Here is a 57,671-nt window from a genome sequence, read left to right as displayed (position 1 = left end):
TTGCAACGTCCCGATTTTTGGGCTGTGCTGAGTATTATCCCTGTTACCGCATTCGTTACCTGGGCACACGTTTGGATGGCACTGAAAATGGTGTTTTACCCAATTAATTTCTGGGGATTCCATTTAGGTCCATTACCCGTGGGATGGCAGGGGATTGTGCCAAGAAAAGCTGGACGTATTTCTGGCATTATTACGGATAATACATTGTCTAAATTGGGTTCCTTGCGTGAGTTTTTGGATGCAATGGATCCTGAGGACATGGCGCGCATCATTGGTGAACAAGTTGGCTTTGAGCTTGAACATTTGATTGATGAAGTCATGCTAGACCGAAATGCGGTGCTTTGGGAAAACCTACCGTATTCAATTAAACGCCGTATTTATGCCCAAGCACACAAACAGCTACCAAATACCTTAAAAGAACTCGTGACCGAACTGACCATGAACGTAGAGTCACTTGTTGATATGCGTGAAATGGTGGTGAGTCAAATGGAAGCAGATCGTCTCATGATGGTGCGTATGTTTCTTAAAGTTGGCCAAAAAGAAATCAACTTTATTTGGCATATCAGTGCCTTGATTGGGATGTTCTTTGGTATCTTCCAGATGATCGTTTGGTTTGTGGTGCCTTGGCATTGGACGGTTCCATTATGGGCAGCAATCTGGGGCTTTTTGACCAACTGGATTGCCATCTGGATGGTATTTAATCCCATTGAGCCGCACCCTGTTAAGTATTTGCAATTATTTGAATTAACTAAAGATCGTAAATTCCCTTGGATGAAACCTGTGATTCCACGTATTGGAACGTACAATGTTCAAGGGGCGTTTATGAAACGCCAAGAAGAAGTTTCGGATGTATTCGCAAGTGTAGTAACAGAAGACCTAATTACGTTAAAATCCATCATGACCGAAATGATGTATGGCGGGAAGAAAGATAAGACCCGTCGCATTGTGAAACGTCATATTAATGAAATTATGGAATCTCCACTGGTTCGTACCTCATTACAGTTGTCTTTAGGTCCAAAAGAGTACGCAAAACTCAAGACAGACTTGATCGATCGCTCAATTGAAATTACGATGGTGCCTGTATGCGACCCTGCGTTTAATGCGAGCCGTGCACAGAAAATCTTTCAAATGTTTAGAGACCGTATTCGTGAGCTAACACCGAAAGAATTTCAAAATCTATTACGTCCTGCATTTCAGGAAGACGAATGGATTTTAATTGTCTTGGGTGGTGTAACCGGTTTTATCGCGGGTACAATACATTTGTTTGTGGCTTTCTTATAATTAGATGCTGGAAGATGATCTGAATCTTGGGTTTAGATCACTACATAGCGTCATATACAATGTTTAAAATGAGGATGTTTTTTTATGCGCATTATATTACTCGGACCACCTGGAGCAGGTAAAGGGACACAAGCTCAGTTGATCTGTAAGCGCTACGATATCCCACAAATTTCAACCGGTGATATGCTCCGTGCTGCGATTCGTGAAGGTACTGAATTAGGTCTACAAGCTAAAAGCGTCATGGATAATGGCGGCCTTGTATCTGATGAGCTTATTATTGGTCTTGTAAAAGAACGCATTGCTCAACCTGACTGTGTCAACGGCTGCATTTTTGACGGTTTCCCGCGTACGATTCCACAAGCTGAAGCGCTTGAAAACGAAGGGATCAGCATCGATCATGTAATTGAAATCGATGTACCTGACGAAGAAATCGTTCAACGTTTATCTGGTCGTCGTCAACACCCTGCATCTGGTCGTGTATATCACACCGTTTACAACCCACCAAAAGTGGAAGGTAAAGATGACGAAACTGGTGAAGACCTTGTTCAACGTCCGGATGACCAAGAAGCAACAATTCGTAAGCGTTTAGGTTCTTACCATGCTGAAACTGAGCAATTGGTTGGTTTCTACCAAGGTCGTGCAGCTTCTGGCGAAAACGCACCGACTTATGACAAATTAAATGGTCTTCGTCCAATCGATCAAGTTCAAACTGATTTGTTCGCGATTTTAGATCAGTCTAAATAATTCAACTTTTTTGAATTTTTGACAATCAAAGAGTCCTACTGCATAGTGGGGCTCTTTTTTTATGTGGCTTTTAGGGCGAATCTGTTATGAAATTTGCTTTGGTTATAATGGTCATCATCGCTGTGGCGGTGTTATTGGGCTTATTATTTGTCAGCTTTAAAATGTTGCGTAAGGTGCAAGTGGAAGAGTTGGCTGAACGCCGTGAAATGCGTAAATTTGTACATGTATCTGAAAAGTATCAGGTACATCCGCAAGTTGAAGAAGAAAAAAAACGCTTGGAAAAGTTAAAAAAAGAGTTAGAAAACAAAGACACCAAATAAAAATGTCTAAATAAATAAGATTTTTTCAGATTATGAGAATTAGATAATGGAGTATTTGAATAGACATACCTGCTTGTTATTTCTTATAAATGTATGCCTTATTGCCTGTAAGAGTGACGTACAAACAGAAGCAGAGATTTTAAAACAGCAATGTCCTGTATTAGTTGAAAGCAATCCGTTATGTAAAATTGTATATGATAAGAATTTAACATCGACAGAGAAAATAGCGGGTATGGGTTTTTTGTATTTTACAGGCCAGAAAAATATTCAAAAAGATTATGTGCAGGCTTTTAATTTATTAAATTTTGCTGCACAACAAGGAGATGCTGAAGCAATCAACATATTGGGTATGATTTATATGAATGGAGCAGGACGAGATCAAGACTTTATAAAAGCAGAAAAATACTTCATGCAGGCAAGCCTGTTAAATGAGCAAAATGCTAAAAATAACTTAGGTACTTTGTACCGAAAACAGAAAAGAAATGCGGAAGCTGAAAAGTGGTATCTTCAGGGAGTAGCTGATGATCCAAGCAAGGCTTACGAAGGATTATCAAAATTATATGTCGAACAAGGGAAATATGAACAGGCATACGAATATTCTATCAAAGCATCTGAATATCGGAATGCGGAAGCTGAGTATAATCTTGGTGTTTTTTATGAGCAGGGGATTCATGTAGAACAGAGCAATGCGCAGGCTATATATTGGTACCAACGAGCAGCAAGTCAAGGGCATCAGGATGCTGCCCATAATATGCGCATTTTGTCAGACAAGGGAGCAATATAGTTCTATTTGAAAGGCTACTCTGATTTAGTAGGCAGAAATTCTTCATTTAATCTAGCTAAATTGATTTAAAGATGCTTTTAATCGCTACTAGGAACGCACTTCGAAATATTGCTATTAGTAAAAAGCTCAACATATTTTTTCATCATTGCTTCTTAAGATTTAACTCTTTCACTGCACCAAACTCATACTTATCATTCCAATTACATACATCAGACACGATACATTCATTGCATTTGGGTTTGCGGGCAATACAGGTATAACGCCCATGCAGAATCAACCAATGATGTGAATCAACAATAAACTCTTTGGGGATGACTTTGACGAGTCGGTGTTCTACTTCCAGAACATTTTTGCCGACAGCCAATCCTGTTCGATTCCCTAAACGAAAAATATGCGTATCGACTGCCATAGTTGGTTGTCCAAAAGCAGTATTCAGCACCACATTTGCAGTTTTACGACCGACACCGGGTAAGGCTTCCAAATCTGCACGATTATTCGGAACGATACTGTTATGCTTCTCAATCAGAATCTTGCAGGCTTTGATGACATTTTCCGCTTTAGAGTTATACAGGCCAATGGTCTTGATATATTCCTTCAGTCCGTCAACACCTAGCGCATAGATAGCTTCAGGAGTGTTTGCCACTGGAAAAAGCTTGTCTGTGGCTTTGTTGACACTGACATCTGTGGCCTGTGCCGATAGGGTAACAGCCACCAAAAGTTCAAATGGACTACTATAATTGAGTTCGGTTTTCGGGTTGGGGCGTTGCTCACGTAAGCGTTCAAAAAAAGTTTGAATTTGCTTCTTAGTCATGTTTTTAACAGCCATGATTAAGCCCCTTGCAGTTGTGTTAGTTGTAGCGTTAGTGTATGGAGTAATTCACGTTTTTTTGCATCTTCTCGAACACTCAGTTGTTTTTCTAATTTCTTAATTTGTGTACGAATTTTTGCAAGTTCAATGGTGGTTTTTGCATCGAGTTGAACGACTGGCGTAGCAGGTTTTTCCACGACTTCAATGACCGGTACCAAGTCTGTCTGGGTCGAAAATTGGGCAAAAAGTTCCGTATCAATTTCTGCGCGTACAATAGGGCCTTTACGATGAATTCGGCGTTTTTCCTCACGTTGAATATGTGCATAGTAGCGGCGACGTAAATCATTCTGTTCTGCGATTCGAACAGGTTCAGATGGCACATGATCAAGCTCTTCGACTAGGTCGATACAATCCACTGGACACGGTGGGATGCAGAGTTCGCAGCCCGTACATAAATCCGTCAAGACCGTATGCATCAATTTGCCTGAGCCAATAATGGCATCGACAGGGCAGGCACTGATACATTTGGTACAACCAATACATTCATCCTCACGAATCACAGCTTTAACCCGTTGCGGGCGTCCATCACTTTGGATTGGCCAAACGCTGGCTTCTGCTGTTAAGTGTGGACGATTTAATAACGCTGCTAGTGAATCTGCCACAGGTTGACCACCGGGTATACATTTATTGGCTTCTTCTCCTTCACTGATGGCTTTGGCATAGGGTAAGCAGCCGTCTCGGTGTCCACAAAGTCCACATTGAGTTTGTGGCAATAGGGCATCAATTTGTTGGATGAGGGAAATTTCAGAAGTCATGGGTAGTCGCGAGTACAAATGAAGGCAGAGAAAAACCAAAGAGGACGTTGAATTCTAGCATGTTTCAGTATGAATTGCTGTGCGCAAAAATGGGTCTATAGATGCATCATAAGTGAGCAAAATAATTCATTAAAATATTCCTAAAAGTAATAATATTTATAACTAAAATATCTGAGTAATCAATTTAAATCGCTGTTCTTTAAAGAATTTAAAGATTTTTTAAAAAAACTATTGCTGATTAGTTACAAAAGATATTTAATATTTTGCGCCAAAATATATCTTTGATCAAAATTGTGATCAATTTTGATCCATACATCTGCTGAGGATTAAGTGTTGAAATATAACAGCCTTAACGACTTCCTAGACTACGTTAAAACACGTGATGAACATCAACCTGAATTTCTTCAAGCTGTTGAAGAAGTGATGACGAGCCTCTGGCCATTCATCGAAAAGAACCCACAATATGCTGACTACGGTTTGCTAGAACGTCTTGTTGAGCCTGAGCGTGCAATTCAGTTCCGTGTTTCATGGGTAGATGACAAAGGTCAAACTCAAGTTAACCGTGCTTTCCGTGTTCAATACAACTCAGCAATTGGTCCATTCAAAGGTGGTATGCGTTTCCACCCATCAGTGAACCTTTCAATTCTTAAATTCTTAGGTTTTGAACAAACTTTCAAAAATGCCTTAACTACACTTCCTATGGGTGGCGGTAAAGGTGGTTCAGATTTTGATCCTAAAGGTAAATCTGAAGGCGAAATCATGCGTTTCTGTCAAGCATTAATGATCGAATTATACCGTCATCTTGGTTCTAACACTGACATCCCTGCGGGCGACATCGGTGTAGGTGGCCGTGAAGTGGGCTACATGGCTGGTATGATGAAAAAATTAAGCAACGACACAGCATGTGTGTTCACTGGTAAAGGTTTAACTTTCGGTGGTTCACTTGCGCGTCCTGAAGCAACTGGTTACGGTACTGTGTATTTCGCTGAGGAAATGCTAAAAACTCGTGGCGATAGCTTTAAAGATAAAGTTGTAACGATTTCGGGTTCTGGTAACGTTGCACAATACGCTGCTGAAAAAGCAATGTACTTAGGTGCGAAAGTGGTTTCACTTTCTGACTCAGCAGGTACTGTATACGTAAAAGACGGTTTCACAACTGAACTTCTTGCTGAAGTAATGGAATTGAAAAACGTTAAGCGTGGCCGTATTTCTGAATTTGCATCTAAGCACGGTTTTGAATATTTAGAAGGTCAACGTCCTTGGTCTATCAAATGTGATATCGCGCTTCCATGTGCAACTCAAAATGAATTAGATGAAGCTGATGCTGAAGCTCTTCTTGCTAATGGCGTAATCTGTGTTGCTGAAGGCGCAAACATGCCATCTACTTTGGCTGCAGTTGAGAAATTCGTTGAAGCGAAAATTCTTTATGCACCAGGTAAAGCATCTAATGCGGGTGGTGTTGCAACTTCTGGTCTTGAAATGTCTCAAAACGCAATTCGTTTGGGTTGGACTTTCGAAGAAGTTGACGAGCGTCTACACGCGATCATGAAAGAAATTCACCGCAACTGCGTGAAATACGGTACTGAAGAAGATGGTACTGTGAACTACGTAAACGGTGCGAACATTGCAGGTTTCGTAAAAGTTGCTGACGCAATGCTTGCTCAAGGCGTTTACTAAGTTCTCCGTAAGCTGAACTGAAAACCGAGGCTCAAGCCTCGGTTTTTTTATGGCTGAATGGTTTGGAATATATTGGATTCTTAATTAGTGCTCATCTGGGTAAGTTGGATTTCGCTATCCATAACGTTGAAGTGAAAATTTAAGGGTTGGCTGAGCAAACGTTTAAAAATGAAGCCCTGACCGATGTAACTGTGTGCTGAACTTCAGTGTACTCCCTACATCTCCTATAAAACGCAAAGTATGCTTTTCTACATCATAATTGTGGCCAATGTAATTACAGCCACTAAGAATGTCATACTGCCATCGTTAATTTGAGAGTTATTTGGGCGGGTAAAGCCTTATTTTCTACGAGAACCCACGTCTTTTGAGTTAATTGTTTTGCTTCAAAATCGCGTCAATGGGTAATTCGCTGTATGCTTAAAAATATCTGTCTGTTGATTGCGATTCGTCAGGATGAATTCAGTAATTTGCAAGAAGTAGCTTTAGATTAACATCGCTAAAGCGTTGGTTGAACAGTACATCGTGATTTGAATACTATGCATATCCAATCAGCGTTTGCGGTTGTGTAGATATAAAAAAACCGAGGCGATGACCTCGGTTTTTTATCGGCTGTAACTTACAACGTACCTTTTACGGCTTCACGTTCGACTGACATATCAAAAATATAGGCATATTTTGATTGGTCAGCAGCAGGGTTTTTACGTTCAAAACGTTTTACGCGAATAATTTGGCGTTCTGCAGGAGTGTGCTTAAAGCCTTCAATTTGATCGTAAAATAAGGTCCAGTCTTTATCAACTTGTGTTTTTAGGCCTTTTTCATCGTACTTCACTTCACGCACTTGCAAACAAGTTTGTGGAGCAACGCCTGTACATTGTTTAGTTTCAGGGCTGATTTCAAGGAAAATCGTTTCGCCTTGTGAGTTGTACTGAGTTTCAGGTGTTAATTTTCCAGTGAAAACCAGTTTTTCACCTGTTGCAGAGATAATGGTTAACGTTGGGTTTTGTGGATCTGTGGTATTTAAAACAAAAGGTGCTTTACGGTCACTAAAGAGTGAAGATGCAAGTCCTTCTTGTTTCATCGCATTATCAGGACACGCCATCATGGTAGATGCAATGTTGCCTGTTACAAGCGTATTGTGTTCCACTTTCCATTGGGTTGACATACTGTTACAACTGGTTGAAATACCCAAAGTGCCATTTTCTAGAAAATTTAAAACCAAAGGTTTTGGTGCATTTTCAGTGGTGGTGCTCCATTGATATGAAGCTAAAGTTTTATCAGCATTTTGTTGTTGTAATACGCTCACGGCTAAATCTCCAGCTTTTTGGATATCGCTTGATTGACATGCTGCAAGGGCTAAAGGGAAGAGGGCGATCGCTAAATATTTTAATTTCATTACGCTAACTGTTCTAAGTGAATTTCAGCCTGTAGCATAACCCATTCATTTTAAAAAAATATGAATACATTCAGCTCAAATAAGTAGCAAAATGTATCCATAAATAATAATTTGTTAACTTATTAATATAAATTATGAATAAGTCAATCTATCTCATTTTTCCACGTTTAATCAAAACGATAAATATCCATACCGAGCGAACCCATACTAAAGCTACTGTGAACAATAGAGAAGCGGGGGCCTGCACCCATCGCAAAGAAGATGGGTGCAAAATGTTCAATGGTCGGATGGTTGCGTTGTACAAACGGGATATTTTGCCAATCGAGAACTGCATCAAAATCTTGATGAGTGAGCTTATTGACCACAAAATTACGGAATGTAGACGCCCATTCAGGCACGGCTGCTGCACGTCCATCCCAAGCCAACTCACGTAAGTTATGAGTAATACTGCCCGATCCAATCAACAGGATTTGCTTGTCACGTAAAGGTGCAAGCGTTTGTCCAATTTTATAGATCTCTTGCGCAGACATGGTCATTGGCAGTGATATTTCAATCACAGGAATGTCAGCATCAGGATACATATGCAATAACGGCATCCAAACGCCATGATCGCGTGGACGGGTGCTGTTGGCATGTGCCGATAACCCTGCATTGGCAAGCAAATGGAGAATTTCTTCTGCAAGCTCTGGGTTACCCGGTGCTGGATAACGAATATCATAAAGTTCCGCAGGGAAACCACGGAAGTCATGCCAAGTTTCAGGACGGGCACTGGTACTTACTTCTAGTGCGTTACTTTCCCAATGTGCTGACATGATAACAATGGCTTCAGGTTTTGGAAGATTCAGGCTTAAACGTTCCAACGCAGGACCGACTTGCTCAGGATTGATGGCAAGCATAGGTGAGCCATGGGAAATAAATAAACCTGGAAGTGTTTGTAAATTCATCGCGGTCGCCGTTGGTTGTTTAAATGAATATGATGATCATGCACTAAATTATTCAGCGTAACAATTCGGATAATTTCAACGGTTTGTTTCATTGTTGCAACGCTGTAATTGCTGTATACGCTGGATGTCCGTTTAGATTAACCCGCACGATGATAAGGGTGATTATGATTAATACTCATTGCACGGTATAGCTGTTCGATGAGCATGACACGAACCATTGGATGCGGCAAAGTTAGTTTAGACAAAGACCAATGCCACGCTGCAGCTTTACGTACTGCTTCAGAATGTCCATCTGGCCCACCAATGGCTAAAACCACATCATTGCCTTCAAGCATCCAGCCTTTCATGGTTTCAGCTAGTTTTTCCGTACTGAACTCACGACCACCGACTTCTAAGGCGATCAGTACTTCATTCGATTTCATGGCATTTAAAATGCTGTCACCTTCAATTTGACGGTATTTTAAAATATCGGCTTCTGAGTCGTTCTTGCCACGTTTGGCCATAGGCAGTTCAATGATCTGCGTTTGAACAAAAGGCTGAATACGTTTGAAATAATCTTCAAAACCCGTCAGAACCCATGCTGGCATTTTTTGACCGATTGTCAGAATACGAATTTTCATACAGCGCCTGAAAGTATACAAAAGAGCATTATAACGGTTCGCTTGCACTTTGTATGTTCAGACACAATTTGCAATTGAAATCGTGTTCTGCTTGCTGTTTAAATACGCAGCATAAGCAGATTAGATCGAAGATGAAAATTGGAATAATAACAATGAAAAAAACATGGCAGGACGGTAAATTATTTTTGCTCAAGCAGGCAGCAATCCTTTCAATTTTTGGATGGTGTTCATTTTCGGCGTATGCCAACAATATTAGAACCGCTGAACCGGATAATTTAAAAGTCTATTTAGAACAAATTATTGGTAATGAAGCTGAATATCGTAACTATAAGAACATACAAGAGTTAAATCGCGTGTCTGCTTGGATTCGTGAGCAGATGCGTTTATTTGGTGTGAATTGTCGTTTTCAAACCTATACCGTCAATAGCCAACCATACCGTAATGTAGTCTGTCCCTTAAATGCAGGGCATAGCAATCGAGTGATCATTGGCGCGCATTACGATGTATTTGAGGAGCAGCATGGCGCTGATGATAATGCCTCCGGTGTTGCAGGTGTACTCGAAGCTGCACGGATTCTTTCGGCTGAAAAAGCGCGTTTAAAACAAAATATTGAGTTTGTATTTTATACCCTCGAAGAACCGCCATATTTTAGAACAGAGTCGATGGGCAGTTTTATTCACGCAAAATCGGTAGCAAAGGAAAAAGATAAAATTTCAGGTGTATATATTCTAGAAATGATTGGTTATTTTGATCCCAAAGTCACCCAAGAATATCCTGTTGGGCTGAAGTGGATTTATCCATCGCATACAAATTTTATTGCATCGGTGGGGAACATTCAGTCTCGTGACTTAACCTCATCGTATTGTGCGGCGATGGAGTCTTTGAAGCAGTTGCAATGTGAACGCTTGATTTCACCCTCATTTATTCAGGGTGTGGATTTTTCAGACCATATGAATTATTGGCAATTTGATATGCCGGCGATGATGATCACTGATACGGCATTTTATCGTAATAAGCACTATCACACTGAGCAAGATACCCTGGATAAATTAAACTTAGACAAAATGGCTCAAGTGATTGATGGTTTGGTGAAAACCATCTTAAATTTGAAATAGCATGTCTTTAAAAACATGACATAAAAAACGCAGCCCCGAAAGCCTGTGGACTGCGATAAAAGGTCATCTACCTGGAGATGTAGATGACCATCTTGTTCCAATGATCATCACGCTTTTAGACGTGATTGGAACCAATAAAGAAACATACAGCGCGTATATCTCTTTACTATATATGTGGGATAGAGGGCGATATTTCAAGTAATAGCATGCAAATATTGTAAGACTTTCTTATTGGCTCTTATTGATCTTGATGTCGACTTTGAAATAGTGATCCACAATAACTGTAGCTGTAGCTGTAGCTGTAGCTGTAGCTGTAGCTGTAGTCTTGAGTCTTGAGTCTTGAGTCTTGAGTCTTGAGTCTAATAGTTGCGAAGGATTTGAATGAAAAGTTCCGAATATTCAGCACGAAAAAAATGGATATAAAAAAGCCCTGTCGAAACAGGGCTTTTTTATTACGAGTTGCTAGCGCTTAGTGACGAGCAGCTTTGCCACCTTCAGTTGCTTTGACAATCGGTGTCTTTGCAAGAGGTTTAGGCATATCAACCAAGGCTAGTGGTAAAATCTCATCAATCGATTTCACTGGTTTAATTTCTAGACCTTCTTTGACATTGTCTGGAATCTCAGCCAAGTCACGAACGTTGTCTTGTGGGATAAAGACAAGCTTAATGCCACCACGGTGAGCAGCGAGAAGTTTCTCTTTTAAACCACCAATGCGCATTGCACGGCCACCAAGACTGGTTTCACCGGTCATCGCAATATCTGGACGAATCGCAATGCCTGTAAACGCTGAAACAAGAGCAGTGGTCAGGGCTAAACCAGCAGATGGACCATCTTTCGGTGTTGCGCCTTCTGGTAAATGCACATGCACATCTGTTTCTTCAAAGCGAATCGCTTCAATACCTAGTTCATCTGCACGGGTACGTACAACGGTCATCGCTGCAGTGATCGATTCTTTCATGACATCGCCAAGAGAACCGGTGGTAATGAACTTGCCTTTACCTTTTACTGCCGCAACTTCAATCGTTAGCAGTTCACCACCAACAGATGTCCATGCCAAGCCATTTACACGACCCACTTCAGCTTCTTCTTCGGCCATACCGAAGTCGAATTTGTGTGGACCTAAGTAGTCAGGAAGATTTTTCGAATTCACTTCAATTTGAAGATTTTTCGCTTTCTTGCTCACTGCTTCTTTTACCACTTTACGTGCAATTTTCGACACTTCACGTTCTAAGCTACGGACACCGGCTTCACGTGTATAACGTTGTACGATATCGCGAATGGCTTCTTCGTGAACGGTTAATTCCTTTGCACGTAGACCATTGTTCTTGATGGCTTTTGGAACAAGGTAACGTTCAGCAATATTCACTTTTTCATCTTCGGTGTAACCCGGTAGACGAATCACTTCCATACGGTCAAGCAAAGCTTCTGGAATATTCATGCTGTTTGCAGTACAGATGAACATCACTTCAGAAAGGTCTAGATCAAGATCTAAGTAGTGATCATTGAACTTGCTGTTTTGTGATGGGTCTAGGACTTCAAGCAATGCTGAAGCAGGGTCGCCACGATAGTCTTGCGCCATTTTGTCAATTTCATCGAGTAAGAACAGTGGGTTCTTTACTCCAACTTTTGTCAAAGACTGCACAATTTTACCCGGCATCGCACCGATATATGTACGACGGTGACCACGGATTTCAGCTTCGTCGCGCACGCCGCCAAGCGCCATACGGACAAATTCACGGCCAGTTGCTTTGGCAACAGATTCACCGAGTGAAGTTTTACCTACACCTGGAGGACCAACTAAACACAGGATTGGGCCACGAAGCTTTTTCACACGTGATTGAACAGCAAGGTATTCCACGATGCGGTCTTTCACGTCGTCTAAACCATAGTGATCGGCATCAAGAATATCTTGAGCTTTCGCAAGGTTAATGCTGACTTTGCTGGCTTTGTTCCAAGGCGTATCTAAAATAACTTCTAGATAGTTACGCACGACAGCAGCTTCGCTCGAAGCAGGTTGCATTGCTTTTAGCTTACGGAACTCATTTTCAGCTTTCTTGCGTACATGTTCAGGTAAATCGGCTTCAGCTAGACGTTTTTCAATTTCTGCAACGTCATCTTCAGCACCGCCATTCATGTCAGAAAGTTCGCGTTGAATGACCTTCATTTTTTCATTTAAGAAGTATTCACGCTGATTCTTTTCCATTTGGCGTTTTACAGAATCATGTAAAGTTTGTTCAATTTGCTGTTCTTCTGACTGTTGTAATAAATAGGTCATGAGTTCAGCTAAATGTGCTTCAAATTCATCATGCTCTAAGAATTTTTGTTTGACATCAATATTCAAAGGAACACGTGTTGCTACGAAGAATAATAATTGCAGCAAATCATCAATTTTATTGGCTGCTGCAATCAATTCACGTGCGTTACGCAATTTTGCTTCTGCATATTGAGCAAATAAGGTGCGTAATTCTTCCACACGGTTATTCTGAGTTTCTGAGTCTACAGAAACCGTCATTGGGCTTAATGAATGCTCGGCAGTCAGGTAATTATCGGCATCGATAATTTTTTCTAACTTGGCACGATATAAGCCTTCAATCAGTACTTTTATACAGTTTTCATCATTCTCATGATTCACAACTTGCACAATCTTCGCGACAGTACCGTATTGATATAAATTGTCGTGATCAATTTCTTCTGTAAGCGAATCTTTTTGTGCAACTACGAATACAAGATTGTCACTGTCACGTGCGACATTGACTGCATTGATCGACTTTTCACGACCCACAAACAGTGCAATTTGCATGTGAGGATATACAACCACATCTCGTAGCGCTAAGAGCGGTAATACGCTCGGAATTGTAGTTTCCAAGCTTTCTTCATTCATAATAATCTCAGACATGGGCACTCCTAATGAGTGACAACGGTGTTGCCATGTTTTTTATAGTGATGTGTATTTTTTAAATTACAAGGGTCATGCCAATTAAAATGTATAAAAAATGACTAAATATGTGATTTATAAGTGTAACTCAGTGTCAAGAATATCAAATTAACGTTTGAAGCTTAAAGTTTGAGATGGGCTAATAAAGCCATCTAGCAGTTGATCCCATGCCTCTCGGACCAAGGGATCTTGAATGAGTTGAAAATCATGACCAAGTCCTAAACGGTAGGGGGTAGAGTGGGCTGTTGCTAATGTTTTATCGTAGAAGCCACCCCCCATACCAATACGTGTGCCGTACTTGTCGCAAGCGAGCAAGGGCATAATTAAAAGGTCAAGATGAGAAACATGCTTCCCACGACTTGCCATGGGTTCTTTCATACCGAGTGGGTGATGAGAAAAACGTTTACTAATGTATTGATGACGTGAGATTTCAACCCAAACCAGTTGCTGATCCATGTTGCAAATCATGGGTAAATACACGTGTTTTTGATGCGAAAAACAGTAGTGGATAAGCTTTTGAGTGTGAATTTCACCAAATGCATGTAAATAAACGCCTATATGCTGACTGCGCTTAAAATAACTATGTCTGATTAAGCGCTGTAGGACTTGTTGTTCAGCTTGTCGTTGCTCCCATAGGTTTAGGCTACGACGCTGCTTACGGAGTTGTTTACGAAGGCTGGTGGTGCTCAAAGTCATGGTTCATTTCAAAGTAGCACAAAATTCTCAAAGGCATTTTAACGCGTTCAAGCTTAAAAGTCCGAAAAAATAGGTTTTATCTTTTTTATATAAAGCGTTCCTTAAACACTAGTTAGCTTAAGGAACGCATACTTATTTAAGGTTTTTTTATACCAAGAATTTGCACATCAACACGGCGGTCTGCTTGTAAGCAAGCTTTTAAGGCATTTCGATCTTGCACATCAAAACAACCATTGGTTACAGGCTGAGTTTCACCTGCTGAAGCGAAACTTAATTTGTCAGCAGCAATCCCTTGGTTCATTAAGTAATTTTTGACAGTTAGTGCACGTTGCAATGCAAGTTGCTGATTATATTTTTCACTGCCTAAACGGTCGGTATGTCCGGTAAGCTTAATCATATCAATACGTGCATATTGGTTATTAAGTTTAGTTGCTAGTTCATTCAAGCTTGATTTACCTGCAGGAAGTAAATCATTTAGTTTGCCACCATTAAATTTAAATAAAGAATCGGCAGCTAAATTTATATTATCTAAACTAGGTTCAATTGGTTTTATCACATTATTTAGAGCATTTTCTCTAATCGGGCAATTATTAATCGTAGTGCCATCATTATTTAATATAATAGGTTTGCCATTATTATCAACTGTAAGTAACCTGAATCCTGCTTAAGCCAATCATTCCATTACTCGAATGGTTGGCTTGTTTTGATGGCATAACTGGTAAGCACATAGAGATGCATAAATTCCAGCTAAGTATCCTTCAATGCTTCTCGCTTTACTCGTCACCAAATGATATTTCCCTTTTAACAGGCTAAATAAAGTCTCTATTTTATTACGCTGCTTTAAGTGATATTCATCTGCTGTTGAGAGTTGTACAGATTTCATATTCTTTCGGTGATAGGTAATTAAATCAGTACTTTGTACTTTTAATCTACTCTTTAATTCCTGACTGATATAACCACGATCAGCATAGAGCTTGGCTTTTAATCCTTCTACCAACTGTTCAACCATTTTAATATCTGCTGTATGCCCATTTGATAAAGCTGTACTGACCATGTCTCCTGACTGATTCATGATTAAATGCAGCTTACAGCCAAAGAACCATCCCATTGAGCTTTTGCCGCGTGTTGCAATTGCTGCTAGAGATTTATGCCGTTGAATCCGCTGATTTTTACATACAGGTAGTGTGGTCGAATCGATCCATAAATACTGACTCTGACAGTCTTTCATTAAGGCAAAATGTAAAGCATGCAGTGCCAATTGATGTGCTCTGATGAGATGAACCATTCGTTGGTAACACGGTAAATATCGAAAGAGTTGACTATGATTGTGCTTTAATGAAAAGAAGAATGCTTTGAAGTTATTGAAATGAGAGCATTTATACCAAATTGCGATGAATACGATTTCTGAAATTTTCAATTGAGAAGACCGCATTCTCAAACGCTTGTTGTTGTGTTTTAAAAATTCCCAATAGCTTGCTTCAAATTTCTGAAAAAAGTCATCAACGATGCAGAAGAAATATGTAAAATCGAACATGGTGGCTGAAGGCTTAGGTTGTGTGGTAACTCCCTAATGGTTTTCAGTCACCTTTTTTTCAAGTTAATTTCTTATCCGCGATTCAGGTTAAGTAATAAGTTATTCAAAAGTGACTTTTCGTTTACACAATAGCTAACTGAATAATTTTTACAATGAGTTGTACAATTTTTCACCTTAAATTGGTATTCGCCTTCTTTTAAATAAAAATCAGCAGAATTATTAATATAAAAATCACCCGCTTTAAATTCATCTATATAGAGTTTAGTTGCACATTTTTGGTTCTTAGCTTGATCATCTGCGCATAATTTTTCATCACGTTGCACATGTATTTTGTATGCATCAATCATATTGTTTTGAAACAATAAATTATCTGGTTTTGCATATTTATTTACGCCAGGAAAAGTTGAACATGCGACAACTGAGCGTCCACAAGTTGAAGTGACTGTGACACCGAATGGTGACATCGTACAGACTTACCCTGATGACACTGATCCATCCACAATTACGCCTGACCAAATTACGGTTAAAGATCCAAATGGCAAAGACATCGTGGTTGAGTTTGGTACACCTGAGACTCAACCAGACGGTTCAATCACGGTAACGGGTAAAGTGCCAGAGGACGTTGAAGGCAAAGTTACGGTTAATGTACCAGAAGGTTCATATGAAGACACTTCGGGTAACCTGGGTCTACCAGGTACAGGCAACGAAAACATCAATATGGTTCCGCTTGTAGCAGAAGTGACGATTACACCAGATGGTAAGATCACTGTGACTTATCCTGATGATGTTGATCCATCGACAATTACAGAAGATAAAATCATTGTTGAAGGTCCAAATGGTCCAATCGAAGTACCATTTACGCCGCCAGTGGAACAACCAGATGGCTCATATGTGGTGACTGGTGAAGTACCTCCGGGTGTTGATGGTAACGTTACGGTAACTGTCCCTACAGATAGCTATGAAGATAAATCAGGTAGTCCAGGTGAGGAAGTAGATAAAACTGTCCCAGTGGACAATATCGCTCCTGAAGTTGAGACAACCCAAGTGGTTACGATAGAAGATCAAAGTGTGACATTAACATGGGCGCATTTTGGTATTTCAGATGCAAATACAGCAAATGATCAGCTTGTTATTACGGTAACAAATCTGCCAAAAGACGGTGTATTGACAATCGTAGATGCTGCTGGGAATAAAACACCAATCATCGCGGGTCAAACACTATCTTATGCTGATATTAAGGTATGAAAATTTATGCTATTACAGAGGACGGAACTCGAGTATTGCTTGGAACTGCGGATACAAATGGCAATTTAAGTTTTGTCGCTGATGGAATGAGTATCGAAGGTTCAAACTTAGTGGCGATTGCACCACCAAGTTTGGCTGTTACGGGTAATTCTTTACAGTTGAACGTGAAGCTTGAATCTCTTGCAACTGAAAAATCGAATGGTTCAACTGCAAGTTCAGAATTAGAGTTCGGTGTAATTTTGTATCCTGCTTCTGTAACAAACGTAGCACCTGAAATTGAAATTGAACCAGAAGTAGTCACTGTTGGTGCAGCTGTTGCCGGTCAAAAAATTGCTGCTTATGCTGCATCGGATGCAGATAATGATAGTCTGACTGTGACATTTGCTAATGGCTCGACAGTTAGTGCCGACGGTTTCTATCAATTATCATTGGCTGATCAATCTGTAACCTTAACTCAGAAAGGTGCGGATCAGCTAAATTCAGGTGCTGTATTGCCTTCGATAAGTCTTCAAGTTACTGATGGTAAAGTTACAACTCCTGTAACTGGCAATGCTGAACTCATTGAGTTAAAAGCAACATTAACAAGTGAAATTTCGGTATCAGGGTCAACATCAGGTGGAACTGGTGGTGGTGCGTCAAGTTCAGTGATTAACGTTCCAAACCTAGGTACGATTTATAAAGATGCACAAGGTAATTATGTTTCTGATGATCTTGTTGCGGGTGCGAAAATTGTAGATATTGCTGCACAGATGCAAGCTATTATCAATGATCCACAGTATGGTAATGATTTCAATAAAATTAACGAAGCGCTAAGAATCTTTACTAATTTGAAAAGTGAAATTAACGTTTCTGAAATTATTATTATCAATTGGGAGAAAATTGACAAAGTTCTGACTCAGAATGAGCTTGGGCTTAATTTCTCAAATAGTTTCCCTAAAGACTTTGGAGGTGAAAAAGGTACTCCGAGTGACTGGATTGTATTTGATGAAGCGTATTCAGGTGAAAAATATCCTGTCAATTCAATGATTTTAAACAACTCTGATACAACCAACTATAATGATGGTTTTAACTTGAGTATTACGGGTGTCCAAAATGTAAGTGGTTTCCAAATTAATATGTTGGAAGGTGTGCTATTTGCGGATGGAACTCAAATTGCTAAGACAGATGAGAAAAATCAAAATGGACAGGATCAACTTGGTGTAATAGCTCCGGAAGCAGGCGTTCCAGAGAAAGTTTTACAATTTACTTTACATGCAGAAGTTCTAAATGATGCAGAGGCAAATGTGAATGTAAATGGTGTGAAATTTAAATCTGCTGCTCTTGATGCTTTAGTTGATGCCAAAGTTTCGGTAAATGGTATATCAGTAAGCAAAGATTCAGATGGGTATTATGCTTATCAAGGCACTTCAAGTAGTCAAGTTGAAGATTTTGTAGTGAAAGTTACAGTCCCTGAAACCTCAATTCAAGATGTAAATGTACTTACAACCCAGCTCGAAACAGAGTTAGGAAACAGTGACTGCGACAGCATCGTTTGCGATGTTCTCATTAGAAAGTGAAAGTTTACTTATTGGTGATGATATTGTTTTTGACCTTCTTGCAGATGACAATTTGGGCGGTAATACATTAACAACAGTAAATGATTTTTCTATTGCTGACCAAATCGATATCTCTTCATTACTTTCTGACGATGCAACTGAAGCGAATCTCGCAGAGTTTGTAACAGTAGCATATGACGAAGAAACTGATTCAGCTGTGATTTCAATTGACCGTGATGGCACATCAGGTCTGAAATACGAATCACAAGATCTCGTGGTCTTACTCAATCAAACGAGCAAAGTCGAACTAGATGACCTAATCAACAATAATCAAATTATTTACTAATCATTTGATGAACTAAAAAAGCACCTTCGGGTGCTTTTTTTTGCTTCCCAAAAAGTGAATGCAGATTGAAGACTTGGTTTTAATCAACAACTCATCGGAATTAAAACAAATACGCTATATCTACACTTGTATATTGAATAAGCTTTCTTTGCGCTTAAAAAGCGACACTTATCTGATGACGTAGCTCAAAAGGTATGCATAAAAACAAATTAATGGACAATAAAAATGAAAAAGAATCTCTGGATTAGGACACTTCTTTGTATGACAGTTACGGTGTCGCCACTTATTTTCGCAGCGACAACCACTGCACCCGTTCCACCCAATAGCCAGCAAGTCTTTTTTGTCGGCAATAATTGGGATGGTACGGTTACAGTGATCAATCCTGCAAAAAACTATCAGAAAGTTGGTGTCATCAATATGGTGCCCGACAAAAAACAACGCCTCACTGAAATTTACCTCAACCCAGTAAAATTAATCGCTTATAGCTATATTCGTAATACGGCAGGAGAGGGAAATGATCAATTGGTCGATGACATGTATTCCACACCAGATGGCAAATCGGTGGTTGCATCACGCCCAAGTTATGCTGATGTCGTCTCGATTAACATTGCAACGGGGAAAATCAATTGGCGCACACCCGTTGAAGGATTTCGAGCAGACCATATGGCGGTTTCACCCGATGGACAACAAGTTGCTGTTTCAGCATCTTCAGGTAATGTCGTACATATATTCGATATCAACACAGGCAAAGAACTAGGACGTTTTGCGACGGGCGATAAACCACATGAAAATATCTATTTTGCCAACGGTACTAAAATCCTAAATTCAGCCATTGGTAATGTCGAAACAGCCATGGATGCTTCTTGGCAAGACTTTACCAAAGGCAAACGCTACATCACGATAGCAGATGCTCAAAACTATAAAGTCCTCAAAAAAATAGATTTTAGACCTGCTTTAGATGCCGTAGGACGCAAAGACTTATCAAACTCAGTTCGACCGATTGTATTTAGTAAAGATGAATCCAAAATCTATGCGCAGGTCTCATTTTTTAATGGTCTGGTCGAATATGATCTCAATCAAGACAAAGTCACGCGCATTGCACAGCTTCCGGGAAGTACAACTATTCCCTCAGATCGCACGAAATGGGTGAATGACTCACGCCATCATGGGCTTTCCATCAGTGGAGATGGTGAAAAACTATGTGTCGCAGGAACCATGGATGATTATGCCACTATCGTCGATCGTAAAACTTTGACTGCAGCCAAATTGATTGCTGCAGGCAAACCGTATTGGGCAACGCAAAGCCCAGATGGTAAACGCTGTGTAATTTCTGAAAGTGCGACAGATGCAGTAACCGTGATTGATTTTGCAACAGGTGAAAAAGTCATCACAGTTCCAGTTGGCAATCACCCACAGCGTGTTCGTTTGGGTTATGCGCCAGCAGGATGGGGCAACTAATAATTTAGATAAAATTAAATAAAAAGGTAAATTCAGAGTCAAATCGGCTCTGAATTTTTTAAATATCAGAAGGTGTCTAGAGACTGCATCATGAATAAAAAATGGATTGTTTTAGGTTTGACGTTTAGTTTAATTTTATGGTTGATGATTCAGTTTTTAAAACCACGGCAGCAGGAGGTTCATGAACAGCTACCTTTAGATCAACAAAAAGTGTCCGAAACACATTCAGATCAAACCACGGAAAATGTTTTACAGTATTCAAGTTCCAAACCCAAACAAGAAAGACAAGATAATGAAACGCACACCCAGTTATTACAGCAACGTGAACAGGTATTTCAACAATTTCAGCAAATAAACACACAGATGAGTCAGGGGCAGCAGCCGAATCAAAATCAAGTACTCGCTTTACTCGAGCAGCAATACAGATTGGTTGAAAAAGGCGTCGTGAACGTGGATGAAGCTATTTCATCTATTCAATATTTACGCCAAATACTTCCCGAAATGGATCGATTTTTAGATGGGCAGCAAGCTAAATTGGAACAACTCAAAAATTGAATAAGGCGGATTAAATCAGCTTTTGAAGGTGAACAAACTTGAATAAAAATTTTTAACTGATGTTACGCAGTAACATCAAAGCGCAATTTGCTTCAAATAAAACAACGATACGCGGTAACGTCATCCGCAAGTGTTTAAGACAGGACTACTTCTAATCAAAAATGTTTTTGTGATGCTTTGAATAATTTGACGGTAGTGAACGAGTTTTGCGGATGACAATGGTTTTGGGTACTTTTGTCGAAACAAAAGTATCTCCAGCCGAAGGCTAATCTCTTTATTTAATCCTTAGATGTAAGACTCCGTCGAATAGGCTTAAAATTATTTTAAAAATGCGAAATTACTTTTATGTGCGTAACATCAGTTTTTAAGAAAAGAACAGGAGTCGAATAGCGCAGAAATAGAATAGTGAATTTTTTAGAATATTTTTGAATTGAGTTGAATGCTGAAAATTCATTTAATGACTTGGAAGATAAACACTCCGAAGATGCCGCTGCAAATGTCGTGACCCTGAACCCGATGAGTTCAAGGTGGACGCGACGTACACTCGCTGGGTTTCCCACACGAGGAGGGCATACGCTCAGAATATACAGAACACATCCATAAGTTTAAGTATCGGCAGGGGATTAGACCTAGCTGGCGAACACCTCAGAGATGTACTCAGTATAACGAATTCAGCGTTATTGGCAAATCACCAAACGCTGACAAAGTGTTTAAAATGAAGCAATCGGGCAAAGTATAATCACTAAACCACCGATTAATCAGTCAATTCTTCCACTTGTTCCAAAATATTTTGCAACAAAAGTTCGCAGTTTGCATATTCTTGCAAACTCTTATTCATCGACAGGACTTCTTGCATTAACTCAAGTGCGACCATAATGATCAACTTGCTTGGTTCCATACGTGGCGCTTTACGACGAAATTCATCGTATTTGTCATTCAGCAGCTGCGCTGCACGTTCTAAATCTGCTTGTTGGTCAGAGGTCGTCGCTAAACGGAAACTATGACCTAGAACTTTTAAATCAACTGCAATTTGTTCACTCATGATCAAACTTCCTCATTGCTTTCAGCCGGATGCGCCAATTGTTGAATTTCTTGTGCATGTTGATCTTGAGCAGTACCTAAAATGGCTAAACGTTGAATAATCGCTTCAACTTTGGCTTTGGCATGTTCATTTTTTTGAAGCAGACGTTCACGTTCTTGCTTTAAACCTTGAATTTCTTGCTGAGCATGACGTTGTTCATTTTGCATTTTTTCTTTGACGATACGTAACTCATTACGCTCTGCCAAAATTTCCTGAAAACGATTTTTTAGATCAGTACAGCTTTTTTCGAGGCGGCTGTATCGGTCAGCCAAAGCAGTTGCATCAGTATTGAGCTGTTGAAGTTGAGCACGTGAATCAGTTAATTGCTCATTCAGTGTTTCAATTTCTTCTTGTTTCGAGGTGATAATGCCGTTCTTATGTACAATTTGAGCATGATGCTGCTCATTAGATGAGTTTTTCTCATCTTGTAAGGCACCATTTTCGCTTTCAAATTGCGCCAGTCGCGTTTTTAAAACGCTAATATGCGCTTGGAGACGCTGTAATTCTTCTAACATAACGTAGTCGCACAGTCTTGCAAACAAAGGTAATATATACGAAGTATAGAGATTGGATAAGCGAATGCAAGACGATATTTCAGGTTGGTCAGATTGGTCCCAGAATTTTTCTAAAATTGAAGAAATTTCAAGCCCAAGTGAGTTACACGGTCTACTCACTGGTATAGTTTGTGTGTCACAACCCCCGAGTCGTGAAGAGTGGCAACAAATTTTAGCAACGCTTGATGTAGCTGAATTAGACGAAGATGCGGTGGCATTGTTGACTGAAGAAGCAGAAGATGTAGCTCATTCACTTTCAGATGATGAACTCGACTATCTTCCTTTATTACCAGATGATGATCACTTGCTAGGTGAGCGTGTGCAAGCCTTGGCAGATTGGTGTGCAGGTGTTGTTCTTGGTTTTGGTTTAGCGGCAGGTCATCTGCGCACCAATGAACAAGAATTGATTGAGCATTTACAGGATGTCGCTTCAGTAGAATTTGAAGATTCAGATGATGATGAAGAAGGTGAAGAAAGCTATCAGGAATTATACGAATTTGTTCGTTTAATCCCAGTGAGTCTGTCGATGGGACGTACCAAAGTTGATGTTTCAGAAACACCGTTGCTACAACTGAGCGCTAAAAATTCATTGGCTCAAGCGGGCAATGTGGTTGAAATGTTCACCCCACACCGTCCAAGTTAAGGCATTCTTTTTGCATTAATAATTAATAGATGATGGGCTCTATCTAAGGAGTTCATCATCCTATTAAATCAATCATAGTCCAAGCGTATAAGAAGCATATCAATGAAGAAATTAACTCAAGCAGATTTTCAGGAACGTCGTGACATCCTTGCAGGTGAAATGGGCTTACGCAGTATCGCAATTATTGCCACGAGCAAAGAAGCCATGCGAAACCGTGATGCCGACTATAAATTCCGTGCTGATAGTAGTTTCTTTTATTTAACAGGTTTTGCTGAACCTGAAGCGGTTGCAGTGATTGAAACCTTTGATAGCGAAGAAGAAGGTTATAGCTATAGTTTGTTCTGCCGTGAACGTGACCGTGAAATGGAAATTTGGAATGGTTACCGTGCGGGTATTGATGGCGCGATTGATGACTATGACGCGGATGAAGCCTTTGCTATCGATTTATTAGACGAAGAAATTTTAGAAAAATTACAAAATAAAGATAAATTATTTTACCGTATCGGGCAGCAAGCAGATTTTGATGCCCGTGTGGCGCAGTGGATTGCAGCTGCAAGCGGTGAATCACGTAAGGGTGCAAGTGCGCCGGCACAAGTCATTCAATTGGATCGCATTATCGATGAAATGCGTTTGCATAAGTCTGATGATGAACTCGAATTGATGCAGATTGCTTCGGATATTTCAGCAGAAGCGCATACCCGCGCCATGCAAACAGTCAAACCGGGCATGATGGAATATGCACTAGAAGCAGAACTGAATTATGTCTTTGGTATAAATGGCTGTGTACCGTCCTATAACAGCATCGTTGGTGGTGGTGAAAATGGCTGTATTTTGCACTATGTGGAAAATGACAAAGAATTGAAAGATGGTGATTTGGTACTGATTGATGCAGCGTGTGAATATCAACTGTATGCCTCAGACATTACCCGTACTTTCCCAGTCAATGGTAAGTTTAGCCCTGAACAAAAAGCACTTTATAATGTCGTGCTCGATTCGCAAATTGCGGCGATTGATGCTGTGCGTATCGGCAACTCGTATAAAGAACCGCATAACGTTGCAGTGCGTATTTTAGTTCAAGGTTTGCTTGATTTGGGCATCATGCAGGGAGATATTGACGAAATCATCGCAAAAGAAGGTTATCGTCAGTTCTATATGCATGGCACAGGCCACTGGCTCGGTATGGACGTGCATGACGTTGGTTCATATAAACAAGACGGTGAATGGCGTGCCTATGAAGAAGGTATGGTCGTGACTGTTGAGCCGGGGCTTTATATTGCGCCAGATGATGAAACTGTTGATGAAAAATGGCGTGGTATTGGTATCCGTATTGAAGATGATGTTGTAGCAACTCAAAATGGTCCACGTGTTTTAACCGCTGCAGTGGTGAAATCTGTAGAAGAGATTGAAGCGCTGATGGCGAAAGCGAAAGCCGCTTAAGTTTATACAGTATTTAAAAAAGCCGGTCAGATGATCGGCTTTTTTTTATCTATAAGCAGTCATATAAATACTAATCATACAGACAATGTTAATTAGCAATGTAGTTGATTTTCTGATGTTAAGTTTTTACAAAAATTAGATATAAGTCTTTTAAAATTAATCGTATAAATTTTTTATTTTAATCATAATTATGGGCGTTAGAAAAGCTGGGGTGGTTATTCCCTTTAATGGCAATCAACAGGATATAGAAAGACTGGTAAATGATTGGCTGGTTTATTTTGAAGAAAACTCAAAATCTGCATTAGATATAGAGTGGCTGACGGATCATGTTGTTTGTATCAATAGTGCCGGATTAGCGCATTTTGCTTTTACTGAACCTGAAAAATGGAGCAGCTTGCTGAGCAGTGGGTTACCGATTAAATGGATGATATTCTTTGATTTTGCAGACACAAATTCAAGCTATAGCTATGCGTTTTATAAAGAGGGTGCAGAAATTAGATGTGTCATTCAAGCGGAAGAAGATGAACTTTACATGGATAGGCAAATACAAGATTTTGAAAAAGAATGGTTAAACTTTTCAACAAGATATTTATACGAATATGTTGAAAATGGCAAAATTCAAAAAAAATGGATGACTGATTTAAACAGTTTAAAAGAAGAGATCAATGAAGATTTGGAAAGCTATTATCAATATTATTATTTTAGCGAAAAGGATCATTTAATTTATCATACTCAATTGGTTCGGCTGTTATTGATTGAACTCTTTAAAATCTATGTCGGTTTTGAAATCTTTGATAGTGATTATAATCCAGTAAAGAAAATAAAGTTTAAGTATAACAATCAGCGTACTTATGATGATTATTTAAGTTTAGCATCAAGAGGGGATATTGCAGCCCAAATTAAATTGGGTGAAATGTATGAAACGGGATGCGGCGTCGAAAAAAATGATGTTACAGCACAAGGATGGTATCAAAAAGCGGCTGATCAGGGTGATGATGCGGCGATGCTGAAGTTAGCGGTGCTGTTGTTCAGAAAACCATGTAAAACAGAGGTTCATATCGCTTTAGCTCTGCTGAATCAGTCAGTGGAAAAGGGAAATATAAACGCAAGAACGGCCCTTGCTGAAATATATGAAAAGGGCGAAATTCTTGATCAAGATTATAATGTAGCAATGAGCTTGTACAAGCAATCGGCAAAACAAGGCTGTGCAATTGCTCCCTATAAAATTGGCTTAATGTATGAGCTAGGTAATGGTGTAGATCTAGATTTAAAGATGGCAAAACGTTGGTATCACCAAGCAGCGAATGCTTTTAATCAAGATGCAGAAATTCGATTGCAGGAATTAATCCAGCATTTTAATGCTTAAGCCATTCATTTAAATTATTCCGTATTAAGGAGATCGTTTCTGTCTTTTGTGTTCTATATCTTTATCTATAGCAATGAAAATAAATTGAATACATGAGCGCAATATTTTGACCAAATCATGGAAAATATTAAATAAATATAAAAAAAGCCGATCTATTGATCGGCTTTTTAGCTTCACTTTGCGATTAAGACTTTTGTAAAAATTCTGTCGCTAATTTTAAAAACTCTTCCGGTTTTTCATATACGGCCAAATATCCGATTGCCGGTTCAGCATATTCAGCATGTGAAATCAGATCTATAGCATATTTGACCATACACTCGGGTGCATATAATCATAATTACAGCCATTCACTAATGTTTGTTTGTTGATTTTTTTTCGCTGTCTCAATCACATCGGTATGAATCTACAACTCAGCTTGGTGGGTAAATCTTTCTCAATTATTGGTTTGCAGCCTATTTTCTAAGGTTTGCGCCATAGTATTTTCACACCATGCCAAGGTAAAGTTGGCGCTAAAACCTGTTTGAATAATAGTGCTCGACATCGCTTTAGAGTTGCTCTGTACCTAACTCAAATTAAAGCTTAGTACGTGCATCAACTTTAGGATAAGGCGCCAATAACACAACAAAAATTACATCTTCTGGATATTCTGCTGCGGAATATATCCAGAAAATGTTGTGTAATGAAAAGCTCATTAAACCGAATGGTGTAACATAATTGGTTTTTGCAGCTGCAATCACTTATTCAACTAATTGAGCAATGGCTAAAGGCTGATCATCAGGTAGTTAGCTTGATATCGTCCTTTTGAATGCATCAAAACATGACATGTTCAAATGACGCTGATTTACGCAAATGATGGCTCATACTGATGGACTCAGCCATTTTTATTGTGATTTTCTCTTTTTTAGAGATCAATATTTACGGTAAGAGATGATTAATTTTGTATTTAATCAGTGCAAATACCTGCAACTAATTTGTATTTCATTATAAAAAATCATGCCCTTGATGTAAGATAAAATTCATTACAGATTATATGTATTTCGAGTGAATGTCCTAAATTCGAATACAACATAAAAAAGGAAACAAGCATGCAGCAAGAAGTCATCATTGTGGGTGGTGGTATGGTCGGTTTAAGTTTGGCACTCATGTTGGCCAAAGCCAAAATTGGCGTAAAACTTTTAGAAGCCATTAAATACCCCAATTATGATGATGCAAACCTTGAGCCTTATCACTCGAGTTTTGATGCACGAAACAGCGCCTTGTCACGCCGTACGGTGCAGATTTATCAAGAACTAGGCCTCTGGGATTCTTTGCAGGAACACGCCACACCTATTTTAGAAGTGAATATTACCGAGCAAGGAAGTTTTGGTAAGGCAAGACTCAAAGCAGAACAAGAAAAAGTCGAAAGCTTTGGACAGGTGATTGAAAATGCATGGTTAGGTCGTGTGCTGCTCACAGAAGTCAAAAAAGAACCGCTGATAGAATTAATTGATGGCGTGCAAGTGACCGCTCTGAATCAAGATGCTAATCATGCTTTTATCGAAGCACAGCGTGCTGAAGAACAGCTCAAACTACAATCTAAAATTGTGATTGCAGCAGATGGCCGTGATTCATTCTGCCGTAAAGCCTTAGGTATTGGCGCATCGGTGCATGATTATGACCAAGTGGCGATTGTCACTACAGTACAAACCTCTAAACCGCATGGTCATGTCGGTTTCGAGCGTTTTAGTCCGCTTGGTCCGCTAGCGCTGCTGCCACTTCCAGGTGAATACCGTCGCTCAGTGGTTTGGCCTGTTCCTAAAGGAACTGAAGGCGAGTGGATGGGGGATGAAAATGATCAGCACTTCTTAGATGCTTTACAAGAAACCTATGGCGACCGTGCAGGTAAATTCCAAAAAACGGGTAAACGTTTCAGCTTCCCATTATCCCAAGTGCTTGCAGAAAAACAAGCTGTCGGCCGTGTAGTGCTGATGGGCAATGCTGCACATACCATTCATCCAGTGGCGGGTCAGGGTTTTAACTTATGTATGCGTGATGCCTATGTACTGCGCCGTTATTTAACAGAGCAAAGTACCCAAGGTGCAGATTTGGGTGATGCAGCTATGTTGCTGGATTATGAAAAATCGCGCCTGACCGATCAGCAGCGGGTGATTAAATTCTGTGATTCAGTTGTACGTGGTTTTAGCAACCAGAATCCAATTTTAAAACTCATTCGCAATACAGGATTAGTTGCCTTTGACACCATTCCGGGGATCAAGCCTTTGGTCGCGAATTATGCAATGGGGCTAAAAGCATGAGTTTCAATCAAACAGATGTACTGGATGCTGTGATTGTCGGCGGTGGCTTGGTCGGTGGTTTAACGGCATTGTTATTGGCGCAGGGCGGTGTGCAGGCTACGGTATTGGATGCGGCACCTATTTTGGATGCAGAAAAAACCAAAAGTGTTGCGAATCCTCGAGTTTTGGCGCTCAGTCAAGCCACCATTCATTTACTCAAGACTGTGGGTGTTTGGGAAAAGCTTGCCCGTCAGCAGCCTTATACTGGTATGCAGGTGTGGAATAAAAATGGCTATGGCGAAATCAATTTTGGTCATGTGGCAGAGCAAACACCATCAGTTGAGCAAGCTTTAGGTTCAATGGTTGAACCAAGTGTATTGAATTTAGCCATTCAAGAAAAAATGCTAGAACAACTCGAAGACTACCGAACCCAAGTTAAGGTCAGTCGAGTTGAGCGTGGCGTTGGTGTGTGGATCATTCACCTTGCAGATGGTACCCAGCTCAAAACAAAACTGGTGATTGGTGCAGATGGTGCAAACTCATTTGTCCGTGAGCAAGCTTTCATCGATCTAGATGTGCTGGACTATAAACAAGCCGGTGTGAGCTGTGCAATTAAAACCGCCCAACCGCATCAGCATGTAGCGCGTCAAATTTTCTTAGAAACTGGGCCTTTGGCATTTTTGCCGATGGCGAGTCTGAAAAAAGAAGAAAGCGGTTATTGGCAATCGATTGTGTGGACCTTGCCAGATGATTATGCCGATGAATATGTTGCTTTATCCGATGTGGAATTTACTGCGTTGCTCACTCGAGAAAGCCATCACATGCTCGGCGAGGTCTTAGAAGCAACACCGCGTGCTAAATTTCCATTGAAAGCGCGAGCAGCACAGCAATATGTGCATGATGGTCTGGCGTTGATTGGTGATGCGGCCCATGTGATTCATCCGCTTGCAGGACAAGGCGTGAATATTGGTTGTTTAGATGCAGCAGTGCTTTGCGATGTGCTTTTGACCGATAAAAAACGTGGTGTGTGGGCACATGAACAAAGTTTGAAGCGATATGAACACCGTCGTAAAGGGCAAAACGATGCCATGATGCATAGTATGTCCGCGATTGGTTGGTTAGAAACCACCACTTTTTCACCTGTGGTGTGGGCGCGAAACTTTGGTTTAAAACAAGTGGAAAATCAGACTGTTCTAAAAGATGCGTTTATGGCTCAAGCCAATGGTCTGAGTATTTTAAAAGATACAATCTACGCAGCTTAGGTCAAAGTCTGATATTTTTTAGACAGTCGTATAAACAAGGTTACGATTTTGATTAAAAAAGATACGATTTTTTGATTGTGGGTACTAGTCGAAATGCTCAGAGATTGCTAAATTTCTGTTAATTTAAAACCAGCCATTCGCTGGCAAACAGAAGTCATTCGCGGGGAGAACACAATGACTGATATGAACGATTATGATGATCCAGAAGATTCAGTAGTTGATGAAGATGAAGCACAAGCAGCTGAAAAAGGTGCAGGTGACGCAGCTGATTCTGCCTCTGATGGTGACACCTCTGAAGCTGAAACATTAACAGTGACTGCAAAACTAAAACAACGTCAGGCGCTTGAAGATGAAGTTGCTGCGTTCTTAGCGCGTGGTGGTCGTATTACCGAAGTCCCTCCAGACGAATCGGCAAAAGATTAAAAATGAAAAAACACCACGTCATGTGGTGTTTTTTTTTGCTTCATTCGCTTGTGCGAGGATGCATGTCATTCAGTTCTTAACTCTGTATAGCCAAATCCTAAAAACTATAGAACAATAGAGATATGGGATATTCAAAAGATTTTAAAGACAAAGTCATAGAAATTATGATTCGAGATGAAATGTCTGTGCGAAAAGCAGCACAGCATTTTAACATCTGTATACAAACGATTCAGAACTGGAAAAAGTCCACTACAAACAAACCTATTCCTGGCCGTCCAGCTAAAATTAGCAGAGAGCAAATATTGAAGGATGTTGAACAATATCCTGATGATTATCAGTATGAGCGAGCTGAACGTTTAGGAGTAAGCACTCATGCGGTATTTAATGCATTACATGCCGCAGGAATATCGCGTAAAAAAAGACGTTAAAGCATCCTAAAGCAGATCAAAATCAACGTCAGCAATTTCAAAATCTCATAGAGTGTTTAGAAGGGAAATTGCCTCTGATTTACATAGATGAAAGTGGTTTTCAAAGTGAAAGTACCAGAACTCATAGTTATAGCCTTCAAGGAACACGTGCTGAAGGTGAATTTAACTGGCAGTTGAAGAATTGCAGTAATGCGATCGGTGCAATTATCGAAAATAGATTGTTGACAGTTGGTGTGTTTAATTGTTCTGTGAATACAGAAGTATTTGAATGTTGGATTGAACAGGATTTATTACCTAAGTTGAAAGAAAGCAGTGTTTTGATTATGGACAATGCGACCTTTCACAAAGGGAAAAGACTTCAGGAGTTGATACGTTGTGCAGGCCATTACATTGTGTGGCTTCCTAAATATAGTCCAGATTTAAATCCAATAGAAAATATGTGGTCACGAGTCAAGGCGATTCGAACTAAGTTTAGAGTTAAAGATATTGATAAATTATTTAAAGATTACTGTAATGATTTATTTGGTATTTAGCTATAGCATGTTTGCTCAAGAAGTTAAGTCGTTAATAAGATGTGAAGTCGCTTCAAGCCGTCTTTGGCTTCATATATTTACGACTGATCGCGTAAATAGGATAGAACACAAAATGCAGTAAAAGCAAAAACATACAATTAATAATAAATGCAGCAATATACGGCGGTGCATGCATGGCCGCCACAGCAGCGACAAAAGATTGAAAAAGTAATACCGCACTCAAAACGACATAAGCCCAATAGCGATGCCTATCCCAAAATTGGCTCAGTTTCAGTAAATTACCGACTACAAAATAGAGGGAACAATATCCACAGACCATCGCAATCGCGCTATGATCGGCCGTCATTTGCTCGCCACTAATATAGTGCGGATAGGGTTGAATGCCAGTAAAAATAATATGTACAAGGGCCGTGAGCCAAACCAGATTAAAGAGAATGAACACCAGCGGTTTTTTGACAGACAGATTTATGGACATGTTATAAGCAACTTTTTTCATTCTATTTAAATTATTGTAAGGAATAGCTTATGGAACCCGTAGGTTCCATAAGCGGTTCAAATTAAAAGAAAAAATTAAGCTTAATCGTTCGCTTGGGTTAACTCTAAAGCACGTTGATAGGCCACTTTCTTTTTAATCCCAGTTAAATCTGCAGCCAATTGAGAGGCAGCTTTAACGGATAAATCTTGAAGTAAACGTGTTAGCAATTTGTCTAACTTTTCTTGCTCTAGGTCTTTTTCTTCGGTCGCACCACCAATTACCAAAACGATTTCGCCTTTTTGCTGATTGTGATCAGATTCGACAAAATGAACCAACTCACCCAAAGACATTTTTTTAATGGTTTCAAATGTTTTGGTAATTTCACGTGCAAAGCCTACAGGACGATCGGCACCAAAGACATTCGACATATCTTTTAGGCAATCCACAATACGGTGCGGCGCTTCATAAATAATCATGGTTTGAGTTTCGTCTTTCAGTTTTTCGAGTGCTAAAAGACGTTGTGACTGTTTAGAAGGTAAAAAGCCTTCGAAACTAAAACGGTCACTGGGTAGGCCGACAGCACTGAGAGCTGCAATGGCAGCACAGGCACCCGGCACAGGAATGACACGAATATTTTTTTCTTGTGCAGCACGAACCAGTTTAAAGCCAGGGTCACTGATTAATGGCGTGCCTGCATCACTGATCAGCGCCATATTTTCACCTTTTTCTAGGCGTTCAATGAGCTGGTCTATTTTGTTGCTTTCGTTATGGTCGTGACAAGCAGTTAAAGGCGTATTGATACTAAAATGTTTAAGTAATTGTGCGGAAGTTCGTGTATCCTCGGCGGCAATAATTTTAACCGACTTCAATACCTCAATTGCACGATAACTAATATCATCTAAGTGCCCGATTGGAGTTGCAACAACAAATAACTGAGCACTCATAGGTTTCTCCATGTTGGATAATAAGAACAAAATTTTGGGTCTTTGCCTTTTAAGCAGTCTGTTTACTGCTGCACAGGCAGACGTCTTGGTCATTCTACCTGAATCTGGCCCTATGGCGCGAGCCGCATCCAGTATTAAGCAAGGTTTCAATAGCGCATATCAATCATCAGACTACAAAGTGCCCATTAAGTTTGTGGATTCAAATCAAAAGCAAATTGCAGCGATATTGAAGCAACAGGTCAATAAAAAAACTCAATTGGTGATTGGCCCTTTAGCACGCCAAGATGTTGAAGCACTTGTAAAAGCAAAGCCTAAAGTCCGCGTGTTGGCTTTAAATGAAACGACGAGCCAAATTCCAAACGTCTGGCAGTACAGTCTATCGAAACGTGATGATGCTTTAGCACTCCAAAAAGTCTTCGAAAAAGACAAATTAGCGCAAGTGTTAGTGTTACGTCAGCCCGCAACTGAGGCAGAACATGAATTACTGCTCATGTCCTTAATCAGCCAAAGTTCAGTGCCTATTCAAGTGGTTGAACAACTCCCAACGAAGCTAGACAAAAATCAAGGGGTGCTGTTGCTAGGCAATAATGGATGGATAAACAGTCAAAAAAAACTACCTAAAACAAAACTATATAGCGTCGCCAATGCGATTGAAGCCACTAAGCCCATTCCTGTAGGGCTGAAATTTTGTGATGCACCTGCCTTACATGATGCGCGTTGGCCAGACCTGATCCGAGCTTATGAGGAAAATCCAGTAGATATGCCATATCAACGTCTTTTAGCTTTTGGTGGGGACACATGGCATATCGCAAAACAATATTTGCAAGAACCGAAATTAAAAAGCATTGAGTTTCAGGGACGAACAGGGCTAATCAAAATTAGTCAAAACAATATTCAGCGTGTTCCTCACTGCTATGAGCGAAGTAAAAAAGGCATCGTGGCGATCTCACTTTAGGGATGAAACGATGCAGCTAAACTTAGAGCAGATGAATTTGGGACAGATGAATCTGGGGCAGTGGGCAGAACGGCAAGCGCTGCGTTTGGTTGAGCAGCAAGGCTATGTACAAGTGCAACAGAATTATCATAGTCGTTATGGTGAAATTGATTTGATCGTTGCACGTGGTCAAGAATTGGTATTTATCGAAGTTAAAGCCCGTTCGAATACCCGTTATGCCCAAGCCATCGAAAGTATCTCTATTCACAAACAACGTAAGATGATGAAGACTGCGTTGCATTTTTTAAATGAACAGTCACATTTTCAAAATTATTATTGTCGCTTTGATGCAATTTGTTTTGATTTTTATCAACACTTTGCAAAAACACTACAGCAAGACTTTTCTAAATACCCGTATCATCAGCAATGGATTGAAAATGCTTTTACTTTTGATCAAGAGTTGATTAATCTCTGATAAAACAAACTGTGTAAACGCATAGAAAAATACGTGTGGAAATTTGAGGAGTCGTGCTGAGTGGTTAAGCGTATTGCAATAACGATGCTTTGTGTCGCAAGTTTATCTGGCTGTGCGAGTTTTATTTCGAATGGAACTGGATCAGCACCTGTAGGAACTGAAAGCGGCGCACGCTCATTGGGACAAGTTTTTATTGACTCTTCCATTGTTCGAACAGCAAAAATTAACTTATATAAATTAGATACTCGTTTTAAACAGTCACGTGTCAATATTGAAAGTTTTCATGGCAATGTCTTATTGACTGGGCAAGTGCCAGATAATCATTTGAAAGAATTGGCAGAAGAAAATGTCCGTTCAATGAGTGATGTTAAAACGGTACATAACTATATTACAGTGGGTAATCAGATCAGCTATAGCACCATCATGCAAGATACTGCGGTCACTGCAAATACCCGTGGTTTGATCATGAAAGCACCAGTGGTATCAGACAGCAAAGTACACATTCATACTGAAGATGCTGTTCTTTATGTGATGGGCCGTTTAAACAGTGCGGAAATCACAGACTTAAATCAAATCTTGCAACAAGTGGGTAATGTAACGCGAATTGTCACTTTAATCGATAATATTGATCAGAACCCAAATCCACAGGCACGTTCAATTAACTCAAGTTACACCACACCTGCTGTAGGCAATGTGCAACCTGAAGTACAAACGCCTGTAGCGATAGATCCGGATGCTGTCGATCCAAATGCTCAATAAAATGTCGGAAATGATGCTGTAAAATATGAATCAATGGTCTCTGCGGCTTCAGCAAAAAATGGATTTGGCTAAATCTTTATACCGAAATTTTCGGTTATATGATTTTGGCAGTTATGCATTAAATCGACTGACACCCAAACAAGGATATCATGTTCAAAACAATATCCCTTATGGTCTAAAAGCGCGCCATCGCCTAGATTTGTATCGCACGTCAGCACCTCGTCAGCAACGTCCACTCATCGTGTTTGTACATGGTGGGGCGTGGATGCATGGTGATAAAAAGGACTATGGATTCATTGGTGAAGCTTTTGCCAAAGAAGGCTTCGATGTTGCTGTCATCAATTACCATCTCGCACCTGAATATATTTTTCCGGCTTCAATTGATGATCTTAGCCTTGCATTAAACTATTTAACGCAGTCTCAGCATAAGTTGCAGATTGAAGTGGAAAATGTGGTGTTAATGGGACATTCGGCAGGGGCATTTAATGTCATGTCTGCACTGTATCATCCGACACCTTATCAGCTACAAGTGAAAGAGAATATTCGTGCAATCGTGGGTTTGGCAGGGCCATATCATTTTGATTATAAAGGTGATCCGATTTGTGCAGATGCCTTTGATCAAAATGTACCGTATCAACAAGTGATGCCATATTATTTTGTTGAGCACAATCAAGTGAAGCATTATCTATTCACTGCGGATAAAGACAATATCGTTGGCTATAGCAATAGTGAAGATTTTGATCGTCGATTAAAAGCCTCAGGCAACCACAGTCAGTTGATTCAAATTCCACGCGTTGGGCACATCACGATGATTGGTTCAGTTTCGAGTCTATTTAGTCGCTTCTTTAAAACCAAAGCTGAAATCATGCGTGTACTCGATGAAATTAGTCCACCTTAATGTCTTTGGTTAAATGATTGAAAATAAAAAAACCGCCAAGTATGGCGGTTTTTTTATTGCATGATTTATTTACTAAAAATAGCTACTTATAACCATGCTTCGGTGTCATCTGCAACAGCAGACCCATGGATGACATGCATAATCATCGAATGGGCGATACTTCCTTTGAACGGAATTTCAGGTAATGCATCAAATTTAAAGAAAGCCGCATCACTGATTTCTTCTTCTTGTAATTGAAGCTCACCTGAAGCATATTCTGCTTTAAAGGCGATCATTAAATTACTTGGGAAAGGCCAAGGTTGGCTTGCCAAATATTGAATATTTTTGACCTTCAGCCCAACTTCTTCTTCAGTTTCACGACGAACTGCTTCTTCTAGAGTTTCACCCACTTCAACAAAACCTGCGATCAGTCCATACATAGCACGGACATTTTTTGCATTTTTTGCCAATAAAATTTCATCTTCACCACGGGTAATGACTGTAATGACACAAGGATTGACACGAGGGTATTGGTGATAACCGCAAGCAGGGCAAACCATAGCATATTCTGTGGCGTGGACTTGAGTTGCAGTACCGCAGTGGCTACAAAATTTATGATTACGGCGCCATTCTAAGAGTTGAATAGCACGGCTGGCTTGTTCAAATTGCTGAACATTCCAAAGTTGTAAAAGCTGACGAATAGGGATGAGCTGTAAGCCTTCAGGAATTGGCTCATTTTCAAGTAGATCACGGGCAATCACTTGATCACCCGTGCCAATATTTAAATCACTTGCGAGTTGTTCAACTTCGGGAAGTTGAAAGTTTTCATCGACCAACAATTGCTGTTGTTTGAAGATATACGCAAGTGATAATTTAGACATTAGGCCGCTGCTGATTTCAGTTTTTCGCTACTGTCCAATGCTACCTTAAACATGCCCTGTAAAACAGGTTGTTTGTTCTTTAAATTGTCAATCAACATATCTGCGCTTGCCAATGAATCTAATGCTTGATTCACTTCATTTGCTTCAATGGCTGTTGACGATTCAACTCGTTTCAAAATGAATTGAGCTGTTGAGTTCAGTGCATTTTGAGCCGCATCTGCATTGAGGAACAACATTGCACCACCAATTTCGCGGAATTGAGTTGCAGTCGCTTCAAGTTGTGTCAAATCTTGGTTTTGTAAATACTGAACCAAAGATTGGCTAGCAGCATCAATTAAAACCTTGGTCTCATTTAACAGAGCAGCGTGTGCTTCATCTAAACGGTCGAGTGAAATATTCATATTATTCACACGAAGTTGTAAGCGGCTAGAAGTGTGATGACGCTCAAGCACACCAATCGAGTTCATGGCAGACAAGATATTGTTCATCAACTGCTGGGCAAAGCTTTCATCTTGTAAAATCTCAGCATTACCTAATGACGCAGCTTGACGCGACAGGTCGTTATACGCTTCATTTAAGTTCAAGACTTTGAAAATATTTGCCAATTCGTTCAATTTCGCTTGAAGTTCTTGGGTTTTTTCAGGCGTCATATTTTGATAGTTAAATTCAATATCATTACGAATTTGCGTCATTTCAGTCGTAACCAATTCACCAATGGTATGCATGGTTTCGAAGTCAGGACCATATAAATGACGACTGAAAACTTGCAATTGGGTGTCGGTAAGAAGGTCTTCACCGATATTTAACTTGCCACGAATATGATGAGAAATGTCATCTTCTTGGCTAATGCTTAGACTTAAGACATTGGCTAAATCAGAAATGGATGCTTTAAAGCGCTCAGTTCCTGCAAAATATTGAGCCATATTGCGTTCAATGCTTACCAAGGTACGTAAACGAGCATCGGTAATTAAGATTTGATCAATTTGATTAAACGCAACAAAAACCAAGTTCCAGTATTGTTTGCTTGGATGTTTGTCTGAAAGACCTGCTAAATACGTACCGACCAATTTAATCGCTTGCAGATCCAGCTCAGTTTCTTCTTGTTTAATCAATTTATTCAACGCCAACTTATACAGACGGTGAACGTATTTTGATTTTTCAAGTGCAGGCGCTTGAGGTAGGTCAAAGTCAGGGGTAATACAATCGAGTAGGGACTCAATGTGTTGGCCTTCCGACGTTAAAGGTTTTCCTAAAGACAGCTCTAGACGATTTAGACTGTCGAGTAGAAACTGTGGAATTTTAACTTCACGCAGGCAGATAAATTCGATATAGCGTTTCAGCATGGTCGTGCCTTCGCTCAGTGCGATGACCTCTTGAGTGTTAATTTGCGCAGGGTTCCCCATGATCTTGCGCATTAACTCTGCTGAATATTGAGCGATTTTTGCCAAACTTGGCATATCAACTAAAGCTAGTACTTGAGCACATTGTTCAAATTGAATCAGTGCATCATCAATCCCGAAAGGTAAAGTTTGATCTTCAACTAAGGTGCTGACTGCTGATTCGACTAACTTGATTGAGTTATCAACCTCATTTTTTATTATCAGCAAAGCCGTTGGATCAAAATGGATAGAGGTTTGGTAAGACATGTATCTGCACCTTTCCTAGATGTTTTATCTTGTTTATTAACCGCCCCTTAAGGCGGTCCATGTTTATGGTTTTACTATAGCGTATGTAAGAATTGTTTATATACAAAAAGTAACACGAAATTTAGATTTTATTTCGCAAAAAGGCAAGGTGTACCATGTTTTTCTTCAAATTGTTTGACCCATGTCTCATGGGCTTCAAGTTCATCTGCGGAAGGTAAAATCACGGGTAATTCTATTTCAACAGCGGCGCGGGTTTGCGAACCATCTTCATTTTGCGAGTGGGTCAGGGCATCGATATCAAAGGAAACCTGACCGCCCGTCATTGCTAGGTATACGTCAGACAGAATTTCCGCATCGAGTAAGGCACCATGGAAGGTACGGTCACGTTGTGGAATTTCGTAACGACGCACTAATGCATCGAGTGAGTTTTTCTGGCCTGGATGCTTGGCTTTGGCCATAGCCAAGGTATCGGTGACTTCGCAAACTTCAGATAAGGCCACAAAACCGGCACGTTTGAACTCCATATCAAGGAAGTTCATATCGAAGGTTGCGTTATGCGCAATGATTTCTGCGCCTTTTAGATAGTCAAATAATACATCAGCAATTTCAGCATACAGTGGTTTGTCTTTTAGAAAGTCATCACTGATTCCGTGAATATTTTCAGATTCACCGACAGGTTTTTGCGGGTTGATATAAATATGAATTGAGCTGCCCGTAAGTTTACGGTTAATCATTTCCACCGCACCGACTTCAATAATACGGTCGCCATCTTGGAAATAGAAACCGGTCGTTTCCGTATCCAAAATTAATTGTCGTGGGCCAGATACATCAACTGTTGCTGGTGTAATGACAATCATTGGATGGATTTCAGCAGCTTGCTTAGACTGGATAGGGGCAGCTTCATTCAACGTTGAAGCAATGTCAGTTGCTTGTTGTTCTATCGTAATGTCATCAATCTGCTCTGCATTGATCGCTGTGTCAGTAGTCATTTCACGTGACGGAGCAAATTCTAGCGGCTGAGCAATTGAAGACTCCTGAATTGAAGCATCAATAATGCTTGCATTTGCAATCATTGCTTCTTCAGAGATTTCTTCTGCTTCATCCTCGCTATCAGCAAATTCAAGTCCAAACGGATCATTTAATAGCCAGTCGGGTTCAGCTTTTTTTTTAGGTGCTTCAGCTGTAGTTGATGCCGCTAGTTTGATCTGTTCGAGGGTTTTTTCTGCGCCTAGATTGGCCAATTGATCGGCCATTTCATTTCCCGGATGGCCTGCATGCCCTTTAATCCAGTTCCATTCAATTTCCCGACCCTGACAAGTTGCATCCAGTAATTTCCACAGATCAGGATTTTTAACATCTTTCCAGTTTTTCTTTTTCCAACCATGTATCCACTCGGTAATGCCTTGTTTGACATAGTTAGAGTCTGTCCAAATAATCAGTTTTGCATCGGACGGACAGTGTTGAATGCCTTCAATTGCAGCAGTCAATTCCATACGGTTATTGGTGGTTTCAGCTTCGCCGCCGCAGAGTTTTTCTTCTCCAGTTTCACGGATGATATACGCCCCCCAACCCCCTAAGCCAGGGTTGCCTTTACATGCACCATCAACATAAAGCGTGATTGTTTGAGACATAAATCAAATCCGGAGAAAAACAAGCATTCAGAACCGTATATTGTATAACGCAAATGACAGAGAGAAATCCATTTCTGGCGATTTTTTTAATTTCTTGTAACATTTATACTGAAATAGCGTTAAATTAACGCCTTGTGTCTGTGTTCTGCTTCACTACAATGGCATATCTAAAAAATAAATTTTATATGAGTTGTCTGGATTTTTTTATGTATAAATCAACTGCGACTGTCTGGCAGCCTACGTTACCACAAATTTTTAAATTTACAGTCTTGGGTTCTGCACTCGCAGCTCTTGGTCTGACGGGCTGTTCTTCATCGCAAACGACTAAGCAGAACTCAGCAAGTAAACAAGTCGGCTCAAACTTTCTCGATGCCAATAGTTTAGATTCACTCGAAGATTTACTTTCTGCAACAGACATGCGTGCCGTAGAAGGCGACCGCCTTTTAGTACTAAAGCACGGTGATGTTTGGAAGCGAATGACCGTTGGTTTCAAAATGGATTTGAACCACTGGGATACGCGAATTGAAGCACAGCGTGGTTGGTTTATTTCACGTCAACCGTATATTGACCGTTTAAGTGCGCGTGCGTCCCGTTATTTATATCACACGGTTAAAGAAGCAGAACGTCGTGGTTTGCCGACTGAGTTGGCGTTATTGCCAGTGATTGAAAGTTCTTATGACCCAGCAGCAACTTCAAGTGCTGCCGCAGCAGGTTTATGGCAGTTTATTCCAAGTACTGGACGTATTTACGGCTTAAAACAAACCTCAATGTATGATGGTCGTCGTGACGTAGTTGAATCTACGCGTGCAGCTTATGAGTTTTTAGGTGCGCTACATAACCAGTTCGGTTCGTGGGAATTGGCTTTGGCTTCTTATAATGCAGGGCCGGGGCGTATTCAACAAGCGATTAACCGTAACCGTGCAGCAGGTTTGCCAACCGATTATTGGTCGTTAAAACTGCCACAAGAAACCATGAACTATGTCCCACGTTTCTTGGCTGTTGCTCAAATTATTAAAAATCCAAGTGCTTATGGCGTAAGTTTACCGCCAATTGCTAACCGTCCACATTTTCGTGAAGTGGCTGTAGGGCCTGCAAATTTAAATGAAATTGCATCTATTACTGGTTTAAGTCGTGCAGAACTTTATGCACTAAACCCGGGTCATCGTGGCGATGTGATTGATAGCAGCAGCCCAATGCGGATTTTAATTCCTGCGGATGTGAGTCCATCAGTCGATGCACGTTTGAAAAAATTACAATCAGGTGGTTCATCAGGTTATTGGGCAAGTAATTCAACTTATAACTTACCAAAAAATAATGTTGAAATAACACCGTCACGTGTTACTCCGCCGGAATTAAATAGTAAAACTATTCAGCCCGCTAAAGTGACGCCACCTACGCTTAAAACACAGCCGACAGTGACAGCTTCTGCCAAACCACCTGTAGTCGCTACAACGGTAACGCCGAGTGTTCCATCAGGAACGAAAGGCAAAACGCCAATAGGATCATCTGCTTTGGCTGCATTTGCATCGAATAGTGATATTCCAAGTGCGCCGCGTATTCCAGTCGCTGTAACACCTTCGACGCCTGTGAAAGCCGTATCTGTCGAGCCACCACTCAGCGCAAATGAGCGTGAGCAAATCATGGCGGCTATTAAAGCTGAAGGTGAGACCAAAACAGTCGATGAGGTATTAAAACCAGTAGCGACTAAAGCAGAACAAGAAGAAGTCGTTCAGGAAATTAAAGCTATTGCGCCGAAAGGCACTGAAATTGTCGATCCTTATGATGGCAAGATTAAGTTGACTGCGATTCAGACCAGCCAGTCGATTGCAGATCAACAAGGTAAAGAACTGACCAAAGGGTTCTCTTACCCGAAAAGCGTGGCTGAAAATACAGGTGCAGATTCCGAAGAAGCCAAACGCAACCAAGGTAAAAATGTCATTCGTACAGATTCTGAAATTGTAGTTGTACCACCTAAAGGTAAACGCAGTACTTATACAGTTTTGGCGGGCGACACATTAGCGTTGATCGCGATGAAAAATGGCGTGAATTGGCGTGATATTGCAGCTTGGAACCAAATTTCGCCAGATTCGACCTTGTATGTCGGTACGACCATCTATTTATATGATGCGAAACCGATTGTGCAAAATAATGAAGAATCGAAAGCTAAGCCTATCGCAGATAGCTATGTGGTGAAAGCAAATGACAGTCTTACAGCTGTTGCGAGTCAATTTGGTTTAAGTACGAAGCAGCTTGCAGACTACAATGGTTTAACCACCACGAGTGGTTTATATGTTGGACAGAAATTATCCCTAAAAGAAACGCCTGCATCGAAAGCAAAATTGGAAGCTGATAAGAAAGCCGCTCAAGTTGTCGAAAAACCTGCAAAAGTTCAAACCAAATCCTACACGGTAAAACGTGGTGAATATCTAAAACTCATTGCAGATCGTTATGCGCTGTCAAATCAAGAGTTGGCAGATTTAACAACTGGCTTAACGGCTGGCAGTAGCTTGATGGTGGGGCAAAAAATTAATGTGCCATTACAAGCTGTAGCAGAAGTTGAGAAGCTCGAAAGCAAAGTCGTGAATCGCATTGAAAATGTCAAAGTTGATCCTGCGTATAAAGTTGAAAGCTATAAAGTGCAGCGTGGTGATACGCTTTACAGCATTGCGACGCAGTCAAAAATCAGTTTGTCAGAATTGGCGAGTCTAAATGATATGTCGGTAAATAGTGGGCTGATGGCTGGGCAAAGCATTAAAGTTCCTGCAAGTTCAACTGTTCCGGATACATATGTGGTGCAGTCTGGCGATACACTGACAGGCATTGCTAGTCGCTATGATTTAGGCATGGACTATGTCGCAAATTTAAATGGTATAGAGCGTAGTTCTGGTCTACGCGTTGGGCAGAAATTAAAATTAACAGGTGATGTCGCACCGGTTAAAGTAGAAACCAAAGCTGAGGCGACCAAAATTGAAAGCAAAACCAATACACGAACGAATTCCGTTGATGCGACCGATATTCATGTGGTGAAATCAGGTGAAACATTGGGTGTGATTGCGAAGAAATATCATCTTCAATTACGTTATTTAGCTGAATTAAATGGCCTAAATACCAATAGTGCGATTCGTGTAGGGCAGCGTTTAAAAGTAGATGGTGAACTACCTGCTGATGTAGCTAGTAAAGCAACTGAAACCAAAAAAACGGAAGCTAAATCCTCTACGAGCAATGTGAAACCAACAAATACTGAAAGCTATACTGTGAAATCAGGCGAGTCTTTAAATTCGATTGCTAGTCGGACAGGTTTAACTGTGGCAGCATTGGCTGAATTAAATAACTTGAACCCGCGTGCAGGACTGCGTGTCGGTCAAAATTTACAAGTCCCTAAAACTATTAGTGAATACCGTATTAAACGCGGCGATACGCTGATTGGTTTGGCAAGTCGCTATGGACTTGATACATCAAAACTCGCTGAAATGAATGATATGCAACCGTCTGCTCAGTTACGTATTGGTGACGTGATTAAAGTACCGAATTAAGCAACGACTACAGGGAGTTGTCAGTGATGTTGGTGTCGTTCAAATCAGCACATCAAGCTATTGGGATTTGTGTGCTTACTCTGTTCGGTCAAAGTGTGTGGTCTGCGATACAGACCACGCCTTATATTGCGATTCATAGCACACCCAAATATGACTCTGTCAAAGTCATGCCTTATGCCAATGCTTCTGCACCCAAAGGTGGATATTTAAGTACTTCATCAAATGGGACATTTGACAATTTAAACAGTATGAATGGTAAGGGCAGTGCGGCTGAGGGGGTAAATTATTTATTTGACTCCCTTATGGATAGCTCTTTAGATGAACCTGGCGTGATGTATCCATTATTAGCTGAGAAGGTAACGTTCGACCCCGATCATACGAATTTTGTCATTTATCACTTAAATCCAAAAGCACGATTTAGTGATGGTTCAGAACTCACTGCTGAAGATGTTAAATTTAGTTTTGATACTTTTCAGACCAAGTCAAACCCAGGTTTACAAATGTATTTGGCAGATTTAGATAAAACCCAAGTGTTATCTAAATATGAAGTCAAAATGACCTTTAAGTCGGGTAATAACGCTGAAATGCCATTAATATTGGCGCAAATGCCGATTTATTCCAAAAAAGATTGGGCAAAAAAAGATTTTACTAAAATTACTATGCAGCCGATTTTAGGTTCTGGCCCGTATTTACTTGATCGAATTGATTCTGGCCGTAGTATTAGTTTTAAGCGCAATCCTAATTATTGGGGACGTGATTTAGTGATTAATCGCGGACGATATAATTTTGATCATTTGAAATATGTCTATTACCGAAATTTAGATGTTGCTTTTGAAGGCTTTAAGTCTGGCCAATATACTTTGCATGAGGAATTTACAGCACGAAAATGGGTGACGGAATATAAGTTTCCGTCCATCACTGTAGGAATGGTGGTGAAGTATCGTGATAAGCATGAAAATCCAATTGCAACTCAAAGTTTTGTATTTAATACGCGTCGATCGCCGTTTAATGATATTCGTTTTCGACAAGCTTTAACCTATGCTTATGATTTTGAATGGCAAAATAAAGCTCTGTTTTATGGTCAATACCAGCGCCTACAAAGCTATTTTTCAAATAGTGAGTTAGAAGCTAAAGGGGTACCCTCAGATGCTGAAATGCAAATTTTAAAACCATTGTTAACGAAATTAACCCCTTTAGAGCGTAAAGGGGTGTTATCCAACTGGAAATATCCCGTTTCGGATGCTAGTGGATTTAATCGAAATAATTTATTGACTGCTCGTCAGCTATTAATAAATGCTGGTTATCGATTTAGAAATGGTCAATTATTAGACCGACATGGTCAAGCCATTCGTATTGAATTTCTCATTCACCAAGATGGCTTACAGCGAACATTAATGCCTTTTGTGCGCAATATGAAACGTTTAGGTGTGACTGTAAACATTCGCCAAGTGGACGTGCCTCAATATATAGAACGGATGCGTTCGAAAGACTTTGATATGACAACAAATGTTATGCCACAGTCGCTCAATCCGGGTAATGAGCAAGCGCAATTTTGGGGAAGTGCATCGGCAGATCAGCCTGGCAATTACAACTATGCTGGCATTAAAAGTCCGATCATTGATGAAGTCATACAACAGGTGATTCGGGCACCAAATCGTGAACAATTGGTGGTGCGTACCAAAGTATTGGATCGATTATTAAGAGCTGGGTATTATCAAATTCCAACCTATGGTAAAGGTGAAAAATGGTTTGCGTATTGGAATATGTATCAACAGCCAAAAGTAAAACCAAAATTATCAACAGGTATTGATTATTGGTGGAGTAATGAAGCGCAATCGAAAAAAGTTGCAAACTATTTGCGCCAACAATAAATACTAATGAATGACAGGGAATGTTAAAGCAACATGGGCACATATATTTTAAAAAGATTGCTCCTGATTATTCCAACATTGTTTTTCATTTTACTGATTAACTTTGTCGTGATTCAGATTGCACCGGGAGGACCTGTTGAACAAGCCATACAGCAAGCTGAGTCCTTTCAAGGTATGGGAAACACAGGTGGTGGTGAAACTGCGACGACAGGCAGTAAATACCAAGGTGCTAAAGGCCTCAGTGAAGAAATGGTGGCAAAAATCGAAGCGCAATATGGTTTCGATAAACCATTATTCGAACGTTTTTGGCTCATGTTAAAGGGCTATGTGACGCTAGATTTTGGTACCAGTTTCTTTAAAGATAAGCCTGTGACCCAGCTACTTTGGGAAAAGCTGCCTGTATCCTTATCCCTTGGCTTATGGAGTACCTTGCTGATCTATATGGTGTCTATTCCATTAGGCATTAAAAAAGCCCGTCAACATGGTCTGTTATTTGATAAAAGTACGTCTATTTTATTGGCTATCGGCTACGCCATTCCTGCTTTTGCCTTTGCCATTTTACTCATTGTCTTTTTTGCAGGTGGTTCATATTTTCAGTGGTTTCCTCTGCAAGGTTTAGTTTCAGAGAATTTCGCTGAGTTAAGTGTATTTGGCAAAATTGCAGATTATTTTTGGCATATGGCGTTGCCTTTGTTTGCTATGGTAATTGGTGGTTTTGCAGGCTTAACTTATCTGACCAAATACTCTTTTATGGAAGAGTTGAATAAGCAATATGTTCTTGCTGCTCGTTCTAAAGGTTTGACCGAATCACGTGTGCTGTATGGGCATGTATTTCGTAATGCAATGCTCATTGTCATTGCTGGTCTGCCAGAAGCATTGATTGGGATCTTCTTTGTGGGAAATCTATTTATTGAAATTATTTTCAATTTAGATGGTCTGGGATTGTTGGGGTTTGAAGCCATCGTACAGCGCGATTATCCAGTCATTTTTGGCACCTTGTTTATTTTTACCTTGATGGGGCTGATCTTAAGATTAATCAGTGATGTCATGTATCAAATGATTGATCCGCGAATTAATTTTGATTCGCAGGGGGCAAAATAATGTCTCCGATCATGCAAGCACGTTTTCAACGTTTTAAAGAAAATAAATTAGGCTTTACATGCTTTATCAGTTTTGCCTTGATTTTTATGTTGTCCCTAGCTGTCGAGTTTATTGCCAATGATAAACCGCTCTTGGTTAAATACGATGATTCTTTATATGTGCCCGTATTGAAAAGTTATCCAGAAACCGCTTTCGGTGGGGTATTTGAAACTGAGGCAGATTATAAAGATCCTGTTGTTCAGCAACTGATAGAAGATAAAGGCTGGGCGGTTTGGCCACTGATTAAATTTTCCTATCAAACACCGAATTTAGAACTGGCTGTGCCCGTACCATCTGCACCAACTGCACAAAATTGGCTCGGTACCGATGACCAAGGGCGTGATGTGCTCGCACGTATTTTATATGGATTACGTGTGTCGCTCCTGTTTGGTTTTGCATTAACTTTTGCTTCAGCCATATTGGGCATCATCGTTGGGGCGATACAGGGCTATTATGGTGGGTGGATAGACCTCATTGGTCAACGGATTTTAGAAGTCTGGGGCGGACTACCGATGCTATTCATGGTGATGATTTTAGTCAGTATGTTTACGCCGAGTGTGTATTGGCTCTTTGTCATTATGCTGTTGTTTGGCTGGCCCACTTTAGTCGGCTTGGTTCGTGCAGAGTTTTTACGGGCTCGTAATTTTGACTATGTACGTGCAGCACGGAGTCTTGGTGTTACAGATAGCACCATTATGTTTCGGCATATCTTACCAAATGCGATGAGTTCCAGTCTTTCACAGCTACCTTTCATGCTTACGGCAAATATTACAGCACTGACAGCCTTGGATTTCTTAGGGTATGGCTTACCGCCTGATGCAGCATCCTTAGGTGAGTTATTGCTTCAAGGGAAAAACAATCTGAATGCACCATGGCTTGCCTTATCGGGATTCTTTACCTTAGCGATTGTGCTGTCTTTATTGATCTACATTGGGGAGGCGACACGTGATGCATTCGATCCTAGACGTCAATAATCATCAAGTGAATGTACCTCCCATCGTGTTAGAGGTGGAACATTTACATATTTCACATGCAGCACAGGTCTTGGTTGAAGACCTGAATTTTAATTTGCATGCAGGTGAAACGATAGCTATTGTTGGAGAAAGCGGTTCAGGTAAATCGATTAGCAGCCTAGCTATACTCGGTTTGTTGCCAAGTGATCTGCAGGTCACAGGCAGCGTCAGCCTGAATGGACAGAATATTCTTGGACTGAGTACTGAGCAGCACCGAAACATTCGTGGACAGAAAATTGCCATGATTTTTCAAGAGCCGATGACAGCTTTAAATCCCTTACACAGGGTTGAAAAGATTGTTGGTGAGTCACTGTTGTTACAGGGTTGGTCGAAGGCAAAAACTCGGCAGCGGGTTGTAGAATTATTAAATGATGTGGGTATTCCGGATGCTGAAGATAAGTTAAGACGATACCCACATGAGTTATCTGGGGGGCAGCGTCAACGTGTCATGATTGCCATGGCATTGGCCTTAGATCCTGATATTTTAATCGCTGATGAGCCAACCACGGCTTTAGATGTCACTTTGCAAGCGCAAATCTTAAATTTATTAAAGTCGCTACAACAGCAGCGTAATATGGCCATGATCTTAATCAGCCATGACCTGAATTTGGTCAAGCGCTATGCAGAACATGTGATTGTGATGAGTCGTGGGCAAGTGGTGGAGCAAGGTGGTGTTCAGGAAATTTTTGAGCAACCGAAGCAGGCGTATACCAAAAATCTGTTAGACCATGATTTTGGAGTAGCGATACAGGTTTCGCAAACTCAAAAACTTTTAGAATTACGCCAGTTAGGAGTGAAGTTCCCAGTTAAAAAAGGCTTATTGAACCGCATCAAAGATTATGTCATTGCGGTAGAAGCTTTGGATTTAACAGTGGCTGAAGGTGAGTCGATCGGTATTGTTGGAGAGAGTGGTTCAGGGAAAAGCTCCCTAGCACTGGCTATTGCTCGGCTCATAGAAAGTGATGGCGAAATTATTTTAAATCAACACGCCATCAATCAACTTTCAGAAAAACAGCTCAGACCTTTACGTCGTGAATTTCAAATCGTCTTTCAAGATCCATTCAGTAGTTTAAATCCACGGCTCAATGTAGAGCAAACCATTGGCGAAGGTCTGGCCTTACAGCATTTATCTGCAAATGAAATTGTACAGCGTATAGATGAAGCTTTGCAGAAAGTCGAATTAGCCAGCTCATTTAAGCAGCGTTATCCACATGAGTTATCCGGTGGGCAACGGCAGAGAGTCGCCTTAGCACGTGCGTTGGTATTACGCCCTAAATTGCTGATACTCGATGAACCCACATCGGCACTAGATCGGACGACACAAAAAGCCATTGTGAAGCTACTACGGCGTTTGCAGCAAGAATTTAATATGAGTTATTTATTTATTAGTCACGATTTACACGTGGTCAAAGCCTTGTGTCAAAAAGTGTTGGTACTGCGTCATGCCAAAGTCATGGAATTTCAAGACACCGCAGATCTATTTGCGCGACCACAAACGGACTATACCCGTAAATTAATTGAAGCCAGCCAATACTAAAATCAAACTTATGGATATTTTGACAAGTGTCATTGTCAAAATATCCTTGACCTTTAGAAAATAATAATTAGAGTAAATACTCAGGACTTATTATTTCATTTTGGACATTGTCATGAGCCATTTAGCTGAAAGCTTTAAAATTCGTAATACCACATTTAAAAATCGCATCATTAAAGGTGCAATGAGCGAAGCATTGGCCAATACCGCAGGCCAACCCAATCACTTACATTTTGGGTTATATGAAGCTTGGGCGAAGGGTGGTTTAGGCTGTGCCATTACGGGTAATGTCATGGTGGATTTTTGTGCTAAAAATGAGCCGGGGGTAGTTGTCGCTGAAACAGAGCGTGATTTAGCACAGTTAACACAGTGGGCTGAGCTAGGCAAGAAGCACGGCATGGTGCAATTGGTTCAACTTTCACATCCTGGCCGCCAATGTCCTAAAGGTTTAAATAAAGAAACGGTTGCACCATCTGCTGTGCCATTTAGTCCAATGTTAGCTACAACGTTTGGAACACCGCGCGAACTTCGTGAAGATGAAATTTTAGATATCATTCAGCGTTTTGCACGTGCCGCACACATTTGTGAAAAGGCAGGCTTCGAAGGCGTGCAATTGCATGGTGCGCATGGTTATTTAATTAGTCAGTTCTTGTCGCCACTGACCAATAAACGTCAAGATCAGTGGGGCGGTTCAAATGAAAACCGCATGCGTTTTTTGCTTGAAATCTATAAGGCAGTTCGTGCAGCGACGACAGATGATTTTATTATTTCGGTCAAACTCAACTCTGCTGATTTCCAACGTGGCGGAATTAGCGAAAAAGATGTGATTGAGGTCTTTAAGGCAATCGATTCCGCAGGGATTGATATGATTGAAATCTCGGGCGGTTCCTATGAAGCGCCAGCGATGGCGGGCGCTAAAGAAGAAAAACGTAAAGCCAGTACCATTGCTCGTGAAGCTTATTTCCTCGATTTTGCGGACAATATCCGTAAAGAAGTGAAATGCGCGTTAATGGTTACCGGCGGGTTTAGAACCGTGCAAGGCATGAATGCTGCACTAGACAGTGGAGCTTGTGATTTTATTGGTATTGCACGTCCATTCGCAGTTGAAGTCGATTTGGCTGATCGTTTATTGACGGGGCAGGATGTTCGTTACGGCGTAGACAAAATTAAAACTGGCATACCGATGATTGATAAAATGGCGATTATGGAAATTATTTGGTATGCCGCTCAGTTTAAATCGATTGGTGAAGGCAAACAGCCAAATCCTAAACTTTCACCCTTAAAAGTGTTTTTTAAATATCTCAAAGGCAATTTAACCGCGGTCATTAAAGGGCAAGTCAATTCACGTAAGTCGGCTTAATTAATCATTGAATTTTTAGAATCAGGGCAACCGACATATATTCATGTTATGGTTGCCTTCATTCATATCAATATTGCTTACAATAAAAATGTCTAAAATTTTAATATTAACGGTCATTCTTTCGGGGCTCAGTCCTGCCCTCTATGCTCAGTCTACATTTCAGACGGGAGATATTATTTTTCATATCTCAAAGTCACAGCAAAGTTTAAGCATTCAAAAGGCCACACATTCGCCCTATAGTCACATGGGCATGATCGTAAATAAAAATAACCAAACGTGGGTGCTTGAAGCCATTCAACCTGTGCAATACACCACTTTAAATCAATGGATCGCGCGTGGGGAAAATGCTCACTATGTGGTGAAAAGGCTCAAACAACCCTTAAATGTGCGGCAGAAAACGAAGCTGGTGCAAAATGCAGAAAAGTACTTGGGCAAACCCTATGATATTTATTTTGAATGGGATGACCGTGCAATTTACTGTTCTGAAATTGTTTGGAAAGCTTATCAGCATGCTTTAGGAATCGAACTTTCGCCGTTACAACAACTTAAACAATTTGATTTAAAACAAAATGAAGTGCAGCGTCTAATGCGGCAGCGCTATGGTCAAAATATTCCGCTAAATGAGCAGGTGATTGCCCTAAGGCCATTTATGATTCAAAACTTTTAAAAGAAATATTTAGAAATTAAGGCAATAAAAAAGCCCAATTCGAAATGCTTGGGCTTCTCAATGAGTGGTTGAAACCGACTCGAATATGGCGTCCCTACGGGGATTCGAACCCCGGTTACCGCCGTGAAAGGGCGATGTCCTAGGCCTCTAGACGATAGGGACAGTACAGAAAGCAAATTTTAAAACCGTTCATTTCAGTCTAAGTTTTTAGACTAAATATGGCGTCCCTACGGGGATTCGAACCCCGGTTACCGCCGTGAAAGGGCGATGTCCTAGGCCTCTAGACGATAGGGACTTAATAAAATGTACTTCTGAAAAATTGGCGTCCCTACGGGGATTCGAACCCCGGTTACCGCCGTGAAAGGGCGATGTCCTAGGCCTCTAGACGATAGGGACGTTTCAGAGGTGGGCGTATATTAGGGTGAAAATCGGGGGGTGTCAAACGCTTTTCTATAAATAAATTCAGTTTTTGATGTTGAGTGCATAAAATTAAAACAATTTGCTAAAAATGTTTGAAAAATACATTATTTATGTCGATTTTTTCAACACTTGTAAGATTGTAGCAATAACTTCTGGATGTGTTAAATATCCTGCAATATCGTGTGGGTGTTCAATCGATGTCTGAATTTGCTGGTTAATAATGGCGGGTTGAAAATCAAATGGTGCCTGACTCAGCGGAAAAGCGCTGAGAAAATCATCATGTGAATAAAAGTTTAACCAATCGCCTGAAATTGCATCAGGTCGCTGTAAAGGCTGAGGTAAGTGGGCTTGGATGACACGAAAAGCCAAAGGTGAGCCCAAGGTGATAAAGCGTTGTATGTTGAGTTCAGGATGTAACAGTAAAAAATGATACGCAATCACGCTACCTAATGAATGTGCAATCAATAGGGTAGGTTTCTTTTGATGTAATTGCTCATGCAGCCGAGTGTGAACTGCCTGAATAAAGTGTGGATTGGATAAATAGAGATAAGTTTCGACCAAAAATTTATGCAAAAGTGTGGCATGTAATTTTGGGAAATAATTCATTAAAACTGCAAAATCGCGTAGGGCAAGATCTTTGCCGAGTGCGGTGATCGATTTGAATGATTGACTTAATCCAATAGCATCATTGAGGGTGATGTCAGGTAGATTGTTTTGTGCGGCATGATGCTCAAGTACTTTTGGTGATTTTTCTGGGAGTTCAGTGCGATGGATAAACGGAAAATGTGGCCACGTTTGAGGTGTCAAGGTGCTGGCTTGAAGCATATTCTGCAAATGATAACGCGTGAGTAAGTCTCCATAAAAAGGCATGCGCATATGGTGCTGTATATACGATAAAAAAGTCTCTTGATGGCTTTGCTTTAAGCCTTGAGACAACAGTGCAAGCCAATGCTGTTCGAGCGAACGTGCAGTTTGTTGCTGTTGATTCATGCCATGGATAAAGATGATCTGCATATTGCACCTCATCGACGGACCAGTTTTTATTCTACTTTTATTAAAATATAGCCATAAAAAAAGAGCAACCGAAGTTACTCTTTTATCGTGTTTGGCATGACAACGCAGATCAATTTTTGTTGTGATACAACGTGTAGTAGCTGATATAACACGCCACAATGAAGATCATACAGCAGATAAAGCCAGTTAACATTTCTGGGTCAAATACCATACTAATACAGGTAATAAGACAGAATACAAAACCGAGTATCGGCACAATTGGGAAGAGTGGTGCAGCAAAAGCTAAATCTTTTGCAGTTTTACCTTCTTTATACCACTGACGGCGGAAGTTGAATTGGCTTAAACAAATACTCATCCATACCACCACCATGGTAAATGCCGCGACACCTAACAAGTTTTTGAAGATGGTTTCTGGAGCGAATTGTTCAGACAGTAAGCCCGGCATACCACCGATCATGGTCACAATTACTGCAACATAAGGAATACCGCGCGAGTTCACTTTAGAGAACACTGCAGGTAATTGCTTACTATAGGACAATGACCACATCATTCGAGATGCAGCAAATAAACCTGAGTTTGCAGCAGAAAGTAGGGCTGTGATAATCACAAAGCGGATGATGTCTTCTGCATAAGGAATACCAATGTGCTGGAATACCGTTACGAAAGGTGAACTACTTACACCTTCGGCAGATAAGCCGGCTTCTTGGTGTGGCAATAATGCAGTAATAACAACAATAGTACCCACAAAGAAAATCAATAAGCGGAAAATCGCCGTGTTAATGGCTTTAGGCACATTTTTCGCTGGATCTTTGGTTTCACCCGCAGCAACACCAATCAGCTCAGTACCAGAGAATGCGAAGTTAACAATCAACATTGTAGCGAATATTGGGAACAAGCCTTCAGGGAACCATCCTTGTGCAGTGAGGTTGCTAAACAGCGGTGCAGCTTCATAGCCTCGATAGCCTAAAACACCAAAAATGGCCAATAGACCCAAAATAATAAAGGCAACAACGGTAATCACTTTGACTAAGGCTAGCCAAAATTCAGATTCAGCAAACCATTTGGTTGAAATCATATTCAAGCAGAATACAAAAGCACCAAAGATTAGGGTCCACATCCACATAGAGCTGTCTGGGAACCATTCCTGCATTAAAAGTGCAGCAGCAGTAAATTCAGTTCCTAGCGTTACTGACCATGTCAGCCAATACAGCCAAGTGATGGTATAACCCGTACCCGGTCCGATATAGCGTTTAGCATAAGCGCCAAATGAACCAGATTCAGGCATATGTACAGCGAGCTCGCCTAAGCAAAGCATCACCATATAGGCGATAATACCGCCTAAAAAATACGAAATAATGGCACCTACAGGCCCCGTTTGTGCAATGACTTCACCCGAACCAAGAAATAAACCAGTACCGATTGCGCCGCCAAGCGAAATCATCACCAGATGTCGAGTACTCATAGCGCGTTTTAACGGCGCAGAATTGCCCTGATGCGAAGCATCATTCGGAGAATGAGATGACTGCATAGAGAAAAAGGAGAATCAAATAATGAAGCGAGTAATTGTAGAGAAGAATGCAATGATGATGCAATCAATTAATATAAATTATAGATAAATAAACTTTAAGTTTGTCTCAGAGCTGACAGAAGAATTGGCGTCCCTACGGGGATTCGAACCCCGGTTACCGCCGTGAAAGGGCGATGTCCTAGGCCTCTAGACGATAGGGACGTTTTGAGGTGGGTGTATAGTACATAGCCCATCTATATTTGTCAAAATAGAGTTTCATTGTTATATTCTAAATGTATATAAATAAAACAAAAACAGAATTTTTTTAATGAAAAATAATTTTAATGAGTTTATTTCTGGAATTTTATTTGAAATCAATCAATTTAATGTGGGCAAAGTCCATGAAAGATTCTATATAGTTTTATTGAATTATTTGCATTGGTTTGAAATTTATACAAATAATTTTTCTTCGTATATTAGTAAATCAGAGTTTGAAAGAATTATTGATGAACTTTTATTTAGGGATTTAGATGGGGAAAGTAGAATTACGTACAATCACCTTAAATCTTTAGATGATTCTCATTATTTTTTAGATATCCAGAGCTTTTTTAAATTATATTTAATCTTAAAGGTTCGAAGATATCAGTTGTCTAGTGATGATGTAGAACTTGAAAAATTAGAAAAAAAATTGGATGTATGTTTTGAGCCAATGTTGTGGAGTAAAGACAAACAAGATTTATTGGTTATTAATCGTGATTTTCCTGAATTTAAAAAACAGATGAATTCAAGTCGGGTGCTTTTGCCACTTTCATTAATAGTTTTTAACTTTACTTTTGTATCATTAATATCTAATACAAGTTTGAGAGTATCTATCCAAATATTTCTAGCAATAGTAGCTGCGTGTCTTTTAGCTAATGTTTCTAAAGGGGCAAAATCCGAAAAGGACTCATTAGAGTTGAAAGTATGGGATTATATCTTGGTGTTGAGCGAGGATAAAAACTCATTGACGAAAAGCAGTTGAACTATTTCTTTAAATTATAATTTGTACAGTGGTTTTTGTGGATTAAACTGCTCCCACAAATCATTTTTGAATTTATATGGAAACCCTAATTTTTCTCTCATAGGGAAGAGAAATAGTTTCATAAAAAAAGGTGGCTAATGAGCCACCTTAACTATTTTATTTATCGTGATATAACCAATAATAACCTGCATAACACGCCGCCATAAAGATCAGACAGCCAATAAAGCCTGAAAGCATTTCAGGATCTGCAGCCATACTTAAACCTGTTGCGGTACAGCAGACAAAGCCAAGAATTGGAACCAGCGGGAACCATGGTGTACGGAATTTAAGTTCTGACACGCTATGACCTTGTTTCAGCCATTGGCGACGGAAGTTAAATTGACTCCAGCAAATACTCATCCACACGATCACCATGGTGAAGGCAGCAACCCCCATCAAGTTCTTGAAGATGACATCTGCGCCAAATTGTTCTGACAATAGACCTGGTAAACCACCGATCATAGTGACCAATACAGCAATATAAGGCACACCAGTTTTGCTTAATTTGCCGAAAGCACTTGGTAATTGTTTTTGTGCAGACAGTGCCCACATCATACGCGATGCAGCATATAAACCAGAGTTAGCTGTAGACAGTAAAGCCGTAATAATGACGAAACGAATTAAGTCTTCTGCATAGGGAATGCCCATCAGGTTAAATACGGAAACGAATGGACTACTACTTAATCCGCCATGTCCACCAACATTTAAACCTGCATCGGTATAGGTCAACAGGGAACTGATGACGATAATAGTGCCGACAAAGAAAATGATTAAGCGCCATACCGCAGCATGAATGGCTTTAGGCACATTCTTTTCAGGGTTTTCAGTTTCACCTGCAGCGATACCAATCATCTCCGTACCATTAAAGGCAAAGTTCACGATCAATAGCGTGGCAAACAGTGGGAACAAACCATTTGGCAGCCAACCATGTTCAGTCAAATTGTGGAACATTGGAGCTGATTCATAGCCTTGGAAAGGCACGAAACCAAAGATGCAGGCAAAACCAAGGATGATGAAAATCAACACTGTTGCAACTTTCACCATGGATAACCAAAATTCTGACTCTGCGAATGCACGTGTAGAGCTTAAATTAGAGATCAGTACGCCAGCTGCAAAGATCAGTGTCCATAGCCAAATAGAGGTTTGTGGAAACCACTCCTGCATCAAAATAGCCGCCGCAGTAAATTCTGTACCTAAGGTGGCAGACCAGCCCAACCAGTACATCCAAGACACCATATAGCCGGTACCCGGGCCAATATAATTTGTCGCAAAAGCACCAAAAGAACCAGAAACAGGTAGATGTACGGCAAGTTCACCCAAACAAAGCATGACCATGTAGGCAATCAAACCGCCAATAATATAGGCAAGAACAGCGCCTAAAGGCCCAGCTTGTGAAATAACTTCACCTGAACCCATAAACAAACCAGTACCAATTGCACCACCAAGTGAGAGCATCACAAGGTGTCGAGTCGTCATCGCACGTTTAAGCGATGGACTTTTACCTTCAGCAGACGAGTGTTGCGAAGGTTCAGAGGGAGATTGCATAGTGAAATGAAAATTGAACGAAAGGTATATTTTATGATTGAATGCAGTGAAATGATTGATAAATCGAATTTTTCTTATAATGTGATAATGCTGATCTAAAATTTGAATCTTTAGCGCTGACCATTGGATTAATGGTCAGGAGTTTGATACTCAGCTTCAGAAGTTGCAGGTACTTGAGTTTGTTCAGCTACAGGGGCTTTGTTGTCATCGCGGCTCACAATATACAGATAGAGTGCAGATGGAAATAAGATGGCTAAAACCAAGAGCAACTTTTTAAACATAGGGTGTTCTTACATCAAAATAGATCAAGCTGAAGTATAAACAAAACCAGTCAGGCTGTAATTAATTAAAGTTTACGGTTTTTCTGTTCTAGATTGGACAGGATGACTTGGTAAATGTCAGGGTAGTGTTGTTTAAAGTTCCGTTGTTGCATGATCGTGATGGTTGATGCATTTGGCTCGACACCCAGTTTTAAAATTTTTTGGGTTAAAGCGAGTTGAGGGGAGCGACCATCAAAATGTGTATTTAGTAAGTTACCATCGGTATATTTTACTGTGAGTCCGATATTCAGGAGATAATCAAAAACATCAGGCAAACCAAAACCGGCAGCTTTGTAGAGTAAATTATATGTTTCTGCACGATAGCCACGGCCGTATGTTTGATGTGTTTTTAATAATCCTAATGCATTATAAAATTCTAACTTGGCAATAATTTCTTGTTCATTAATAGAACCATCGCCATTTTTTAAAGTCCTATCGATGGTATTAAAAGTGACATCGTTTGAACTAGGTTTGCAATCAGCAGCAATCAGTCGCTTTATATCTTGAAGTGGAAGTACAAGATGCGCTGTGTCACACATTTTTTTAACTTCTTTATTTTTCATTTTACTGTTTTGAATATTTTTATTTTCAAATTCCTGCACTATGGCTGACCAACCATATATGTTTATAAATTTATAATAGATCTCTTTCATAAATCAAAAAACGATCTTCTTTTTGGTTAATATTTGCACTCCGGATTTCTTAGCATTCGTGCATAATCTGCGGATGAAATACAACGATTCAAACAAGCTTTCTGATCCTCAGTTCAAGCGATACACAGGCATCTCATGGTCAACTTTCTATTTGATGGTTGAGCAATTGAAGAAACATGTCCCTGCCAAAGGCAGACCGCCCAAGTTAAGCCTGGAAGACCAGGTTCTGCTCTGTCTAAGCTATTGGCGGGAATACCGAACCTTATTTCACGTTGCGACGAGCTACGGGGTTTCAGAGCCCACAGCCTCAAGAATTGTCCGTCATGTTGAAGACTGCCTGATTCGGTCCAATCTCTTTAATTTACCCAAAGATTTACCCGAGGGCGAAGGCATCGATTGGAATGTTGTGATCGTGGATGCCACAGAAATTCCAATCCAAAGGCCTAAAAAAACAGAAGAAAAGCTATAGCGGCAAGAAAAAGACCCACACTTTCAAAGTACAGGCCATCATTCATTATCAAACTCAAAAAATCCTGAGTTTATGTACGAGTCGTGGTGCCGTACATGATTTCGAACTCTTCAAACGTAACTTGAATCAGATTCCTGC

At 40.3% G+C, this 57,671-nt stretch carries 57 protein-coding genes, 4 tRNA genes and 1 other RNA gene (2 of these 62 running past the window's edge); 33 read left to right on the top strand and 29 right to left on the bottom strand.

The window, feature by feature from the left end; all coding sequences use genetic code 11:
* The 4 genes from MST16_RS11950 to MST16_RS11935 form a co-directional block, all read left to right on the top strand.
* Positions 1-1,281, top strand: the 3' portion of a protein-coding gene (locus MST16_RS11950; RefSeq protein ID WP_218946197.1) for a hypothetical protein. 36 nt of this gene lie to the left of the window's left edge; 1,281 of the gene's 1,317 nt are visible here — the last part of the coding sequence; the start codon falls outside the window, past its left edge; it ends in the stop codon at positions 1,279-1,281.
* A gap of 84 nt (positions 1,282-1,365) precedes the next feature.
* Positions 1,366-2,025 carry an adenylate kinase gene (gene adk / locus MST16_RS11945; protein WP_078189866.1) on the top strand — a complete coding sequence of 220 codons (660 nt, stop codon included), beginning with the start codon at positions 1,366-1,368 and terminating at the stop codon, positions 2,023-2,025.
* Positions 2,026-2,111: 86 nt separating this feature from the next.
* Positions 2,112-2,345, top strand: a complete 234-nt coding sequence (locus MST16_RS11940) for a hypothetical protein (RefSeq protein ID WP_180011843.1) — start codon at positions 2,112-2,114, stop codon at positions 2,343-2,345.
* Positions 2,346-2,391: 46 nt separating this feature from the next.
* Complete coding sequence (locus MST16_RS11935) at positions 2,392-3,129, top strand: tetratricopeptide repeat protein (protein ID WP_180011841.1); 738 nt, start codon at positions 2,392-2,394, stop codon at positions 3,127-3,129.
* A 142-nt stretch (positions 3,130-3,271) separates the two neighbouring features.
* Here the strand turns inward: MST16_RS11935 and nth are convergent, their stop codons facing one another.
* Both nth and MST16_RS11925 read right to left on the bottom strand, forming a co-directional pair.
* Entirely contained in the window at positions 3,272-3,955 is a 684-nt protein-coding gene (nth, locus tag MST16_RS11930; protein WP_180011839.1) for an endonuclease III, read from the bottom strand.
* Between the two features lie 2 nt (positions 3,956-3,957).
* On the bottom strand, positions 3,958-4,752 hold the full coding sequence (locus MST16_RS11925; RefSeq protein WP_180011837.1) for an RnfABCDGE type electron transport complex subunit B: 795 nt from the start codon (positions 4,750-4,752) through the stop codon (positions 3,958-3,960).
* Positions 4,753-5,082: 330 nt separating this feature from the next.
* Between MST16_RS11925 and gdhA the strand changes: the two genes are divergently transcribed.
* Entirely contained in the window at positions 5,083-6,429 is a 1,347-nt protein-coding gene (gdhA, locus tag MST16_RS11920) for an NADP-specific glutamate dehydrogenase (RefSeq protein WP_227591817.1), read from the top strand.
* Between the two features lie 616 nt (positions 6,430-7,045).
* Here gdhA and MST16_RS11915 read toward each other — a convergent pair.
* The 3 genes from MST16_RS11915 to rlmH all read right to left on the bottom strand — a co-directional run bounded on the left by MST16_RS11915 (position 7,046) and on the right by rlmH (position 9,386).
* A complete protein-coding gene (locus tag MST16_RS11915; RefSeq protein WP_180011835.1) occupies positions 7,046-7,822 on the bottom strand; it encodes an META and DUF4377 domain-containing protein in 777 nt (258 codons plus the stop codon).
* A 167-nt stretch (positions 7,823-7,989) separates the two neighbouring features.
* Positions 7,990-8,766: a dioxygenase gene (locus MST16_RS11910; protein WP_180011833.1), complete on the bottom strand. Its 777-nt coding sequence runs from the start codon at positions 8,764-8,766 to the stop codon at positions 7,990-7,992.
* 137 nt (positions 8,767-8,903) lie between these two features.
* Positions 8,904-9,386 carry a 23S rRNA (pseudouridine(1915)-N(3))-methyltransferase RlmH gene (gene rlmH, locus MST16_RS11905; RefSeq protein WP_078189858.1) on the bottom strand — a complete coding sequence of 161 codons (483 nt, stop codon included), beginning with the start codon at positions 9,384-9,386 and terminating at the stop codon, positions 8,904-8,906.
* Positions 9,387-9,538: 152 nt separating this feature from the next.
* Here rlmH and MST16_RS11900 point away from each other — a divergent pair, with 152 nt between their 5' ends.
* Positions 9,539-10,501: a M20/M25/M40 family metallo-hydrolase gene (locus tag MST16_RS11900; RefSeq protein WP_180011831.1), complete on the top strand. Its 963-nt coding sequence runs from the start codon at positions 9,539-9,541 to the stop codon at positions 10,499-10,501.
* Between the two features lie 469 nt (positions 10,502-10,970).
* On the opposite strand, the gene lon is transcribed toward MST16_RS11900, so the two are convergent.
* The 5 genes from lon to MST16_RS11875 form a co-directional block, all read right to left on the bottom strand.
* Complete coding sequence (gene lon, locus MST16_RS11895; RefSeq protein ID WP_180011829.1) at positions 10,971-13,397, bottom strand: endopeptidase La; 2,427 nt, start codon at positions 13,395-13,397, stop codon at positions 10,971-10,973.
* A 147-nt stretch (positions 13,398-13,544) separates the two neighbouring features.
* Complete coding sequence (locus tag MST16_RS11890) at positions 13,545-14,132, bottom strand: 5-formyltetrahydrofolate cyclo-ligase (protein WP_180011827.1); 588 nt, start codon at positions 14,130-14,132, stop codon at positions 13,545-13,547.
* A gap of 136 nt (positions 14,133-14,268) precedes the next feature.
* Entirely contained in the window at positions 14,269-14,688 is a 420-nt protein-coding gene (locus MST16_RS11885; RefSeq protein ID WP_257245647.1) for an OmpA family protein, read from the bottom strand.
* Between the two features lie 117 nt (positions 14,689-14,805).
* The gene (locus tag MST16_RS11880) at positions 14,806-15,666 is read right to left on the bottom strand and encodes an IS982 family transposase (RefSeq protein ID WP_179992267.1); all 861 of its coding nucleotides are present in this window, start codon (positions 15,664-15,666) and stop codon (positions 14,806-14,808) included.
* A gap of 71 nt (positions 15,667-15,737) precedes the next feature.
* Positions 15,738-16,130, bottom strand: a complete 393-nt coding sequence (locus MST16_RS11875) for a hypothetical protein (protein WP_180012174.1) — start codon at positions 16,128-16,130, stop codon at positions 15,738-15,740.
* On the opposite strand from MST16_RS11875, the gene MST16_RS11870 reads away from it, so the two are divergent.
* The 5 genes from MST16_RS11870 (at position 16,111) to MST16_RS11850 (ending at position 20,805) form a co-directional block, all read left to right on the top strand.
* Positions 16,111-16,911 (top strand): cadherin-like domain-containing protein, encoded by an 801-nt coding sequence (locus MST16_RS11870; protein WP_180012171.1) that lies wholly within the window; start codon positions 16,111-16,113, stop codon positions 16,909-16,911. The two genes, MST16_RS11875 and MST16_RS11870, sit on opposite strands and share 20 nt — an antisense overlap.
* Positions 16,908-18,467 carry a hypothetical protein gene (locus MST16_RS11865; RefSeq protein ID WP_180012170.1) on the top strand — a complete coding sequence of 520 codons (1,560 nt, stop codon included), beginning with the start codon at positions 16,908-16,910 and terminating at the stop codon, positions 18,465-18,467. Before MST16_RS11870 ends, MST16_RS11865 begins: the two co-directional genes overlap by 4 nt.
* A complete protein-coding gene (locus MST16_RS11860; RefSeq protein WP_180012168.1) occupies positions 18,448-18,792 on the top strand; it encodes a type I secretion C-terminal target domain-containing protein in 345 nt (114 codons plus the stop codon). The genes MST16_RS11865 and MST16_RS11860 overlap by 20 nt, the downstream gene beginning before the upstream one ends.
* A gap of 261 nt (positions 18,793-19,053) precedes the next feature.
* Entirely contained in the window at positions 19,054-20,250 is a 1,197-nt protein-coding gene (locus MST16_RS11855; protein WP_252725800.1) for a YncE family protein, read from the top strand.
* A 90-nt stretch (positions 20,251-20,340) separates the two neighbouring features.
* A complete protein-coding gene (locus MST16_RS11850; protein WP_180012164.1) occupies positions 20,341-20,805 on the top strand; it encodes a hypothetical protein in 465 nt (154 codons plus the stop codon).
* A gap of 472 nt (positions 20,806-21,277) precedes the next feature.
* Here the strand turns inward: MST16_RS11850 and ssrS are convergent.
* The 3 genes from ssrS to MST16_RS11835 form a co-directional block, all read right to left on the bottom strand.
* A non-coding RNA gene (gene ssrS / locus MST16_RS11845) (6S RNA) lies at positions 21,278-21,460 on the bottom strand.
* A gap of 99 nt (positions 21,461-21,559) precedes the next feature.
* On the bottom strand, positions 21,560-21,847 hold the full coding sequence (locus MST16_RS11840) for a cell division protein ZapA (RefSeq protein WP_168378082.1): 288 nt from the start codon (positions 21,845-21,847) through the stop codon (positions 21,560-21,562).
* A gap of 2 nt (positions 21,848-21,849) precedes the next feature.
* A complete protein-coding gene (locus MST16_RS11835) occupies positions 21,850-22,401 on the bottom strand; it encodes a hypothetical protein (RefSeq protein ID WP_180012162.1) in 552 nt (183 codons plus the stop codon).
* Between the two features lie 64 nt (positions 22,402-22,465).
* Here MST16_RS11835 and MST16_RS11830 point away from each other — a divergent pair, with 64 nt between their 5' ends.
* The 3 genes from MST16_RS11830 (at position 22,466) to MST16_RS11820 (ending at position 25,886) form a co-directional block, all read left to right on the top strand.
* On the top strand, positions 22,466-23,083 hold the full coding sequence (locus MST16_RS11830) for a UPF0149 family protein (RefSeq protein WP_180012160.1): 618 nt from the start codon (positions 22,466-22,468) through the stop codon (positions 23,081-23,083).
* Between the two features lie 102 nt (positions 23,084-23,185).
* Positions 23,186-24,520: a Xaa-Pro aminopeptidase gene (gene pepP / locus MST16_RS11825; RefSeq protein ID WP_180008932.1), complete on the top strand. Its 1,335-nt coding sequence runs from the start codon at positions 23,186-23,188 to the stop codon at positions 24,518-24,520.
* A 190-nt stretch (positions 24,521-24,710) separates the two neighbouring features.
* Positions 24,711-25,886, top strand: coding sequence for a tetratricopeptide repeat protein (locus MST16_RS11820; protein WP_180012158.1), 1,176 nt, complete (start codon positions 24,711-24,713; stop codon positions 25,884-25,886).
* A gap of 184 nt (positions 25,887-26,070) precedes the next feature.
* Here MST16_RS11820 and MST16_RS11815 read toward each other — a convergent pair whose 3' ends face one another.
* Complete coding sequence (locus tag MST16_RS11815; RefSeq protein ID WP_257222681.1) at positions 26,071-26,199, bottom strand: hypothetical protein; 129 nt, start codon at positions 26,197-26,199, stop codon at positions 26,071-26,073.
* 259 nt (positions 26,200-26,458) lie between these two features.
* Positions 26,459-26,623 carry a hypothetical protein gene (locus MST16_RS11810; protein WP_180004157.1) on the bottom strand — a complete coding sequence of 55 codons (165 nt, stop codon included), beginning with the start codon at positions 26,621-26,623 and terminating at the stop codon, positions 26,459-26,461.
* A gap of 348 nt (positions 26,624-26,971) precedes the next feature.
* Between MST16_RS11810 and ubiH the strand changes: the two genes are divergently transcribed.
* From ubiH to MST16_RS11785, 5 genes are all read left to right on the top strand, one after another.
* On the top strand, positions 26,972-28,180 hold the full coding sequence (gene ubiH, locus MST16_RS11805) for a 2-octaprenyl-6-methoxyphenyl hydroxylase (RefSeq protein ID WP_180012156.1): 1,209 nt from the start codon (positions 26,972-26,974) through the stop codon (positions 28,178-28,180).
* The gene (locus tag MST16_RS11800) at positions 28,177-29,421 is read left to right on the top strand and encodes an FAD-dependent monooxygenase (protein WP_180012154.1); all 1,245 of its coding nucleotides are present in this window, start codon (positions 28,177-28,179) and stop codon (positions 29,419-29,421) included. The genes ubiH and MST16_RS11800 overlap by 4 nt, the downstream gene beginning before the upstream one ends.
* Positions 29,422-29,595: 174 nt before the next feature.
* A complete protein-coding gene (locus tag MST16_RS11795) occupies positions 29,596-29,844 on the top strand; it encodes a hypothetical protein (RefSeq protein WP_078189169.1) in 249 nt (82 codons plus the stop codon).
* A 122-nt stretch (positions 29,845-29,966) separates the two neighbouring features.
* Positions 29,967-30,272: an IS630 transposase-related protein gene (locus MST16_RS11790; protein ID WP_087547287.1), complete on the top strand. Its 306-nt coding sequence runs from the start codon at positions 29,967-29,969 to the stop codon at positions 30,270-30,272.
* A gap of 47 nt (positions 30,273-30,319) precedes the next feature.
* Positions 30,320-30,805, top strand: a complete 486-nt coding sequence (locus MST16_RS11785; protein ID WP_227554803.1) for a transposase — start codon at positions 30,320-30,322, stop codon at positions 30,803-30,805.
* Positions 30,806-30,857: 52 nt separating this feature from the next.
* Here MST16_RS11785 and MST16_RS11780 read toward each other — a convergent pair whose 3' ends face one another.
* A complete protein-coding gene (locus MST16_RS11780) occupies positions 30,858-31,280 on the bottom strand; it encodes a hypothetical protein (protein WP_180008940.1) in 423 nt (140 codons plus the stop codon).
* Positions 31,281-31,381: 101 nt separating this feature from the next.
* On the bottom strand, positions 31,382-32,224 hold the full coding sequence (rsmI, locus tag MST16_RS11775; RefSeq protein ID WP_078189168.1) for a 16S rRNA (cytidine(1402)-2'-O)-methyltransferase: 843 nt from the start codon (positions 32,222-32,224) through the stop codon (positions 31,382-31,384).
* Positions 32,225-32,234: 10 nt separating this feature from the next.
* Here rsmI and MST16_RS11770 point away from each other — a divergent pair, with 10 nt between their 5' ends.
* From MST16_RS11770 to MST16_RS11755, 4 genes are read left to right on the top strand one after another with little or no spacing between them, the layout of a single operon-like run.
* Complete coding sequence (locus MST16_RS11770; protein WP_180011993.1) at positions 32,235-33,179, top strand: penicillin-binding protein activator; 945 nt, start codon at positions 32,235-32,237, stop codon at positions 33,177-33,179.
* Between the two features lie 46 nt (positions 33,180-33,225).
* The gene (locus MST16_RS11765) at positions 33,226-33,633 is read left to right on the top strand and encodes a YraN family protein (protein WP_180004220.1); all 408 of its coding nucleotides are present in this window, start codon (positions 33,226-33,228) and stop codon (positions 33,631-33,633) included.
* Positions 33,634-33,693: 60 nt separating this feature from the next.
* Positions 33,694-34,392 (top strand): BON domain-containing protein, encoded by a 699-nt coding sequence (locus MST16_RS11760; RefSeq protein WP_078192932.1) that lies wholly within the window; start codon positions 33,694-33,696, stop codon positions 34,390-34,392.
* A 25-nt stretch (positions 34,393-34,417) separates the two neighbouring features.
* Positions 34,418-35,290: an alpha/beta hydrolase gene (locus MST16_RS11755; protein WP_180011995.1), complete on the top strand. Its 873-nt coding sequence runs from the start codon at positions 34,418-34,420 to the stop codon at positions 35,288-35,290.
* Positions 35,291-35,376: 86 nt separating this feature from the next.
* Here the strand turns inward: MST16_RS11755 and nudC are convergent, their stop codons facing one another.
* The 3 genes from nudC to dnaQ form a co-directional block, all read right to left on the bottom strand.
* Positions 35,377-36,150 (bottom strand): NAD(+) diphosphatase, encoded by a 774-nt coding sequence (nudC, locus tag MST16_RS11750; protein ID WP_180011997.1) that lies wholly within the window; start codon positions 36,148-36,150, stop codon positions 35,377-35,379.
* Positions 36,150-37,796 carry a chemotaxis protein gene (locus MST16_RS11745; RefSeq protein WP_180011999.1) on the bottom strand — a complete coding sequence of 549 codons (1,647 nt, stop codon included), beginning with the start codon at positions 37,794-37,796 and terminating at the stop codon, positions 36,150-36,152. The genes nudC and MST16_RS11745 overlap by 1 nt, the downstream gene beginning before the upstream one ends.
* A 128-nt stretch (positions 37,797-37,924) precedes the next feature.
* On the bottom strand, positions 37,925-39,427 hold the full coding sequence (dnaQ, locus tag MST16_RS11740) for a DNA polymerase III subunit epsilon (protein ID WP_180012000.1): 1,503 nt from the start codon (positions 39,425-39,427) through the stop codon (positions 37,925-37,927).
* Between the two features lie 206 nt (positions 39,428-39,633).
* On the opposite strand from dnaQ, the gene MST16_RS11735 reads away from it, so the two are divergent.
* From MST16_RS11735 to MST16_RS11705, 7 genes are all read left to right on the top strand, one after another.
* Positions 39,634-42,960 carry a LysM peptidoglycan-binding domain-containing protein gene (locus MST16_RS11735; protein WP_180012002.1) on the top strand — a complete coding sequence of 1,109 codons (3,327 nt, stop codon included), beginning with the start codon at positions 39,634-39,636 and terminating at the stop codon, positions 42,958-42,960.
* Positions 42,961-42,986: 26 nt separating this feature from the next.
* A complete protein-coding gene (locus tag MST16_RS11730) occupies positions 42,987-44,831 on the top strand; it encodes an extracellular solute-binding protein (RefSeq protein WP_180012019.1) in 1,845 nt (614 codons plus the stop codon).
* 33 nt (positions 44,832-44,864) lie between these two features.
* A complete protein-coding gene (locus tag MST16_RS11725) occupies positions 44,865-45,932 on the top strand; it encodes a microcin C ABC transporter permease YejB (protein ID WP_078192926.1) in 1,068 nt (355 codons plus the stop codon).
* Positions 45,932-46,945, top strand: coding sequence for an ABC transporter permease (locus MST16_RS11720; RefSeq protein WP_180012004.1), 1,014 nt, complete (start codon positions 45,932-45,934; stop codon positions 46,943-46,945). Before MST16_RS11725 ends, MST16_RS11720 begins: the two co-directional genes overlap by 1 nt.
* The gene (locus tag MST16_RS11715; protein ID WP_180092562.1) at positions 46,920-48,521 is read left to right on the top strand and encodes an ABC transporter ATP-binding protein; all 1,602 of its coding nucleotides are present in this window, start codon (positions 46,920-46,922) and stop codon (positions 48,519-48,521) included. Before MST16_RS11720 ends, MST16_RS11715 begins: the two co-directional genes overlap by 26 nt.
* 112 nt (positions 48,522-48,633) lie before the next feature.
* Complete coding sequence (locus MST16_RS11710; RefSeq protein WP_180012006.1) at positions 48,634-49,878, top strand: NADH:flavin oxidoreductase/NADH oxidase family protein; 1,245 nt, start codon at positions 48,634-48,636, stop codon at positions 49,876-49,878.
* An 88-nt stretch (positions 49,879-49,966) separates the two neighbouring features.
* The gene (locus tag MST16_RS11705) at positions 49,967-50,545 is read left to right on the top strand and encodes a YiiX family permuted papain-like enzyme (RefSeq protein WP_180012007.1); all 579 of its coding nucleotides are present in this window, start codon (positions 49,967-49,969) and stop codon (positions 50,543-50,545) included.
* A gap of 86 nt (positions 50,546-50,631) precedes the next feature.
* On the opposite strand, the gene MST16_RS11700 is transcribed toward MST16_RS11705, so the two are convergent.
* From MST16_RS11700 to MST16_RS11675, 6 genes are all read right to left on the bottom strand, one after another.
* Positions 50,632-50,707, bottom strand: a tRNA-Glu gene (locus tag MST16_RS11700).
* A gap of 57 nt (positions 50,708-50,764) precedes the next feature.
* Positions 50,765-50,840: transfer RNA gene (locus MST16_RS11695), tRNA-Glu, on the bottom strand.
* A 25-nt stretch (positions 50,841-50,865) separates the two neighbouring features.
* Positions 50,866-50,941: transfer RNA gene (locus MST16_RS11690), tRNA-Glu, on the bottom strand.
* Positions 50,942-51,073: 132 nt separating this feature from the next.
* Positions 51,074-51,979 (bottom strand): alpha/beta fold hydrolase, encoded by a 906-nt coding sequence (locus MST16_RS11685; protein ID WP_180012009.1) that lies wholly within the window; start codon positions 51,977-51,979, stop codon positions 51,074-51,076.
* A 109-nt stretch (positions 51,980-52,088) separates the two neighbouring features.
* Positions 52,089-53,507: an amino acid permease gene (locus MST16_RS11680; protein WP_180012011.1), complete on the bottom strand. Its 1,419-nt coding sequence runs from the start codon at positions 53,505-53,507 to the stop codon at positions 52,089-52,091.
* Positions 53,508-53,632: 125 nt separating this feature from the next.
* A tRNA-Glu gene (locus MST16_RS11675) sits at positions 53,633-53,708 on the bottom strand.
* 106 nt (positions 53,709-53,814) lie between these two features.
* On the opposite strand from MST16_RS11675, the gene MST16_RS11670 reads away from it, so the two are divergent.
* A complete protein-coding gene (locus MST16_RS11670; RefSeq protein ID WP_180012013.1) occupies positions 53,815-54,507 on the top strand; it encodes a hypothetical protein in 693 nt (230 codons plus the stop codon).
* A 156-nt stretch (positions 54,508-54,663) separates the two neighbouring features.
* On the opposite strand, the gene MST16_RS11665 is transcribed toward MST16_RS11670, so the two are convergent.
* From MST16_RS11665 to MST16_RS11655, 3 genes are all read right to left on the bottom strand, one after another.
* Positions 54,664-56,091 (bottom strand): amino acid permease, encoded by a 1,428-nt coding sequence (locus MST16_RS11665; protein ID WP_180012015.1) that lies wholly within the window; start codon positions 56,089-56,091, stop codon positions 54,664-54,666.
* A gap of 128 nt (positions 56,092-56,219) precedes the next feature.
* Positions 56,220-56,372 carry a hypothetical protein gene (locus MST16_RS11660; RefSeq protein ID WP_168379378.1) on the bottom strand — a complete coding sequence of 51 codons (153 nt, stop codon included), beginning with the start codon at positions 56,370-56,372 and terminating at the stop codon, positions 56,220-56,222.
* A 65-nt stretch (positions 56,373-56,437) separates the two neighbouring features.
* Positions 56,438-57,064, bottom strand: a complete 627-nt coding sequence (locus tag MST16_RS11655; protein ID WP_218956376.1) for a hypothetical protein — start codon at positions 57,062-57,064, stop codon at positions 56,438-56,440.
* Between the two features lie 73 nt (positions 57,065-57,137).
* Here MST16_RS11655 and MST16_RS11650 point away from each other — a divergent pair, with 73 nt between their 5' ends.
* Together MST16_RS11650 and MST16_RS11645 are read left to right on the top strand one after the other, a co-directional pair.
* Positions 57,138-57,533 (top strand): transposase family protein, encoded by a 396-nt coding sequence (locus MST16_RS11650; RefSeq protein ID WP_257245645.1) that lies wholly within the window; start codon positions 57,138-57,140, stop codon positions 57,531-57,533.
* On the top strand, positions 57,481-57,671 hold the beginning of the coding sequence (locus MST16_RS11645; RefSeq protein ID WP_039254797.1) for an IS5/IS1182 family transposase. It continues 280 nt past the right edge of the window; 191 of the gene's 471 nt are visible here — the first part of the coding sequence; its start codon is at positions 57,481-57,483; its stop codon lies beyond the right edge, outside the window. The genes MST16_RS11650 and MST16_RS11645 overlap by 53 nt, the downstream gene beginning before the upstream one ends.

Origin of the sequence: Acinetobacter sp. YH16040_T (genome assembly GCF_024605785.1) — a bacterium.
In the GTDB taxonomy this organism is placed as follows: Bacteria; Pseudomonadota; Gammaproteobacteria; order Pseudomonadales; family Moraxellaceae; genus Acinetobacter; species Acinetobacter amyesii.
The sequence above is the reverse complement of the archived record's forward strand: the minus strand, read 5'-3'. Positions and strand labels throughout refer to the sequence as shown.

Bases quoted from the DNA above. Each gene is read 5' to 3' on its own strand.
- MST16_RS11855 (WP_252725800.1), top strand. From the start codon at position 19,054: ATGACAGTTACGGTGTCGCCACTTATTTTCGCAGCGACAACCACTGCA.
- MST16_RS11915 (WP_180011835.1), bottom strand. From the start codon at position 7,822: ATGAAATTAAAATATTTAGCGATCGCCCTCTTCCCTTTAGCCCTTGCA.
- MST16_RS11715 (WP_180092562.1), top strand. From the start codon at position 46,920: ATGCATTCGATCCTAGACGTCAATAATCATCAAGTGAATGTACCTCCC.
- rlmH (WP_078189858.1), bottom strand. From the start codon at position 9,386: ATGAAAATTCGTATTCTGACAATCGGTCAAAAAATGCCAGCATGGGTT.
- MST16_RS11680 (WP_180012011.1), bottom strand. From the start codon at position 53,507: ATGCAGTCATCTCATTCTCCGAATGATGCTTCGCATCAGGGCAATTCT.
- MST16_RS11765 (WP_180004220.1), top strand. From the start codon at position 33,226: ATGAATCTGGGGCAGTGGGCAGAACGGCAAGCGCTGCGTTTGGTTGAG.
- MST16_RS11940 (WP_180011843.1), top strand. From the start codon at position 2,112: ATGAAATTTGCTTTGGTTATAATGGTCATCATCGCTGTGGCGGTGTTA.
- MST16_RS11830 (WP_180012160.1), top strand. From the start codon at position 22,466: ATGCAAGACGATATTTCAGGTTGGTCAGATTGGTCCCAGAATTTTTCT.
- MST16_RS11840 (WP_168378082.1), bottom strand. From the start codon at position 21,847: ATGAGTGAACAAATTGCAGTTGATTTAAAAGTTCTAGGTCATAGTTTC.
- MST16_RS11685 (WP_180012009.1), bottom strand. From the start codon at position 51,979: ATGCAGATCATCTTTATCCATGGCATGAATCAACAGCAACAAACTGCA.
- MST16_RS11650 (WP_257245645.1), top strand. From the start codon at position 57,138: ATGAAATACAACGATTCAAACAAGCTTTCTGATCCTCAGTTCAAGCGA.
- MST16_RS11900 (WP_180011831.1), top strand. From the start codon at position 9,539: ATGAAAAAAACATGGCAGGACGGTAAATTATTTTTGCTCAAGCAGGCA.
- MST16_RS11815 (WP_257222681.1), bottom strand. From the start codon at position 26,199: ATGGTCAAATATGCTATAGATCTGATTTCACATGCTGAATATGCTGAA.
- MST16_RS11780 (WP_180008940.1), bottom strand. From the start codon at position 31,280: ATGTCCATAAATCTGTCTGTCAAAAAACCGCTGGTGTTCATTCTCTTT.
- MST16_RS11670 (WP_180012013.1), top strand. From the start codon at position 53,815: ATGAAAAATAATTTTAATGAGTTTATTTCTGGAATTTTATTTGAAATC.
- MST16_RS11935 (WP_180011841.1), top strand. From the start codon at position 2,392: ATGGAGTATTTGAATAGACATACCTGCTTGTTATTTCTTATAAATGTA.
- MST16_RS11880 (WP_179992267.1), bottom strand. From the start codon at position 15,666: ATGTTCGATTTTACATATTTCTTCTGCATCGTTGATGACTTTTTTCAG.
- MST16_RS11835 (WP_180012162.1), bottom strand. From the start codon at position 22,401: ATGTTAGAAGAATTACAGCGTCTCCAAGCGCATATTAGCGTTTTAAAA.
- MST16_RS11925 (WP_180011837.1), bottom strand. From the start codon at position 4,752: ATGACTTCTGAAATTTCCCTCATCCAACAAATTGATGCCCTATTGCCA.
- dnaQ (WP_180012000.1), bottom strand. From the start codon at position 39,427: ATGTCTCAAACAATCACGCTTTATGTTGATGGTGCATGTAAAGGCAAC.
- nth (WP_180011839.1), bottom strand. From the start codon at position 3,955: ATGGCTGTTAAAAACATGACTAAGAAGCAAATTCAAACTTTTTTTGAA.
- rsmI (WP_078189168.1), bottom strand. From the start codon at position 32,224: ATGAGTGCTCAGTTATTTGTTGTTGCAACTCCAATCGGGCACTTAGAT.
- MST16_RS11820 (WP_180012158.1), top strand. From the start codon at position 24,711: ATGGGCGTTAGAAAAGCTGGGGTGGTTATTCCCTTTAATGGCAATCAA.
- lon (WP_180011829.1), bottom strand. From the start codon at position 13,397: ATGTCTGAGATTATTATGAATGAAGAAAGCTTGGAAACTACAATTCCG.
- MST16_RS11705 (WP_180012007.1), top strand. From the start codon at position 49,967: ATGTCTAAAATTTTAATATTAACGGTCATTCTTTCGGGGCTCAGTCCT.
- MST16_RS11725 (WP_078192926.1), top strand. From the start codon at position 44,865: ATGGGCACATATATTTTAAAAAGATTGCTCCTGATTATTCCAACATTG.
- MST16_RS11720 (WP_180012004.1), top strand. From the start codon at position 45,932: ATGTCTCCGATCATGCAAGCACGTTTTCAACGTTTTAAAGAAAATAAA.
- MST16_RS11770 (WP_180011993.1), top strand. From the start codon at position 32,235: ATGTTGGATAATAAGAACAAAATTTTGGGTCTTTGCCTTTTAAGCAGT.
- MST16_RS11865 (WP_180012170.1), top strand. From the start codon at position 16,908: ATGAAAATTTATGCTATTACAGAGGACGGAACTCGAGTATTGCTTGGA.
- MST16_RS11710 (WP_180012006.1), top strand. From the start codon at position 48,634: ATGAGCCATTTAGCTGAAAGCTTTAAAATTCGTAATACCACATTTAAA.
- MST16_RS11660 (WP_168379378.1), bottom strand. From the start codon at position 56,372: ATGTTTAAAAAGTTGCTCTTGGTTTTAGCCATCTTATTTCCATCTGCA.
- adk (WP_078189866.1), top strand. From the start codon at position 1,366: ATGCGCATTATATTACTCGGACCACCTGGAGCAGGTAAAGGGACACAA.
- pepP (WP_180008932.1), top strand. From the start codon at position 23,186: ATGAAGAAATTAACTCAAGCAGATTTTCAGGAACGTCGTGACATCCTT.
- MST16_RS11860 (WP_180012168.1), top strand. From the start codon at position 18,448: ATGTTCTCATTAGAAAGTGAAAGTTTACTTATTGGTGATGATATTGTT.
- MST16_RS11890 (WP_180011827.1), bottom strand. From the start codon at position 14,132: ATGACTTTGAGCACCACCAGCCTTCGTAAACAACTCCGTAAGCAGCGT.
- MST16_RS11875 (WP_180012174.1), bottom strand. From the start codon at position 16,130: ATGTCACCATTCGGTGTCACAGTCACTTCAACTTGTGGACGCTCAGTT.
- MST16_RS11800 (WP_180012154.1), top strand. From the start codon at position 28,177: ATGAGTTTCAATCAAACAGATGTACTGGATGCTGTGATTGTCGGCGGT.
- MST16_RS11745 (WP_180011999.1), bottom strand. From the start codon at position 37,796: ATGTCTTACCAAACCTCTATCCATTTTGATCCAACGGCTTTGCTGATA.
- MST16_RS11910 (WP_180011833.1), bottom strand. From the start codon at position 8,766: ATGAATTTACAAACACTTCCAGGTTTATTTATTTCCCATGGCTCACCT.
- MST16_RS11655 (WP_218956376.1), bottom strand. From the start codon at position 57,064: ATGAAAGAGATCTATTATAAATTTATAAACATATATGGTTGGTCAGCC.
- ubiH (WP_180012156.1), top strand. From the start codon at position 26,972: ATGCAGCAAGAAGTCATCATTGTGGGTGGTGGTATGGTCGGTTTAAGT.
- MST16_RS11735 (WP_180012002.1), top strand. From the start codon at position 39,634: ATGTATAAATCAACTGCGACTGTCTGGCAGCCTACGTTACCACAAATT.
- MST16_RS11755 (WP_180011995.1), top strand. From the start codon at position 34,418: ATGAATCAATGGTCTCTGCGGCTTCAGCAAAAAATGGATTTGGCTAAA.
- MST16_RS11730 (WP_180012019.1), top strand. From the start codon at position 42,987: ATGTTGGTGTCGTTCAAATCAGCACATCAAGCTATTGGGATTTGTGTG.
- MST16_RS11850 (WP_180012164.1), top strand. From the start codon at position 20,341: ATGAATAAAAAATGGATTGTTTTAGGTTTGACGTTTAGTTTAATTTTA.
- nudC (WP_180011997.1), bottom strand. From the start codon at position 36,150: ATGTCTAAATTATCACTTGCGTATATCTTCAAACAACAGCAATTGTTG.
- MST16_RS11665 (WP_180012015.1), bottom strand. From the start codon at position 56,091: ATGCAATCTCCCTCTGAACCTTCGCAACACTCGTCTGCTGAAGGTAAA.
- MST16_RS11790 (WP_087547287.1), top strand. From the start codon at position 29,967: ATGGGATATTCAAAAGATTTTAAAGACAAAGTCATAGAAATTATGATT.
- MST16_RS11795 (WP_078189169.1), top strand. From the start codon at position 29,596: ATGACTGATATGAACGATTATGATGATCCAGAAGATTCAGTAGTTGAT.